This is a genomic window from Marilutibacter penaei (assembly GCF_014145395.1).
GTDB lineage: Bacteria > Pseudomonadota > Gammaproteobacteria > Xanthomonadales > Xanthomonadaceae > Marilutibacter > Marilutibacter penaei.
In genome coordinates, this window is sequence record NZ_JACHTE010000005.1 from 224,648 (window position 1) to 281,924 (window position 57,277).

The 57,277-nt window shown below is 68.6% G+C and carries 52 protein-coding genes, 1 tRNA gene and 1 riboswitch (2 of these 54 cut by a window edge); of the genes, 5 read left to right on the plus strand and 48 right to left on the minus strand.

Features of this window, described 5'->3' with window-relative positions; genetic code table 11:
* The 28 genes from H4F99_RS08485 to H4F99_RS08620 all read right to left on the minus strand — a co-directional run.
* A protein-coding gene (locus H4F99_RS08485) for a DEAD/DEAH box helicase (RefSeq protein WP_182669303.1) crosses the window boundary here: on the minus strand, window positions 1-2,384 show its 5' portion. Its footprint begins 190 nt before the window's first position; 2,384 of the gene's 2,574 nt are visible here — the first part of the coding sequence; its start codon is at window positions 2,382-2,384; its stop codon lies beyond the left edge, outside the window.
* 195 nt (window positions 2,385-2,579) lie between these two features.
* A complete protein-coding gene (locus H4F99_RS08490; protein WP_182669304.1) occupies window positions 2,580-3,200 on the minus strand; it encodes a DUF3800 domain-containing protein in 621 nt (206 codons plus the stop codon).
* Between the two features lie 6 nt (window positions 3,201-3,206).
* Complete coding sequence (locus H4F99_RS08495; protein ID WP_182669305.1) at window positions 3,207-4,988, minus strand: site-specific DNA-methyltransferase; 1,782 nt, start codon at window positions 4,986-4,988, stop codon at window positions 3,207-3,209.
* Window positions 4,989-5,040: 52 nt separating this feature from the next.
* The gene (locus H4F99_RS08500) at window positions 5,041-5,481 is read right to left on the minus strand and encodes a type II toxin-antitoxin system VapC family toxin (RefSeq protein ID WP_343064173.1); all 441 of its coding nucleotides are present in this window, start codon (window positions 5,479-5,481) and stop codon (window positions 5,041-5,043) included.
* Window positions 5,471-5,719, minus strand: coding sequence for a type II toxin -antitoxin system TacA 1-like antitoxin (locus tag H4F99_RS08505; protein ID WP_182669306.1), 249 nt, complete (start codon window positions 5,717-5,719; stop codon window positions 5,471-5,473). Before H4F99_RS08505 ends, H4F99_RS08500 begins: the two co-directional genes overlap by 11 nt.
* A 389-nt stretch (window positions 5,720-6,108) precedes the next feature.
* Window positions 6,109-6,576, minus strand: coding sequence for a hypothetical protein (locus tag H4F99_RS08510; protein ID WP_182669307.1), 468 nt, complete (start codon window positions 6,574-6,576; stop codon window positions 6,109-6,111).
* Between the two features lie 202 nt (window positions 6,577-6,778).
* A complete protein-coding gene (locus H4F99_RS08515; RefSeq protein ID WP_182669308.1) occupies window positions 6,779-7,531 on the minus strand; it encodes a hypothetical protein in 753 nt (250 codons plus the stop codon).
* Between the two features lie 72 nt (window positions 7,532-7,603).
* Complete coding sequence (locus tag H4F99_RS14370; RefSeq protein WP_220481088.1) at window positions 7,604-8,158, minus strand: hypothetical protein; 555 nt, start codon at window positions 8,156-8,158, stop codon at window positions 7,604-7,606.
* A 595-nt stretch (window positions 8,159-8,753) separates the two neighbouring features.
* Entirely contained in the window at window positions 8,754-10,061 is a 1,308-nt protein-coding gene (locus H4F99_RS08525; protein WP_182669309.1) for a tyrosine-type recombinase/integrase, read from the minus strand.
* A gap of 85 nt (window positions 10,062-10,146) precedes the next feature.
* Window positions 10,147-10,222 (minus strand) — tRNA-Lys (locus H4F99_RS08530).
* Between the two features lie 92 nt (window positions 10,223-10,314).
* A complete protein-coding gene (gene queC, locus H4F99_RS08535) occupies window positions 10,315-11,010 on the minus strand; it encodes a 7-cyano-7-deazaguanine synthase QueC (protein WP_182669310.1) in 696 nt (231 codons plus the stop codon).
* A 60-nt stretch (window positions 11,011-11,070) separates the two neighbouring features.
* Window positions 11,071-11,748 carry a 7-carboxy-7-deazaguanine synthase QueE gene (queE, locus tag H4F99_RS08540; protein ID WP_182669311.1) on the minus strand — a complete coding sequence of 226 codons (678 nt, stop codon included), beginning with the start codon at window positions 11,746-11,748 and terminating at the stop codon, window positions 11,071-11,073.
* Window positions 11,749-11,786: 38 nt separating this feature from the next.
* Complete coding sequence (gene ybgF, locus H4F99_RS08545) at window positions 11,787-12,578, minus strand: tol-pal system protein YbgF (protein WP_425488007.1); 792 nt, start codon at window positions 12,576-12,578, stop codon at window positions 11,787-11,789.
* 14 nt (window positions 12,579-12,592) lie between these two features.
* Entirely contained in the window at window positions 12,593-13,117 is a 525-nt protein-coding gene (gene pal / locus H4F99_RS08550; RefSeq protein WP_182669312.1) for a peptidoglycan-associated lipoprotein Pal, read from the minus strand.
* Between the two features lie 158 nt (window positions 13,118-13,275).
* Window positions 13,276-14,592, minus strand: coding sequence for a Tol-Pal system beta propeller repeat protein TolB (gene tolB / locus H4F99_RS08555; protein WP_182669313.1), 1,317 nt, complete (start codon window positions 14,590-14,592; stop codon window positions 13,276-13,278).
* An 83-nt stretch (window positions 14,593-14,675) separates the two neighbouring features.
* Window positions 14,676-15,632, minus strand: coding sequence for a cell envelope integrity protein TolA (gene tolA, locus H4F99_RS08560; protein WP_182669314.1), 957 nt, complete (start codon window positions 15,630-15,632; stop codon window positions 14,676-14,678).
* Window positions 15,633-16,067 (minus strand): ExbD/TolR family protein, encoded by a 435-nt coding sequence (locus H4F99_RS08565; protein ID WP_182669315.1) that lies wholly within the window; start codon window positions 16,065-16,067, stop codon window positions 15,633-15,635. It abuts the gene before it with no gap.
* Between the two features lie 51 nt (window positions 16,068-16,118).
* Complete coding sequence (gene tolQ / locus H4F99_RS08570; RefSeq protein WP_182669316.1) at window positions 16,119-16,901, minus strand: protein TolQ; 783 nt, start codon at window positions 16,899-16,901, stop codon at window positions 16,119-16,121.
* A 43-nt stretch (window positions 16,902-16,944) separates the two neighbouring features.
* Window positions 16,945-17,406 (minus strand): tol-pal system-associated acyl-CoA thioesterase, encoded by a 462-nt coding sequence (gene ybgC, locus H4F99_RS08575; protein ID WP_182669317.1) that lies wholly within the window; start codon window positions 17,404-17,406, stop codon window positions 16,945-16,947.
* Window positions 17,403-18,449: a Holliday junction branch migration DNA helicase RuvB gene (ruvB, locus tag H4F99_RS08580; protein WP_182669318.1), complete on the minus strand. Its 1,047-nt coding sequence runs from the start codon at window positions 18,447-18,449 to the stop codon at window positions 17,403-17,405. The genes ybgC and ruvB overlap by 4 nt, the downstream gene beginning before the upstream one ends.
* Before the next feature lie 58 nt (window positions 18,450-18,507).
* Window positions 18,508-20,430: a potassium transporter Kup gene (locus H4F99_RS08585; RefSeq protein ID WP_182669319.1), complete on the minus strand. Its 1,923-nt coding sequence runs from the start codon at window positions 20,428-20,430 to the stop codon at window positions 18,508-18,510.
* 31 nt (window positions 20,431-20,461) lie between these two features.
* Window positions 20,462-21,052, minus strand: coding sequence for a Holliday junction branch migration protein RuvA (gene ruvA / locus H4F99_RS08590; RefSeq protein WP_182669320.1), 591 nt, complete (start codon window positions 21,050-21,052; stop codon window positions 20,462-20,464).
* A 37-nt stretch (window positions 21,053-21,089) separates the two neighbouring features.
* Window positions 21,090-21,614 carry a crossover junction endodeoxyribonuclease RuvC gene (gene ruvC, locus H4F99_RS08595; RefSeq protein WP_182669321.1) on the minus strand — a complete coding sequence of 175 codons (525 nt, stop codon included), beginning with the start codon at window positions 21,612-21,614 and terminating at the stop codon, window positions 21,090-21,092.
* Between the two features lie 82 nt (window positions 21,615-21,696).
* Complete coding sequence (locus tag H4F99_RS08600) at window positions 21,697-22,437, minus strand: YebC/PmpR family DNA-binding transcriptional regulator (protein WP_182669322.1); 741 nt, start codon at window positions 22,435-22,437, stop codon at window positions 21,697-21,699.
* A gap of 59 nt (window positions 22,438-22,496) precedes the next feature.
* Complete coding sequence (locus H4F99_RS08605; RefSeq protein WP_182669323.1) at window positions 22,497-23,123, minus strand: esterase/lipase family protein; 627 nt, start codon at window positions 23,121-23,123, stop codon at window positions 22,497-22,499.
* 3 nt (window positions 23,124-23,126) lie between these two features.
* Window positions 23,127-23,681, minus strand: coding sequence for a DUF3016 domain-containing protein (locus H4F99_RS08610; RefSeq protein ID WP_182669324.1), 555 nt, complete (start codon window positions 23,679-23,681; stop codon window positions 23,127-23,129).
* A 170-nt stretch (window positions 23,682-23,851) separates the two neighbouring features.
* Entirely contained in the window at window positions 23,852-25,618 is a 1,767-nt protein-coding gene (aspS, locus tag H4F99_RS08615; RefSeq protein ID WP_182669325.1) for an aspartate--tRNA ligase, read from the minus strand.
* A gap of 354 nt (window positions 25,619-25,972) precedes the next feature.
* Window positions 25,973-26,290: an FmdB family zinc ribbon protein gene (locus H4F99_RS08620; RefSeq protein WP_182669326.1), complete on the minus strand. Its 318-nt coding sequence runs from the start codon at window positions 26,288-26,290 to the stop codon at window positions 25,973-25,975.
* A 200-nt stretch (window positions 26,291-26,490) separates the two neighbouring features.
* Between H4F99_RS08620 and H4F99_RS08625 the strand changes: the two genes are divergently transcribed.
* Both H4F99_RS08625 and ggpS read left to right on the plus strand, forming a co-directional pair.
* A complete protein-coding gene (locus tag H4F99_RS08625) occupies window positions 26,491-27,771 on the plus strand; it encodes an MFS transporter (protein WP_182669327.1) in 1,281 nt (426 codons plus the stop codon).
* Window positions 27,768-30,077, plus strand: coding sequence for a glucosylglycerol-phosphate synthase (gene ggpS / locus H4F99_RS08630; RefSeq protein WP_182669328.1), 2,310 nt, complete (start codon window positions 27,768-27,770; stop codon window positions 30,075-30,077). The genes H4F99_RS08625 and ggpS overlap by 4 nt, the downstream gene beginning before the upstream one ends.
* Window positions 30,078-30,247: 170 nt before the next feature.
* Here the strand turns inward: ggpS and H4F99_RS08635 are convergent, their stop codons facing one another.
* The 3 genes from H4F99_RS08635 to H4F99_RS08645 all read right to left on the minus strand — a co-directional run bounded on the left by H4F99_RS08635 (window position 30,248) and on the right by H4F99_RS08645 (window position 35,084).
* Window positions 30,248-31,795: a sodium:solute symporter family transporter gene (locus tag H4F99_RS08635; RefSeq protein ID WP_182669329.1), complete on the minus strand. Its 1,548-nt coding sequence runs from the start codon at window positions 31,793-31,795 to the stop codon at window positions 30,248-30,250.
* Between the two features lie 91 nt (window positions 31,796-31,886).
* Window positions 31,887-33,104, minus strand: a complete 1,218-nt coding sequence (locus H4F99_RS08640; RefSeq protein ID WP_182669330.1) for a cation:proton antiporter — start codon at window positions 33,102-33,104, stop codon at window positions 31,887-31,889.
* Between the two features lie 96 nt (window positions 33,105-33,200).
* On the minus strand, window positions 33,201-35,084 hold the full coding sequence (locus H4F99_RS08645) for an ABC-F family ATP-binding cassette domain-containing protein (protein ID WP_182669331.1): 1,884 nt from the start codon (window positions 35,082-35,084) through the stop codon (window positions 33,201-33,203).
* Between the two features lie 105 nt (window positions 35,085-35,189).
* On the opposite strand from H4F99_RS08645, the gene H4F99_RS08650 reads away from it, so the two are divergent.
* Window positions 35,190-36,884 carry a monovalent cation:proton antiporter-2 (CPA2) family protein gene (locus H4F99_RS08650; RefSeq protein WP_182669332.1) on the plus strand — a complete coding sequence of 565 codons (1,695 nt, stop codon included), beginning with the start codon at window positions 35,190-35,192 and terminating at the stop codon, window positions 36,882-36,884.
* 6 nt (window positions 36,885-36,890) lie between these two features.
* Here H4F99_RS08650 and H4F99_RS08655 read toward each other — a convergent pair whose 3' ends face one another.
* The 15 genes from H4F99_RS08655 to rluD all read right to left on the minus strand — a co-directional run bounded on the left by H4F99_RS08655 (window position 36,891) and on the right by rluD (window position 53,162).
* Entirely contained in the window at window positions 36,891-37,667 is a 777-nt protein-coding gene (locus tag H4F99_RS08655; RefSeq protein WP_182669400.1) for an adenosylcobinamide-GDP ribazoletransferase, read from the minus strand.
* On the minus strand, window positions 37,664-38,233 hold the full coding sequence (locus H4F99_RS08660) for a histidine phosphatase family protein (RefSeq protein ID WP_182669333.1): 570 nt from the start codon (window positions 38,231-38,233) through the stop codon (window positions 37,664-37,666). The genes H4F99_RS08655 and H4F99_RS08660 overlap by 4 nt, the downstream gene beginning before the upstream one ends.
* Complete coding sequence (gene cobT, locus H4F99_RS08665) at window positions 38,230-39,279, minus strand: nicotinate-nucleotide--dimethylbenzimidazole phosphoribosyltransferase (RefSeq protein WP_182669334.1); 1,050 nt, start codon at window positions 39,277-39,279, stop codon at window positions 38,230-38,232. Before cobT ends, H4F99_RS08660 begins: the two co-directional genes overlap by 4 nt.
* 16 nt (window positions 39,280-39,295) lie before the next feature.
* On the minus strand, window positions 39,296-39,817 hold the full coding sequence (gene cobU, locus H4F99_RS08670; protein ID WP_182669335.1) for a bifunctional adenosylcobinamide kinase/adenosylcobinamide-phosphate guanylyltransferase: 522 nt from the start codon (window positions 39,815-39,817) through the stop codon (window positions 39,296-39,298).
* Entirely contained in the window at window positions 39,805-41,274 is a 1,470-nt protein-coding gene (locus tag H4F99_RS08675; protein WP_182669336.1) for a cobyric acid synthase, read from the minus strand. Before H4F99_RS08675 ends, cobU begins: the two co-directional genes overlap by 13 nt.
* Window positions 41,271-42,278, minus strand: coding sequence for a threonine-phosphate decarboxylase CobD (gene cobD, locus H4F99_RS08680; RefSeq protein ID WP_182669337.1), 1,008 nt, complete (start codon window positions 42,276-42,278; stop codon window positions 41,271-41,273). The genes H4F99_RS08675 and cobD overlap by 4 nt, the downstream gene beginning before the upstream one ends.
* Before the next feature lie 3 nt (window positions 42,279-42,281).
* Entirely contained in the window at window positions 42,282-43,220 is a 939-nt protein-coding gene (gene cbiB / locus H4F99_RS08685) for an adenosylcobinamide-phosphate synthase CbiB (RefSeq protein ID WP_182669338.1), read from the minus strand.
* Between the two features lie 10 nt (window positions 43,221-43,230).
* Window positions 43,231-44,529, minus strand: coding sequence for a cobyrinic acid a,c-diamide synthase CobB (locus H4F99_RS08690; protein WP_182669339.1), 1,299 nt, complete (start codon window positions 44,527-44,529; stop codon window positions 43,231-43,233).
* Window positions 44,526-45,143 (minus strand): cob(I)yrinic acid a,c-diamide adenosyltransferase, encoded by a 618-nt coding sequence (cobO, locus tag H4F99_RS08695; RefSeq protein ID WP_182669401.1) that lies wholly within the window; start codon window positions 45,141-45,143, stop codon window positions 44,526-44,528. The genes H4F99_RS08690 and cobO overlap by 4 nt, the downstream gene beginning before the upstream one ends.
* Window positions 45,144-45,160: 17 nt before the next feature.
* A complete protein-coding gene (locus H4F99_RS08700; RefSeq protein WP_246371535.1) occupies window positions 45,161-45,769 on the minus strand; it encodes a hypothetical protein in 609 nt (202 codons plus the stop codon).
* A gap of 10 nt (window positions 45,770-45,779) precedes the next feature.
* A complete protein-coding gene (locus H4F99_RS08705) occupies window positions 45,780-46,361 on the minus strand; it encodes a hypothetical protein (protein WP_182669340.1) in 582 nt (193 codons plus the stop codon).
* Window positions 46,362-46,417: 56 nt separating this feature from the next.
* Complete coding sequence (gene btuB, locus H4F99_RS08710) at window positions 46,418-48,274, minus strand: TonB-dependent vitamin B12 receptor (RefSeq protein ID WP_343064176.1); 1,857 nt, start codon at window positions 48,272-48,274, stop codon at window positions 46,418-46,420.
* A gap of 110 nt (window positions 48,275-48,384) precedes the next feature.
* Window positions 48,385-48,633, minus strand: a riboswitch (cobalamin riboswitch).
* Between the two features lie 84 nt (window positions 48,634-48,717).
* A complete protein-coding gene (gene clpB, locus H4F99_RS08715; protein ID WP_182669342.1) occupies window positions 48,718-51,303 on the minus strand; it encodes an ATP-dependent chaperone ClpB in 2,586 nt (861 codons plus the stop codon).
* A 106-nt stretch (window positions 51,304-51,409) separates the two neighbouring features.
* Complete coding sequence (gene pgeF / locus H4F99_RS08720) at window positions 51,410-52,186, minus strand: peptidoglycan editing factor PgeF (protein WP_182669343.1); 777 nt, start codon at window positions 52,184-52,186, stop codon at window positions 51,410-51,412.
* A 1-nt stretch (window position 52,187) separates the two neighbouring features.
* Window positions 52,188-53,162, minus strand: coding sequence for a 23S rRNA pseudouridine(1911/1915/1917) synthase RluD (rluD, locus tag H4F99_RS08725; RefSeq protein ID WP_182669344.1), 975 nt, complete (start codon window positions 53,160-53,162; stop codon window positions 52,188-52,190).
* Window positions 53,163-53,261: 99 nt separating this feature from the next.
* Here rluD and H4F99_RS08730 point away from each other — a divergent pair, with 99 nt between their 5' ends.
* On the plus strand, window positions 53,262-54,125 hold the full coding sequence (locus tag H4F99_RS08730; protein WP_182669345.1) for an outer membrane protein assembly factor BamD: 864 nt from the start codon (window positions 53,262-53,264) through the stop codon (window positions 54,123-54,125).
* A 90-nt stretch (window positions 54,126-54,215) separates the two neighbouring features.
* On the opposite strand, the gene H4F99_RS08735 is transcribed toward H4F99_RS08730, so the two are convergent.
* Together H4F99_RS08735 and H4F99_RS08740 are read right to left on the minus strand one after the other, a co-directional pair.
* Window positions 54,216-55,889, minus strand: a complete 1,674-nt coding sequence (locus H4F99_RS08735; RefSeq protein ID WP_182669346.1) for an NAD+ synthase — start codon at window positions 55,887-55,889, stop codon at window positions 54,216-54,218.
* Window positions 55,890-55,986: 97 nt separating this feature from the next.
* The gene (locus H4F99_RS08740; RefSeq protein WP_182669347.1) at window positions 55,987-56,640 is read right to left on the minus strand and encodes a GntR family transcriptional regulator; all 654 of its coding nucleotides are present in this window, start codon (window positions 56,638-56,640) and stop codon (window positions 55,987-55,989) included.
* 218 nt (window positions 56,641-56,858) lie between these two features.
* Between H4F99_RS08740 and H4F99_RS08745 the strand changes: the two genes are divergently transcribed.
* Window positions 56,859-57,277 carry the 5' end (the start) of a M24 family metallopeptidase gene (locus tag H4F99_RS08745; RefSeq protein ID WP_182669348.1) on the plus strand. Its footprint extends 796 nt past the window's final position, so only the first 419 of its 1,215 coding nucleotides appear in the window; the start codon lies at window positions 56,859-56,861; its stop codon lies beyond the right edge, outside the window.

The window sequence follows — 57,277 nt, forward strand, 5'->3', positions numbered from 1 at the left end:
TCCAGGACCAGCACGCGCTCGCTGGCGCCTTCCTGGCGCACGGCCACCACAAGGTCCGGGTACACCTTGTGCTTGCGCCAGCCCTGCAGCCCGTACTGGCTGCGCGCCACGTTGCGGAACCACCAGTGGGTCGCGGCCTTCCCATCCACATAGCAGGCCACGTTGCGCTCCAGGCCATTGAGTCCGTCCTCGGTGGCCGGCACGAACAGGCTCTTTTCCGCCTGTACGCCATCGTCGCGCAACAGACCGCGCAGGGGCTTGGCGAGAGCAGCTTCGAAGGTCTCGGGCACCTGGTAGTTGCGTCCATCGGTGTGCAGGCTGAACTGCACCCGCCCCGTTGCGATCTCGTCGCGAAAGATCGCCTCGGCCATCGCGTCCAGCGCCGCTTCCAGATGCAACCGCAACTGGTCGATGATCAATCCGGCGCGTTCGCCGATCTTCGAGACATCCACTCCCGCCCCCGCCAGCTCGGTCAGCAGCCCGTCCACCAGCGTCCGCGCCTGCCACGCATTGGGTACCAGGTCGCTGATGGCGCGGCACGCATGCACCGGATCGAAACCGGGGGTCTCCCCGACACTGTCCCGGTCCTGCACCTCCAGTAACTCGCGGCCTTCCACAAGGCCGATACGCATGAAGTGCGATGCGGCCTGCGCATCCCCCGTGGCCAACCGCTTCGCCAGCGGCGCCATGTCGATGGCCAGCGGATCGGTCCGCCACAACAAATCCATTTCGTAATCCAGGTCACGCACCCGGCCGTCCTCGACCCAGCGCACCAAAGGCAGGAAGATACGCAACGACTCCATGCCCTTGCGGCGCTTCATGGTGGTGCTGTCGCCGGTGTCGCCGCCGTCCCTGGTCTTGACCTGGGTGGCAAGGTCGCCCATGCCGTCCTGCTCCAATCCGTTCTTGATGGCGGCGATCACGTCCTTGGTCTTGCTGTGCACGCACAGCACGTAGCATTCGTCGAGCGAAGCGATCCCGGTCTTCTCGGTATCCGGCTGGCGCAGGATGCGGCCGATCAGCTGCGTGAGCGCGCCCTTGCTGCTGACCGACGCCAGCGAGCACAGCACGTAGGCGAACGGGCAGTCCCATCCTTCCTGCAGCGCCGACTTGGTGATGATGAAGCGCACCGGATTGGTCGGGCTGGTCAGGTCCTGCCGCTCGGGCGCCTTCAGGTCGTCGCGCTCGGCGCTCTTGATCGCAATCTGGTCCTCGCGCAGGCCCAGCGTCATCAGGTACTCGAATGCATCCTCGCTATGCACGTGGCTGCCGTCGCGCTGGTCCTTGCCGGTCCGCTCCACCTGCACCAGGCAGATCGGCCGGATGTAGCGTGCGCAATCGGCATGCAGGCGTTCCGCATCGGCCTGCAGGGCGTCGAGCTGCGCCAACGACTCGCGCAGGCAGGCGCGCCAGTCCTTGCCGGCCTTCACCGCGACGTTGATCGGCAGCTTGATCATGTCCTCGTCGTCAAGGTCGGTGCCGCGCACGTCGCACAGCCAGTTGCTGTACACCGGCGGAGAGTCCTTCGGCCGGTCGGCCGGCGTCGCGGACAGCTCCAGCACGAAACTGGGGTTGAACCCGTACAGCGTGTCCATCGCCAGCTTCGAGTAACCCTTGTGCCCCTCGTCCAAAACCACGATGGGACGGATCGCGCGCAGCGCATTGCCCAGCGAATCCTTGACCACGTGCCAGTGCAGGGCCACGTCGCTGTAATAGTCGAGGTTGGGCACGTCTTCCAGCCAGCGGGCATGACCGTCGCGGTCGTCCGCCGCCGGGAAGAAGCCATGCACGCTGCCGCGGTCGCGGAACAGCCGCAGCGATTCCTTGGTCTCGCGATTGGCCGACTGCAGCATCAGCAGCATCACGCACAGGTTGCCGTCCACGTCGGCACGATTCAGCGGATCATCCTTCTCCAGAATCCGGGTGCGGCCGCCGCTGGCCTGGTCGAGCATGTGGCGGTAGGGGTGCTCGCGGTCGCGCAGTGCCTTGCGGGTTTGTGAGTAGATCGCCTCGTTGGGGCAAATCCACAGGACAAAGCCAGTGCGCTGCCGCTGCCACTGGCCCAGAATTCGCGAGATGCTCGCCGCCGCCAGCAACGTCTTGCCGCCGCCGGTGGGTACCTTGAGGCAGACATTGGGCACAGGCTTGCCGGCGCCGCTGACGCGCGGGCTGAAGGGAACTTCGGCGCGCGCGGCCGGCAGCTTCCCTGCCGCAGCCATGGCGTCCCAGGCCTTCCGGGTGAAGTCCGCCACCTGGATACCGGCATCGGGATGCTCGGCCGCCAATGCCGCCTGCTTGGCCGACATGGCCGCCTGATCCGAAAGTGCGTTCAGATAAAGGCTCAGGGTGGCCAGCACATTTTCCTGAAAATCCTTGAATTTCATTGATTTTTCCTCACTCCTCTCCCCGTCGGCATGCGCCTCGTGGCGCTTGCAACGGCAACGGAATTCCGTAAGATGCCCGGTACCGAGCCCCTTCGGACCGAACCGTCTCCGTATGGTGTGCTTGCCGGGCAATCGCCCGACTAGGCCGAAGGTGCGGACAAGGGAGCGACCACGTCGCTCCCTTCGTCTTTTGGGCTAGCGGAAATCCCATACGTCCCCCAGCCTCCCCGCACGCGCCAGCACCTGCCGCCAACGGTCCGCATGCTTGCGGTCATCCGCCCGGTATGAGCGGAAGATGGCGCCCGAGGCCATGTCCGCCAACTGGATCAGGTTGTCGCGGTGCGACTCGGCGAAACGGATGCTCCGCACCTGGCCCGGCTGCAGCTGGTGCCGCAGGTAGGTATTGAGCTCGTTCTTGAAACGACGGTCACCGCTGCCGTCGATCTTGATCCGCGCATCGGTCAGCACGCCGTGGTCGTTCGCCAGCAGCAGTTTGACGAAGAAGTTGTAGAACAGCTCCTTGCGCTCGCGCAGGTTCTCGCTGTAGATCGCCGACTTGTCCACCACCAGAGCCCGCACGCTGAAGCGGCAGCCACGCACGCAGTCGAAGAACGCATCCTTGATGTCGTCGTGGCACTTGGAGAACTTGAACTCGGCCTTCAGCGCCAGCTGCTGGCGTAGCGTGCCGATCGCCGCGCTGGTGCGTTCAGCCTCGGCGAAGTCGTCGAACACCACCATGGCGATCACGAAGTGCGACGACGAACCGCGCACCAGCTTGAAGCCGGGGTCGCCGCTCTCGTCGATCAGCACCAGCACGCGTGATCAGCCTTTCTCGATGCGGTACAGCGCATACGGCAGCGGCGCATGCTCCACGCCCAGCTCCAGCAGCTTCTTCTGCGGCACGAAGCGGGCTGGCGCGAACACCAGGTGCGGTTTGTCGCTCGCCGTCGCGGCAATGGTCTCGGCCAGCGACAGGGTCAGCGCGGCCTCGCGCGATTTCAGGAAGTCCAGATCGGGCCGGTAGACCAGCCAGACGTGATACTGCGCGCTTTCGCCCAGGTAACCGTCGGCCTCGCGCACCTTGGCCGGATCGAGCGGCTGGCCGGTGGCGGTATGGAACAGGTATCCGCCAAAGGCCGCGAACGACGGTAGCGACTTGCCTGTCAGAAGATCGTCCAGCTCCAGTTTGTCGCCCAGCGTGCAGTAGGTAAAGCCGCCGCCCAGGCCGTCGGTCTTCTTCGCGACAGCCTTCTCGCCGCTGACGACCAGTTCGCCGTCCTTGACCGTGGCCTTGACCTTGTCGAAGCGGCCCTCGTTCTGCTGCTCGATCAGCGCCACCTGGTCCAACAACTGGTTGGCCTTCTTGAGCTGCGAGAACGTCAGCTTCTGGCGCAGCAGCTCCTCGCGCTGGGTGCCGGTGTATTTGTAACCGTTGATCACCCGGCGCACGCGCTCTGCGGTCAGCGTGTCGGCGTAGTTCTCGCATTCGACCAGGATGAACTTGCGGTTGCCGCCGTCCTTGGCGTTTTGCGCCAGCACGGCGTGTGCAGTGGTACCGGACCCCGCGAAGGAGTCGAGGATGAGTGCATCCACTTCAGTCGTAAGCTCCATTAAACGCTGAATTAGCTTGGTCGGCTTGGGCGTGTCGAAGGGCCTCGCGCCATCAAAGATAGCCTTCAATTCTGCGCCCGCGTTTCTGGTGCTTCCGGCGAACTCATAAGGCCACCATGTTTGATTGACTACGCCGGACTTGGCCTCGCTCAGGAACTTCTTTTCCATCGGAAACTCGGCGTCGCCCTTCACGCCCCACCAAATTCGATCTTCCTTTGCGAGCCACTTCATCTTGTCTGGTGGCCGACGCCAGCTACTACCTTTAGGAGGGAACACGTCCTTGCCGACTTTATTGCTTAACGCGTAGTAGTCGCGGTCACGATGCTCTGCCCGCGTCAACGGCGCAGCAAGCCAAGGGCCTCGTCTGTCTTTATCTGGATTCGTATATGTCTCTACTTGTTCTTCGCTCCTTTCCAGCAAAGCCCCTTGGAAGGTTTCGGACTTCGAGTAGATAAGCACGTGATTGTGCGTCTCGGCCATGCCGGAACTATTGTTTCCTGGCGTGTCCTTCGACTGCCACACGATGTTGGCGATGAATCGCTTCTCGCCAAATATTTCATCGAGAACGGCTCGCAATCGATGATCTTCGTTGTTGTCAATGGTTAGGGCGATAGTTCCGTCGTCGCTCAACAACTCATGCAGCAGCTTCAACCGCGGCCACATCATGCAAAGCCACTTGTCGTGGCGCAGCATGTCCTCGCCGTTGACCGGGTTGCCGCTCAGCCAGTCCTTGATCAGCGGGCTGTTGACGTTGTCGTTGTAGGCCCAGCCCTCGTTGCCGGTGTTGTAGGGCGGGTCGATGAACACCAGGTCCACCTTGCCGGCGTAGCGCGGCAGCAGGCTCTTGAGCGCGTGCAGGTTGTCGCCTTGGATGATCAGGTTTTCAGGATCGTCGCCGCAGGACTTCTTCGCATCCGGCACCAGCGGCCGGAACGGCACGGTCAAGTGGTGGTTGTAGACGAATTCCTTGCCCTTGAAGTGCAGCTCCGGCATTGCGGTCCCCTGGTGGATCGTGCCGATGCGGGATCGGCTGGCATGGCCCGGGTTACGGGCAGATGAGTTCAAGCTTCGGATAATACGTGCGGTAGCGCTTCGCATCCCGCGTCAGCAGCGCCATGCCATCGATGGCGGCATGGGCGCCGATGTAGAAGTCCGGTAGAGGCGAGGTGCGCGCGCCCTTGGCACGGCGGTACTGCAGGAAAGCCTTGCCGGCGAGGAAGCCGGCCTCCCACGGCAGCTCCAGCCGGGTAAAGGCATTGGCCGGCAGGGCCGCGTCCAGCTCCTCGATGCGCTCGAAGCCGACCGAGACCTCGGCATAGATGATGGGGTTGATGCACAGCTCCGCGCCGTCGGCACAGGCATCCAGCTGCGCCGCCGACCATTCATACCAGTCCGGATCGTCCGTCAGCACGTCCAGCAGGACGTTTGCGTCCACCAGCACGCGCCGGCCCGCGGCCGGCATCGAGGCGGGCGGGTCAGTCGCCACGAGTCAGCTTCATGATCTCGTCGGTGCCCATCCGCGCCGTCGCGCGGCCGCGCAGGCGGGCAGCCAGGCTGCCGCTGCGGGCCTTGGGCGGATGGGCGATGGTGGTCTCGGCCTCGCGCAGTGCGGCTTCGCGCACGAAGGTGGCCACCGGCAGGCCATGCAGCTCGGCGGCGCGACGCAGGCGGTTCTTGTCCTCGACGCTCAGGCGCAGGTCGAGGCGGTCGGCGATGGCAGTCATGTCGGGCCTCCTTGTACGGCAGCGTACCGTACCGAAAGCCGAATCGCCAGCCGGGGCGAAGCGTTGGCGGAAGGCCAGCGAGCAGGCCTGACGCTCCCCCGGGGTCATGGCCTGTACTGCCTCACAGGCCGCCGCCATCCGGTCGAACAGGAAGCCGCGCTCGGGCCAAGTCAGGGGTTCGGCCGAGGGGCTTCCGGAGAGGACGGCATGGATGCGCGCCAGCAGGAATAGTTCTTCGGCCTCGGTTCGCATCGTCGCCCCTTGCATACCCTGGTCGGCAGTCGTGTCGCATCCGTGACCGAATCGCGGCCACCGGCGTGACCCTATCCCGGCCGTCCGGATACCGCCGGCGCTGCCATTCTCATGCTCCAACCGGCGCGGAAACCTCGTCACGCCCACGGATCGGAATCCGACCCGCCCGCGTCTTCGACCATGTCAAATTCGGCGTCGCCATCGATCATCGACGCGGCGAGCTTGTCGAGCAGCGGCCGGTCCTGGACCAGCACCTTCTCGACGCTGGCAATCAGCGCATTGTAGAAGCCGTTGCCGGCCGCGCGTGATTCCTCGGTGGGCGATGGCAGCCGCTGGAACAGGTTCCTGGTGGTGAGCGTGGTCAGTTCCACCATCACGCGATTGGCGAAGTTCACCTGCCCCACCTCGCGGCGCAGCGCCCGCACTTCCGCCAGCAACGCGGCGTCCTGCCGCTGCGCCGCCACGGGGTCGTAGCGCTCCCTCACGGCCGCCTCGACGACGGCCCGTACTGAAACGTTCCGCTGGTCGGCCTCCCGTCGGACGACCTCCATCAACCGCGCGTCGATGCGGGTGTGGAGGTTTGCCGCCCCGGCCGCTGCGCTCATGGCGCTACCCCCACCACTGTCGCCGGCGAAGCTCCGATTGGCAGCCGGATCAGGCCCATTCGGGCATGTGTCGGATTGCAACACGCCCCCGATGGTATGCAGCAGGATTTCTGCTTTGGTGCCAACAACTTGCGCGATTCATACACACACACTTTTATCTTGCCGTCCATCATCTCCTCTCCATTTCCGACCTTTTGCCCGCCTACAACGAACCAGGGCTTCGCAGCGCCGCCGCGATCTCGGCGAGCTTCGCCTTGGCCAGTTCGGGACTGCGCTGCGGTCGCCGCGCCTTCGCCTCGCTCCGCTTTCGGCCTTCCTCGGCCTCCTGGGCGCGCCTGGCGGCCACCGCGTGGCCTTGCGCAGGAACGAACGTCCCTTCCCTTGCACGCGCCACCAGCGCCCTCAGGAGCGCGATACGCGACGACTTGACCCTGTTGGCGGCCATCAGCCCTGCCAGCTCGTCCAGCACCGCCTGGGCGGCGCCCTGCTCCAATCCTTCGATCAGGCTTTCGACTACTACCTGCTCGGCCTCTGGCAGCCCTCGCGGCCACGCCAGCGGCGCGGTAGTAGTTGTTCCAGATAGTTCTTGGTGCTTGTTAGTACTTAGTAGCGTGCGGTTTTCCACTTGTGGATTTCCCACTTGTGGAAAACCGGAAACTGGATGGGCTTCACACTTCGCGGGCTCGGGGCGGTCGGTGACCCACCAGACCCAGTGCAGGAAACGTCCGCGGTCATCCCGGTGCGCATCGATACCCATGTAACCGAGCGCCTGCAGCTGCTGGATCGCCGCCCGGATGGCGTACTTCCCCGTGCACTTCTGGCGCGAAATCCACTCGATGGTGACGCGGAAATCGGGCGGCAGATGCAGCAGGAAGGCGAGCACGCCGAACTCCTTGAAGCCCAGCCTCTGGTCGCGGATCACGGCGTTCGGAATGATCGTGAAGTCACGCTCCACGCGGTGCCGAAGGATCGCCTGACCGCGTTCCCAGCTGCCACCATTCCTGGCCTGTCTGGACGCACCCATTGGTCAGGAGTTGTCGATCAGTTCGGCGATCTGGTGGGTGCGGAAGTAGACCCGTCGCCCGATGCGGATACGCGCGTTGTCGAGCACCTGCGCGGCACTGGAAGTCCGCCTGGCCATCGTCACCCGAAGGCCCGATTCGCTGCGCTTGAGAACGCCGGCAAGCTGTTCGTAGGTCATCAGCTCGCCGTAGCGTTCGATCATGTGTTCGGCTGTATTCATATCGGTTGCGTTGTTGTCGGCGCTGGTTTGCGTCGAGCAACAACGTATTGCCTCGGATAAGGCGACGCGATGCGAAAAAGTCAACAAGCTGTCATTGCGGCATTGCGGCATTGCGGCATTGCGGCACGACGGCATGAAGGCATGAAGGCATGAAGGCATGAAGGCATGAAGGCATGCCAGCTTGATCGCTTGCCCACTTGATAGCTGCCCGCTTGACAGCTTCCGCTGCTGCAGATCAGTCACAGCGACGTGCATGCGATTGCCAAGCTTGTCCCGGTTGTCGAGACTTGCCACCAGCAAGATCGGGTCATCCCGATCAGGTTCTGCAAGCATGTCCAAGCCGCACTATCGCCGCGCGACCCTCTGGCTGCGCGGCCAGGACGAAGAAGGCTTCGCGCCCGGCTGCCATGTTGGGCCGGACTTCGATCGCCTGTACTGCAAGCTCTGCGGAGAATTCACGGAAGCTTTTGCGGCGCAGGTGCTGAGCGTCGATTTGGTCGGCCTACGTGCCCGTCTGCACCACTGGCCACTGCAGGACGGGCTTCGCATCCGTGTGGAAGGAGCCAGTCAGCGGTTCTGCAACGCGCACGTCAGCCGCAACCGAAAGCAGAACGATTACGCGACGCTGCAGCAGCTCCGCCGCCGCCAGGCACCGGGCCGGGACGCTCTTCTACGGGCCCTGTCGATCAAGTATCCCGAGCTGCGCCAGCCGCAAGGATTCGAGCGCGCGAAGGCGCTGGCGACCAGCCAAAGCGTCGCAAGGATGTATGGCCGTCGGCGAAGCGAGGCCATCGAAGCCACCACGCCGGCACGGTTGTCTCTGCTGGAAAACCTGTGCGTGCCGGCCGGCGTAGTGACCCGCCCGGAGTCACTGCTTGCGGTGGACATCAACCGGGACCGCATCGCGCTGCGCAGCTCGCAGGGCGAGGACTGGTCAGGCCCCGCCGCGCCGGGCGCTCCCTGGCTGCAGGCCGGCGCGGCGCTGGCCGCGCAGGTCACTACGGGCAACCGTACTGACGCGCCCGCGGACCGCCTGCTGCTCGACCTTCCGGACCTCTGGGCTCATGCCCGGCTGCGCCCCGGTGCGGTCAGCTTCGACTTCGCCAGCGTGGACCTCTGGCCCGAACTGGAGGAGGTGGTCGCCGCCACCTCCGCCCGGCAGCTTCCGCTGCACGCGGTCCAGGCGGCCTACCAGGTCCTCCGCGCGTAGGTGCGTATAGCGCTTGAGCATCTGCATGGACTTGTGGCCGCTGATCGCCGAGACCTCCTGATCGCTGAAGCCGGCTTCCACCAGCCGGCTGACCGCTTCGTGCCGCAGGTCGTGGAAGTGCAGGTCGGCCAGGCCCAGCGCCAGCTTGGTGTCGTTCCAGGCTTTGGTGAAGGCATAGGGTCGTCGCTTGCCGTCCTTCCCGGGTTCGCCAAAGAACACCAAGTCGCACTCCTTCGGCCGCGTCGGATTGGCCAGCGCTGCACGGAGAACCTGGGTTGCGCGTTGGGTCAGTGGCACGGTCCGAGCGCTGTCGTTCTTGGTGACGGACAACCGCACAACGCGGCGCGCCAAGTCCACCTGGTGCGGGCGCAGGCCGAGGATCTCCCCCGAGCGCATGCCGGTTTCCAGCGCAAGATTGAAGATCCAGCACAGCATCGGGTTGGAATGGGCGCTGACGGCCGCCTGCAGCCGCGCTTCCTCGTTCGCCAGCAGGCGCCGGGACCGACCCTCTCCCGGCGGCGGCTTGCGGATGCCGGCCACGGGGTTGTGGACTAGCCCGAGCCGCCATTCGCGGATGGCGGTGTTGAACAGGTGGCTCAACAGCGCCAGCTCCAGGCGCACGGTGTTCGGGCTCAGTGGCGTCACCTTGCCGGCGACCCGGTGCACGCGCTGCCCGGGAGTGACCAGACGCTCGTCGCGGTAGCGCGCGACAAGGTCCGGCGTGATCGCCGCCAGCGAGTACGCGCCAAAGAATTCGCGCAGCCGTTCGGCGCGGGGCGCCTCCGAGCGCTGCGTACTCGGCTTCTTGGTCGGCAGCACCTCGGACAGGTAGCGGTCGAGCGCATCGGCGAAGCTCATGCGCTCCGAGCGCGAGCGGTCGATGTACACCCCGCGCACCATTTCGTCCTCTGCGCGCCGCGCCCAGTCCTCGGCGTCGCGCTTGGTGCGGAAGGTCTTGGCACTGGTCGGCCAGCCCTTCTTGCGGATGAGCGCTTTCCAGGTGCCGGAGGGTGTCTTGCGGATCGTCGCCATCGGTCGCTGCGCCTCGGTGGTGTACCGAAACTGTACCGATGGCGTTTCTCGAATCCCGAGACTTCGCGCAAGTCACTGATTGTATTGGTGGGTCGTGATGGATTCGAACCATCGACCAGCGGATTAAAAGTCCGATGCTCTACCGACTGAGCTAACGACCCGGTGCTGCCTGGGCGATGGCGCCCTGCCCCGGCCTTGCGCCGGGGGCGTGCATTCTAGCGCATGGGACGTGGGCGCGGCATACCCATGGCGGTCACGCGTATCGGGTCGGGTCGGCCGCACCGGCAGCGCGGAAGCCGTCGGCCCGCAGGCGGCAGGCGTCGCAGTGTCCACAGGCACGGCCGTCGGCATCGGCCTGGTAGCACGACACGGTCAGGCCGAAATCCACGCCCAGGCGCAGGCCCTCGCGGACGATGTCGGCCTTGCCCATGTGCTGCAGCGGCGCATGCACGCGGATGCCGGCGCCTTCCACGCCGGCCTTGGTCGCGAGGTTCGCCAGCGCCTGGAAGGCCTCGACGAACTCGGGCCGACAGTCCGGGTAGCCGGAGTAGTCGACGGCGTTGACGCCGCAGAAGATGTCCGCGGCGCCGAGCACTTCGGCCCAGCCCAGCGCCATCGACAGCATGATGGTGTTGCGCGCCGGCACGTAGGTCACCGGGATGTGGCCGGCCGGGGCATCCTCGCCGACCGGGTGGCCGTCGGCATCGGTCGGCACGTCGATGTCGTCGGTCAGCGCGGAGCCGCCGATCGCGCGCAGGTCCACGTCCACCGTCTTGTGCGCGGCCACGCCCAACGCTTGGGCCACGCGGTCGGCCGCGTCCAGCTCGGACGTGTGGCGCTGCCCGTAGCGGACGCTGAGCGCATGGACGTCGAACCCCCGCTCGCGGGCGATGGCGATGACGACGGCGGAGTCCATGCCTCCGGACACGAGGACGACGGCTTTCTTCATGGCGGTACGGCGGTTCCTGGGCGAAGGGCGTTCGGGGACGACATCAAGTGCTGGAAGCGATCAACGCCCCGGCGCGTCGTCCCATAAGAGCTTGTGCAGTTGCAGTTGGAAGCGGACGGGCAGGCGGTCTGCGACGATCCAGTCCGCCAGCGCGCGCGGGTCGACCTGCTGGAAGCTCGGCGAGAACAGTACGTCGCAGCGATCGACCAGCCGGTACTCCGACAGCTTGGCGACGGCCCAGTCGTAGTCCTCGCGCGAACAGATGACGAACTTCACCTGGTCGCGCGGCGTCAGCAGCCCGATATTCGACCAGAGGTTGCGATGGACTTCCGCCGAGCCGGGGGTCTTGATGTCGAGGACCCGCGACACGCGCAGGTCCACGCCGCCGATGTCCAGCGCACCGGAGGTCTCCAGCGACACGTCATATCCCGCGTCGCACAGGCGGGACAGCAGGCCCACGCAACGCTTCTGCGCCAGCGGCTCGCCGCCGGTCACGCAGACATGGCGGGCACCCTGCCGTTCAACTTCGGACAGGATGTCGTCGAAGGTCCACCAGTCACCGCCGTGGAAGGCGTACGCGGTATCGCAGTACTGGCAGCGCAACGGACAGCCGGTCAGGCGCACGAACACGGTCGGCCACCCGATGCTGCGGGATTCGCCCTGCAGCGAAAGGAAGATCTCGGTGATCCGCAGCCGGTCCGGCGCCACGGCGGCCGCGTCGGCGCTCAGTGCATTCATGCGCGGATTTTACCGGAGCGGGCCGACGGCCGCGCGGGTCAGCGGAGGCGGTTGAGCTGGATGGCGCTGAGTCGATCGGCGGCGGTGCGCGCGGCATCGGTGCCCGGATAGCGCTGCGTCACCGTGCCCAGCGTGGCTTCGGCCTCGTCGACGCGCTCCAGGCCGTACTGGGAAAGCCCCAGCTTCAGCAAGGCACCGGGCGCCTTGTCATGGGTCGGATAGCGGTCCAGGAGGGCCTGGAACTGGGTCATCGCCAGGGGATAGTTGCGGGTGACGTAATAACTCTCGCCGAGCCAGTACAGGGCATTGGGCGCATAGGCGCCATCGGGGTACTCGACCAGGAAGGCCTGGAAGAGGTTGGCGGAGTCGTCGTAGCTGCCGGCCTTCAGGGCATCGAAGGCCGCGTCGTAGGCGGTCTGTTCGTCCGCCCCCATCGCCAGGGTGCCCGCGTCGCCGTAGACGGCAGGCGGGGTATCGCGGACCGCCGGTGCGGTCGCGCCCACGGAAGCCGACGGGACGCCGGCCTCCACGGGGGCTGCCTCGCCACCCTCCAGGCGGTTGAGGCGGCTGTCCAGGTCCATGTACTGCGCCTTGCCGGACTCCTGCTGGCGCTGCATCTGGTGGTTGAGCTCCTCCACCTGCGACCGCAGGGCCTGGACCTCGGCCTTGAGCTGGTTGACCTGGTTCAACAGCTCGATGCTGGCCTGGTTGTCATTGGCGCGGGCTTCCAGCGCGGTCACCCGGTCCGACAGGCTCATGCGCTGCGCGTGCACGGGTGCGGCGGCCACCAGGGCCGCCGCGAGTGCCATGCATGCGATCAACGGACGCATCGACACGTACCGCATCACTTGGCGGTGTAAACGATCTCGACGCGACGGTTCTTCGCCCAGCAGTCCTCGCTCGAGTCGGTGCAGACCGGGCGCTCTTCGCCGTAGCTGACCACGGTGGTCTGGCTGCCGTTGCCGCCGCTGGCCTGCAGGGCCGAGGACACGGCGTTGCCGCGGCGCTCGCCGAGGCCGACGTTGTAGTCGCGGCTGCCGCGCTCGTCGGCGTTGCCTTCCAGGGTCATGCGCGAGGTCGGACGGTCACGCAGGTACTTGGCGTGGCAGCTGACGATGGCCTGGAACTCCGGACGCAGGCTGTCCTGGTCGAGGTCGAAGTAGACGGTGCGCTGGCGCAGGCAGGCGTCGGTGTCCAGGTCTTCCGGCGAATACACGTTCGACTGCACCGGGGCGGTCGGGGTGGTGGTCGTCGGGACCTGCGGCGGGACCTCTTCCTTCTTCTTGTTGCTGGAGCATGCGACGACGGTCGTGCAGAGGGCGACGGCCAGGAGGGTCTTGCCAAGGGTGGCCGGGGTGATGCTGTTCATTGGTGTTCCTCGTCTTTAGCGTGGGACAGATCAAACTGCGAATGGGACTGCTATCAAGTACGTGTGTGCTTCTTGTATCGAGACCCGGTACTCCTCCGGGGCGCATGCTTCCTTCCATTCATGCATCAGTGCCCGTGCACGTCGGGTAAAAAGGGATATCAGCGCTTCAAGCGGTAGGGTCCCCAGGCCGGTTCGCGCACGTCACCGTCCGACAGCACCAGGCGCTGGCGCACCCGGGCGTCGGCAGAGACGGCATACAGCACCCCTTTCCGGCCTTCCCGCGCAGCATAAAGGATCATGCTGGCATTGGGGGCAAAGCTGGGCGACTCGTCCAGCGAGCCGGGCGACAGGGTGGTCCAGCGGGGGGAGCCCAGGCTGCTGTCGCGCAAGGCGATCCGGTAGGTGTTGCCGCTGCCCTGGGCCGTGACCAGCTTCTTGCCGTCGAACGAGACGTCGGCGCTGGCGTTGTAATTGCCCTCGAACGTGACCCGGGTGGCACCGCCGCCGGTCGCGGGCACCTGGTAGATCTGGGGACGGCCGCCCCGGTCGGAGGTGAAATAGATGCTGGCGCCGTCCGCGGACCAGGTCGGCTCGGTGTCGATGCCGAAGTGGTCGGTCAGCTGGGTCAGGGCACGGCTGCCCAGGTCCATGACGTAGATCTCCGGGTTGCCGGACTTGGACAGGGTCAGGGCGAGGCGACGGCCGTCCGGCGAGAACGCCGGGGAGCCGTTGATGCCGCGGAACTTCGCGATCATCTCCCGGCTGCCCGAGCTGATGGTCTGGATGTAGATGGAGGAATTGCCGCCTTCGAACGACACGTAGGCAAGGCGATCGCCGTCGGGGCTCCAGGACAGCGAAAGCAGGGGCTCGGAGGAGCGGACGACGGTCTGCGGGTTGAAGCCGTCGGAGTCGGCGACCAGGAGCGCGTACTGGGTGGACTGGCCGGTGCCGGTGGCGGTCACGTAGGCGATGCGGGTGAAGAAGGCGCCGGGCACGCCCAGGATCTTCTCGTACACCGCATCGGCGACCTGGTGGGCCACGTCGCGCATCGCGCCGGCGCGGGCGGTCAGGGCGAAGCCGAGCAGACGCTCCTGGGTGGCGACGTCGAACAGCTCGTACTCGACGCGGTAGCCTCCGGCGGAGGCATCCAGTACCCGGCCGACCAGCAGGTAGTCCTGGTTGAGGGCGCGCCACGTGGGATAGTTGACTTCGCTGCCACGCGAGGGGCGCTCGACGACCTGCGCGTCCGGCAGGCTGCGGAACTGACCAGAGCGGTTGAGGTCGGCGGCGACCACCGCGGCGATGTCGGTTTCCGGGGTCGCTCCGCTGCCATGGTACGGCATCGGCACCACCGCGATCGGCAGCGCGGCGGCATTGCCGCCCACGATGTCGAACTCCAGCCCCTGCTGGGCGGAAGCGGCGAACGGCAGCACGAGAGCGAGCAACGCGGCGAACCAGCGCAGGGGTCGTTTCATGATCGATTCCGGTTGGGGTCTGGAAGTCTTAACAGCTTCGGCGTTAAGGCCGTCTCAAAGATGAACAGGGACGAAGCGACGGATCAGCGGTCGCGTGCCTCGAAGTTGATGGTGAGGGTGCGCTGGAAGACGCTTTCGAAACCGGCGTAGGGCAAGGGCTGGGCCTTGAGTACCGCGGCTTCGATCGAACGCTGCCCCTGTTCATCATAGGCGCAGGGCGACCCCACCTCGACGCTCATGACATTGCCGCCCGGGGACTGTCGGATGGTCAGGCGGCAGCGCGCGCCGATCGGCACGGTCTCGGGCCGCGTCCATTTCGACAGGATCGCCTGCTGCAGGGCCGACTGGTATTTCGCCAGCAGGCCGTCGTCGGTGCCACCCTGCCCCGGCGGCGCGCTGGCGGCCCCGGCCGACGCGGTGCGCGCCTGGGCATCCGCGACCTGCCGGGCGCGCTGCTCGGCCAGCTCCACCTCACGCTGGGCGGCCTCGCGCTGGCGGCGGATCTCGGCGAGCTTTGCCTGGCGGTCCGCCTCGGCCTGCTGCTCGGCCAGCCGGCGCTGCCGCTGGGCCTCCTGCTCGCGCTGGCGCTCGGTCAGGTCGATCTGGTCCTGCCGGCGCTTGGCCTCCTGGATCCGTGCATTCTCTTCAGCGGCCAGGGCGGCTTCGCGGTCGGTAACCGCGTCCTGGTTGACGTCGTCGGGCTCGATGACGAAATCCTGCGGCGTCGGCTGCGGCGGATTGGGCGCATCCTGCGGTACCGGCTCGGGCAGGGGCTGCGGTGGCGGGGTGGTCGGCTGTTCGACCGGTTCGGGCGGCTCCGGGGGCGCCTCCACCGGTTCCGGCCGTTCGGCCAGCGCGCGCTGGACGCTCGACGTCAACGCGTTGGCGTCGACCACGTCGGCCGCGATCGGCTCGCCCGCGGCCTGCACCTGCGGCGTCCGCGTCCACCAGGCCCCCACCAGCAGCAGGACCATGAGGACGACGTGCAGGCCGACCGCGAGGACGACGGCGATCGTGGTGTCGGACCGGGTTTCCCGCATCTAGCGACCGTCCTCGCCGCGGCTGATCAGGCTGACCCGGGTCACGCCGGCACGGTTGATGCGGTCGATCGCCGACATGACGTGCTGGTAGCTGGCTGCACGGTCGCCGTTGACCAGCACGCTGCCATCGGGATTCTGCGCGTGGATCGCGGCGAGGCGGACCTCCAGGTCCTCCCCGGTCACGCTCTGGTTCTGCCCCTCGACCATCAGGGCGAGGCCGCCATCGGCGTACACGCTGACGACGACCGGATCCTTCGGCGTGCTCAGCGAGCGCGCCTCGGCATCCGGCAGTTCGATATCCGTGCCGAGGTTCATCAGCGGGGTGGTGACCATGAAGATGATCAGCAGCACGAGCATCACGTCGATATAGGGGACGACGTTGATCTCGGCCTTCAGTTTGCGTTTGCGCTTGCGTCGCGCGGCGATGCCGGACATGGCGCTCCTCTCGTGTTCGGTTGACCCAACGGCTGGACGACGACTGCGGGGTCAGTCCTGCACCTGGCGTTCGAGGATGGAGGCGAATTCGTCGGCGAAGGCGTCGTAGCGGCCGCCGATGCGCTCTACCTTGGTCGCATAGCGGTTATAGGCCCAGACCGCCGGGATCGCGGCGAACAGGCCCATCGCGGTCGCCACCAGGGCCTCGGAGATGCCCGGCGCAACGGTGGCGATGGTCGCCTCCTTCATGTTGGCCAGGCCGTGGAACGACACCATGATCCCCCACACCGTGCCGAACAGGCCGATGTAGGGCGAGATCGAACCGACGTTCGCGAGGAACTCGAGGTTCTGCTCCAGGTCATCGAGCTCGCGCGAGGCCGCGACGCGCATGCCGCGTTGCGCGCCCTCGAGCTGGGTCCGGCTGTCGATGCCGCGGCGCTGCCGCTGGCGACCGAACTCGCGGAAACCGGCTTCGAAAATCGCCTCCATGCCGCCCACCGCGCGATTGCGCTCGGTCGCGCCGGCATAGAGCTTGTTGAGCTCGGTGCCGGACCAGAACCGCTCCTCGAACTGTTCCGCCTCGCGCTCGGCGCGGTCGAGTACCCGCTTCTTCCGGAAAATGATGACCCAGGACGCGACGGACGCGAACACCAGGATCAGCATGACCAGCTGCACCGGGATGCTGGCGTGCAGGATCAGTTCGAGGATGCTGAAGTCGCCCGAAGCGGCAGCCAGCTCGCTGGCCTGACCGAGGGCATCGCCGACGGCTTGGCCGGCCTCCTGCGGCAGCGGTTCGACGACGGTGGCCAGCAGCGTGCTCGGCATTGGGATCATGCGATTTTTCTCCGTGCCCCGCGGGGCGTGAATCGGTTGCGAATCAGTTGTCCTGCGTTTCCAGCGACTTCAGGTGCGCGTAGAGCCCTTCCGGGATCGCACAGGGCCTGAAGCTGGCCGCCTCCAGCGCCGCGACGCGCACCCGCGCGGTCAGCAGCACCTCGTCCCCGCGCCGGACCTCCTGCGCGAACACCGCGCTGGCACGCCGGCACCCGGCCAGTGCCACCGTGACGTCGAGGGCGTCGTCGAGCCTGGCGGGCTTGAGGAAATCCAGCTCCATGGCCCGTACCGCGAATACCAGCCCGAGCGATTCACGCATGCCGCCCTGCTGGTAGCCCAGGGTGCGCATCCACTCGCTGCGCGCACGCTCGAGGTAGGCCACGTAGCGAGCGTGGTACACCACCCCGCCCGCGTCGGTATCTTCCCAGTAAATCCTGATCGGAAGGCTGAACATTGGTTTAAGGCCCGATGAAGTCAGGGGGCGACCGCGCGCCGCCGCCCTCATCCGGGCGGCCCTGCGCGTTCCGCATCGAAAAGATCGTCGGCACCCGCGCGCGGCTTGAGCCCAAGGTGCCGGTAAGCGCGGTTCGTCGCCATCCGGCCGCGGGCGGTGCGGACCAGGTAACCCTGCTGGATCAGGTAGGGTTCGACCACGTCCTCGAGTGTGCCGCGTTCCTCGCTCAGGGCCGCGGCCAACGACTCCACGCCAACCGGGCCGCCGTCGAAGTTCTCGATGATCATGGCGATCAGGCGCCGGTCGAGTTCGTCGAAGCCCTGCGGGTCGACCTTGAGCATCGCCGTCGCCGCGTCGGCGACCTCGCGCGTGATCGCCCCGCCCGCCTTGACCTGGGCGTAGTCGCGCACGCGTCGCAGCAGGCGGTTGGCGATGCGCGGCGTGCCGCGCGACCGGCGCGCGATCTCGGCAGCGCCCTCGGCGGCGCAGTCGATGCCGAGGATGCGGGCCGAGCGCCGGACGATCCGGGTCAGCTCGTCGGTGTCGTAGAACTCGAGCCGCTGGACGATGCCGAAGCGGTCGCGCAGCGGCGCGGTCAGCAGGCCGGCGCGGGTAGTCGCGCCGATCAGGGTGAAGGGCGGGAGGTCCAGCTTGATCGAGCGCGCCGCCGGGCCTTCGCCGATCATGATGTCGATCTGGAAATCCTCCATCGCCGGGTACAGCACCTCCTCGACGACGGGCGACAGGCGGTGGATCTCGTCGACGAAGAGCACGTCGTGCGGCTGGAGGTTGGTCAGCAGCGCCGCGAGGTCGCCGGCCTTCTCGATCACCGGCCCGGAAGTGACCCGCAGGTTGACCCCGAGCTCGTTGGCGATGACGTGGCTCAGCGTGGTCTTGCCCAGCCCCGGCGGACCGAAGATCAGCACGTGGTCGAGCGCTTCGGCCCGGCCCTTGGCCGCCTCGATGTAGATCTGCATCTGCTCGCGCACCGGCGCCTGGCCCAGGTACTCGTCCAGGCGTTGGGGCCGGATCGATGCCTCCAAGGCGTCGTCCTCGCGGGTGGCTCCGGCGTCGATGAGGCGCTCTTCGGTCATTCGGTCATGGTCGCACGCGGTCCCCCTCGCCGCCCAGCCTGACGAAGGTCGCCCAGCCTCAGATTTCCACCTGGGCCCCGAGTTCCACCAGGCGGTTGCCGGGGATGTGGAAGTATCCGGTGGCCGGCGCGGCGTTGCGGTGCATCAGCGCGAACAGCTTGTCGCGCCAGACCGGCATGCCCCGGCGGCGCATCGCGACGATGGTTTCGCGGCTGGAGAAGTAGGTCGTGTCCATCGGGTCGAAATAGACCCCGCCCTCGTCGCAGGACCGCATGAGCGCCAGCGGCACGTCCGGCGTCTCCATGAAGCCGAAGCGGATCACGACGCGGTAGAAGTCGTCGCCGATCGCCTCGATCTTCAACCGCTTGTGCGCGTAGGGCACGGTCAGCGTGTCGACGGTCAGGAACACGTTGCGCTCGTGCAGCACCTTGTTGTGCTTGAGGTTGTGCAGCATCGCGTGCGGCACCACGCCCTTCTGCGCGGTCAGGAACACCGCGGTACCCGGCACCCTGACCGGCGGCGCCAGCATCAGCCCCGGGAGGAAGGTATCGAGCTGGATGCCTTCTTTCTGGATCTCGTCGCGCAGCAGCTTGCGCCCGCGGCGCCAGGTGCGCAGGAGGGTGAACAGCACCACGCCGACCACGACCGGGAACCACCCGCCATCCAGTACCTTGGCGCCGTTGGCGGTGAGGAAGGCGAGGTCGATGAAGAAGAACGGCACGCACAACGGGAGCACCCACAGGCGCCAGCGCGGCCACAGCGCGCGGGCCACGATGGCCAGCAGCAGCGTGTCGATCAGCATGGTCGCCGACACCGAGATGCCGTAGGCAGTGGCGAGCGCGGTCGAGCTGCCGAAGCCCAGCACCAGCGCGATGACGACCACCATCATCGTCCAGTTGATCGCGGGGATGTAGATCTGCCCGATCGTCTCGCTGGAGGTGTGCTTGATGTTCATCCGCGGGATGTAGCCCAGCTGCATCGCCTGCCGCGCGACCGAGAAGCCGCCCGTGATGACCGCCTGCGATGCGATCACCGTCGCCGCGGTCGCCAGCACGATCATCGGGATACGCCCCCACTCGGGGACACCGAGGTAGAACGGGTTGCGGATGGCCGCCGGGTCTTCGAGCACCAGCGCGCCCTGCCCCAGGTAATTGATCATCAAGGCAGGCAGGACGAAGAAATACCAGGCGTAGCGGATCGGCTTGGCGCCGAAATGGCCCATGTCCGTGTAGATGGCTTCGCCGCCGGTCACCGCCAGCACCACCGCGCCGAGGATGAAGATCCCGTGCCAGCCATGGTTGGCGAAGAACTGCACCGCCCACATCGGGTTGATCGCGTGCAGGACCTCGGGCTCATGGGTGATGTTGAACACGCCCAGGACGGCCAGCACCAGGAACCATGTCCCGGTGATCGGGCCGAACACCTTCCCGACCTTCGCCGTGCCGAAGCGCTGGGTCGCGAACAGCGCCGCCAGCACCACCACCGAGATCGGGACGATCCAGTTGTGCAACTGCGGCGCCACGACCTCCAGGCCCTCGACCGCCGACAGGACCGAGATCGCGGGCGTGATCACGCCGTCGCCGAAGAACAGGGACGCCCCGAAAATGCCGAGGATGCCGACCAGGTAGGCCGAGCGCGAACCGGTGGGCAGGCTTCGCTGGGCCAGCGCCATCAGCGCCATGATGCCGCCCTCGCCGTGGTTGTCCGCGCGCATGATGATGGTCACATACTTGAGCGTGACCACCAGCATCAGCGACCAGAACACCAGCGACAGGACCCCGAGCACGGTGTCGTGGTTGGCGACCAGGCCGTAGTGCGGCGAGAACGCTTCGCGGATGGTGTAGAGGGGGCTGGTGCCGATGTCGCCGAACACCACGCCGATGGCCCCGACGACGAGGCCGAACAGGCCGATATTGCCGTGCCCGTGCCCGCCGCCGTGTCGCTGCACGTCGTCGCCAGTCGGATTGTCTACATTGGCCATCGCGGATTTCCGGGAAACAGGGCGTGCCGGCTCAGCGGAGCGCGGACTTTAGCGCCTTTCGGATGATGGTGGCGGCATCGTCGCCGGCCTCGGTGGCAGCCTTGGCCATGCGCACGGCCTCGGCGGGCTTGTAGCCGAGCTGCTGCAGGGCGATCACGGCCTCCGACTGGGGATCGCCCGGAAGGCCGGCGCCCGCGAGGGTCGCACCGCCGCCGGCGAGGTCCGCCGCGCGGTCGCGCAGCTCGACGACCATGCGCTCGGCGGTCTTCTTGCCGATGCCGGGGATGCGGGTCAGCGCGGTGACGTCGCTGGCCTGCACCAGACGCGCGAACTCGTCGACGCTGACGCCGGACAGCACCGCGAGCGCGATCTTCGCGCCGATGCCGCTGACCTTCTGCACGTCCCGGAACAGCCGTCGCTCGGACTCGCGCATGAAGCCGTACAGCGAGACGCTGTCTTCCTTCTGCGCGTAGTGGGTGAACAGCGCGACCTCGCGCCCGACGTCGGGCAGGTCGTAGAAGGTGCTCATCGGCGCCTCCAGCTCGTAGCCGACGCCATTGACGTCGACCACCAGCCACGGCGGCTGCTTGTGCACCAGGATGCCTTTCAGGCGACCGATCATGGCAAGCCCCCTCCTGCCCGTGTCGAAGCGTGCGCGCTCACGTGCGCCTCCGCAACTGGTTGACCGCGATGCCGGTCCGGCCCGCGGTGGCGCTCATGTGCGCATGGGTGAGCGCGATCGCCAGCGCATCGCCGGCATCGGCCTGCAGCTTCGCGTCGCCCAGGTTGAGCAGCAAGCGCACCATGTGCTGTACCTGCTGCTTGTCGGCGGCACCGCGGCCGACAAGCGACTGCTTGATCACGCGCGGCGCGTATTCGCTGACCGGCAACCGGCGGCGGACGACCGTCGCCAGTGCGGCGCCCCGCGCATGACCCAGTTTCAGGGCCGACGTGGCGGACTTGTCCATGAACACGGTCTCGATGGCGACCTGCTGCGGCTGCCATTCGTCCAGCGCCGCTTCCAGCCCTTCGCAGAGCAGGCCGAGCCGGGACGGGAAGTCCTCGGCATCCAGCAGTTTCAGCACCCCGGCGTGCACGTAGCGGCAACGGCCGTCGGCCCCCACGTCGATCACCCCAAGGCCAGTACGTTGCGAGCCGGGGTCGATACCGAGGATGCGGGTCACGCGCTGGCCTCCGCCGGATAGAACGGGCGGCGGGCAAAGCGTCGCAGGTAGCGGGAACGTGGCACGGTCAGCAGCCTACGCCTCAAGCGTAGGCGTCCTCGCCCAGGTCGGCGTTGGAATAGACGTTCTGCACGTCGTCCAGGTCTTCGAGCCAGTCGAGCAGTTTCGCGACCTGCCGGGCCATGTCGCCCTCGACGGCGATGTCGTTGTCGGCGCGGAAGGTCACTTCGGCCTGCGCCGGCTCGATACCGGCCGAGGCCATTGCGGCCTTCACGTCGTCGAAGGCCTCCGGCGGCGCCAGCACGTCGATCGAGCCGTCTTCCGGATAGACGACGATGTCCTCGGCGCCGGCCTCGATCGCCGCTTCGGTGACCGCATCCTCGTCGCTGCCGGGCGCGAAGCTCAGCACGCCCAGCTTGCGGAACATGAAAGCAACCGAGCCGTCGGTGCCGAGGTTGCCGCCGAACTTGCCGAAGGCATGGCGCACGTCCGCAACGGTGCGGACCTTGTTGTCGGTCAGGCAATCGACGATCACGGCGACGCCACCGGGGGCGTAGCCCTCGTAGCGGATCTCTTCGTAATTGACGCCCTCGAGCTCGCCGGTCGCCTTCTTGATAGCGCGCTCGACGACGTCCTTGTTCATGTTGGCGCCCAGCGCTTTGTCGATCGCGGTGCGCAGGCGCGGGTTGTTGCCGGGGTCGCCGCCGCCCGCCCGCGCGGCCACGGAGATCTCGCGGATGATCTTGGTGAACATCTTGCCGCGCTTGGCGTCCTGGGCGCCCTTGCGATGCTGGATGTTGGCCCATTTGGAATGACCGGCCATGACGTTCCTGGTATGCCTGCTGGCAGGGGTTTGCTGCGGTGCGCAATTATAGGCAAGGCTCAGGCCGCGTGCAGGAACCGCCCTTCCTCGAGGAAATGGACGGCCTGGCGGGCAGCGTCGTGGGACAGCAGCAGGCTGGAGTGGCTGGCGTGGACGATGACGTGGTCCTGCAGCCCGGGGGGTCGGGTTTCCGCCAGCGACACGGTGCCGTCATGCGGGCCCTCGACCCGGCCAAAGAGCTGGCCCAGCCCGAGCGGACGATCACCGGCGACCATGCCGACCTCGACCCCGACCGGAAGCTCCGGGCAACCGACGTCGAGCACGGCCGCGCTCTCGCCCACCGTGAAACGCCGGAGCGGGCGGGTGCCGGCGTCACGGGCGACGCCGCTCCCGCACAGCGGCGAGCCGAGGCAGACCACGCGACCTCCCCCCAGGCCGGGCCGGTCCCGCATCAGGCCGAGCGCCAGCACGCCACCGAGGCTGTGCGCCAGCACATGGCAGGGCGAGCCGGCCAGGCACGCTTCCAGCCTCGGCCGCGCATCGGCGGCCGATCGCGTCACGCTGGGATAGTCGAAAAGCTCCGGCTGGAACCCCGCCGCCTTCAGGCGCGCGCCCAGCCAGCGCATGGAGAAGCTCCGCATCCACAGGCCGTGCAGCAGGACGACCCGCCGGACCGGAGTCCCCACGCCTCAGCGCCCTGCCGCGGCGACTTCGCGCGCGACCCAGTCGTCGATCATGCGCTTCTCGTAGGCGAGCGCATCATTGTGGTAACGCAGGTTCGAGCGCGACAGGTAGGCCATGTCGCTGAGCTTCCGCTCGCCCTGGTCGATCACGTCCCCGTCGGCGCCGGTGCGGGTGAAATCGAAACGCAGCCGCGGCGGATAGATGTCGCGCTGCAGGCGGATGCGGTCGCCATCGATGCCGCGGCCGGGCTCGTAGTCGCCGGCGAGATCGATGTCGGTAATGTGGATGGCGACGCGCTGGCCCTCGGGGAGAACGCGCCCGACCCGCTCGGCGAGGTATTCGGCCAGGTCGTTTACCCAGTCGCCCTGCTCGGCCTCCCAGCGGTTGCCGCTGCCGCGCAGTTCGCTGAAGCTCGAGGGGTCTTCCCAACTGACCTGCACCGGTCCGGTCGTCTCGAGCTCGCGAGGCAGGTCGGGGTCGGTCACGGTACGCACGGCCCCGGCGGGACCTGCGACGAGCAGTGCCAGCATCGCGCCAGCAAGGACGGTTCGAATCTTCATGGACGGCCTCCGGTCGAGGGGCGGGCGACAACGCCCTGCCTTCATTCTCCCACTACGTTCGACCCGGGGCGATCCGTCGCACCCTGCGCACGGCATGCGCGATCCGTTCAGGCTCGTGACGTGCGCGCACCCCCATCAGGGACCGGACAAACCCGGCCCCGATCCGGCGATCAGCGCTCGGGCTGCGCCCGGACCGCCACGTGGACCTCGGCCAGCTGCGCGTCCGGGATCGGCGAGGGGGCACCGGTCATCAGGCACTGCGCGCCAGTGGTCTTGGGGAAGGCAATGACGTCGCGGATCGATTCGGTACCGGCCATCAGCGCGGCAATACGGTCGATGCCGAAGGCGATGCCGCCGTGCGGCGGCGCGCCGTACTTCAGCGCGTCGAGCAGGAAGCCGAACTTCGCCTCCGCCTCCTCCGCACCGATGCCGAGCAGTTCGAACACCGCGGACTGCATGGCCGAACGGTGGATGCGGATGGAGCCGCCACCGATCTCGTTGCCGTTGAGCACCATGTCGTAGCCTCGGCTCACCGCGGTCCGGGCATTGGCGCGCAGGTCATCGATGCTGTCGACCGCCGGCGCTGTGAACGGGTGGTGCAGAGCCACGTGGCGCTGCGCCTCCTCGTCCCATTCGAACATCGGGAAATCGGTGACCCACAACGGCTTCCAGCCGGCCTGGACGAGGCCGAAGTCCTTGCCGGCCTTCAGGCGCAGCGCGCCCATGAAATCGCTGACGGTCCCGCGCGCACCGGCGCCGAAGAACACGATGTCGCCATTGACGGCGGACACCTGCGCAAGCAGCGCGGCGAAGGCCCCGTCGCTGAAGAACTTGGCGATCGGCGAGGAGACCTCGCCCGTTTCGGACAGCTTGATGTAGGCCAGGCCCTTGGCGCCGAACTTCGCGGCGTGCGCGGCGTACTCGTCGATCTGCTTGCGGCTGAGCGATGCGCCGCCCGGGATGCGCAGGGCGCAGACACGGCCGCCTTCGACGCCCGCCCAGTCGGTGAACACCTTGAACTCCGAGCCCTTCACCGCGTCGTCCACGTCGACCAGCTCCAGGTCGATGCGCAGGTCGGGCTTGTCTGAACCATATCGGCGCATCGCCTCGGCCCAGGTCATGCGCGGGAACGCGCCGAGATCGACGCCGATCACCTCGGAGAAGACGTCGCGGATCATCGTCTCGGTGGCATCCTGGACGTCGCGTTCCTCGACCCACGCGAATTCCATGTCGAGCTGGGTGAATTCCAGCTGGCGGTCGGCACGCAGGGCCTCGTCGCGGAAACAGCGCGCGATCTGGTAGTAGCGGTCGAAGCCCGCCATCATCAGGATCTGCTTGAAAAGCTGCGGCGACTGCGGCAGGGCGTAGAACTCGCCTTCGTGCATGCGTGCAGGCACCAGGAAGTCGCGCGCGCCCTCGGGCGTGGCCTTGGTCAGGATGGGCGTCTCGATGTCCTGGAAGCCACGCGCGTCCAGCCAGCGGCGCAGCGCCTGCACGAGCTTCGTGCGGGTGCGCATCTTGCGCTGCATGTCGGGGGTGCGCAGGTCGAGGTAGCGGTACTTCAGGCGGATGTCCTCGCCCGGGTTCTCGTGGGCGTGGAACGGCAGCGGCTCGGCCTTGTTGAGCACTTCGATGCGACGCGCGACGACCTCGACCTGGCCGGTCGGAATCTTCGCGTTCGGGGATTCGCGGCGACGCACTTCGCCGGTGATGCGCAGGCAGTCTTCGTAGCCAACATCGGCGGCCATCGCGATCACCTCGGCATTGCCGTCCACGCCCTGCTCCGGCTCGGCGACGACCTGGACGATGCCCTCATGGTCGCGCAGGTCGATGAAGCACAGGCCACCCAGGTCGCGGGCGACATCGGCCCAGCCGCACAGGGTGACGGTCTGGCCAATGAGCGAGGCGTCGATCAGGCCGCAGAAGTGGGTACGCATGGAAACTCCGGACGGTGGCCGCGGGTGGGCGCGGAAAGCCGTCTAGTTTAACGGGTCGAGGGGCCCTGGGTCGGGTTGGCCGCCTTGGGGCGGGCGGCGGGTGAATCGGGGGCGATCCGTCCAGGCTCAGGGTGGGAGCGGCGCTTGGGGGCGGTGTCGGGTCGAGACTTCGGGAGAGGGCGGCGCGCGAAGCGGGCATTGCGTACAGGCGGACAGGACGTCCGCCGGCGGCGAGTCGGGCCATGGATGGATACGACCGAGCCGGGGAGCAATGCCCGGACAGGGCGCCGCTCCCTCCGAAGACAACGAAAACGTCCGCCCGGGACAATGCGTTACGCCGTCCGAAGCCCGCAACTATCCCGACTTCGTATCCGTCTTGGCTGCCGCGGGCTTCGCGTCGGACTTCGCCGGGGCATCGGCCTTCTTCGTCTCGGCGCCCTTGTCGCCACCGCCACCGGCATCGCCGGCCAGGTTGCGTTTCTTGTCGCCGTCCTTCTTGAAATCGGTTTCGTACCAGCCACCGCCGGCCAGACGAAACTGCGGTGCAGTCAGCTTGCGTCCCACCGCCGACGCGCCACAGGCCGGGCACTCGGTCGGGTCGGCGTCGGACAGCTTCTGCAGGCGGTCGAAGGCATGGCCGCAGGCGGCGCATTCGAAGGCATAGATCGGCATGGCGCAGGCTCTGGAACTTGCGGTGTGGCTGGGCCTGCCAGTGTGGGGACACCCGACCCGGAATCAAGCGCGCAGGCCCTCCCTGCAACGCCGGACGGGACGCGTTACCCTGTGATGCAATGCAGCATGGACGCGCATTTCACGAAGATGACGCCAGAATCGCCGCACGTAGCAGGAATTAAGCCCCACCCGACTTTTCGATGATTGCCTCGGTCCGCCCCCTCGCCGCCCTGCTGGCCGGTGTTGCCCTGCTGCTGATGGGCAGCGGCCTGCTCGGCACGCTCCTGGCGGTGCGAGGCCGGCTCGAAGGCTTCGACGACCAGACCCTCGGCCTGGTGATGTCCTGCTATTTCGGCGGCTTCTTCTTCGGCACCTTCTTGGCGCCCAGGTTGATCCAGCGCATCGGTCACATCCGGGCATTCGCGTTCTTCGCGGCGCTATGCGCCGCCACGGTGGCACTGCACGCGGTGTTCGTGACCCCCTGGGCATGGGCCGGCCTGCGCCTGGTCACCGGGATCGCCCTGGTCGGCCTGTACACGGTCATCGAGAGCTGGCTGAACGTCCAGGCGCCGCCCGAACAGCGCAGCCAGGTGTTCGCCACCTACATGGCGGTGAACCTGGCGGCGCTGGCGGCGGGCCAATGGCTGATCGGCCTCGCGCCCGCGGCGTCTTTCGAACTGTTCACCGTGGTGACCGTCCTGATCTGCCTGGCCGCGCTGCCGGTCACGGCCAGCCGCATGATCCAGCCGGAGCTGCCCGCCGTGCCGCGCCTCGCGCTGGTGGCGCTGTACCGCGCCGCGCCCGCCTCTGCCCTCGGTGCCCTGCTGGCGGGACTCGCGATGGGCGGGTTCTGGGGCCTGGGCGCGGTCTATGCCACCCGGATCGGGCTCGACGTGACCGGCGTGGCTGCGCTGATGAGTGCCACCATCGTGGGCGGCGCGCTGTTGCAGTGGCCGATCGGCCGCCTCTCCGATGGCGGCGACCGGCGTACGACGCTGGCGCTGGTGGCGGCGGCCGCGGCCGTCGTGGCCGGCGTGCTGCTCTGGCCCGCCATGCGGTCCGGGCCGGCGCTGTACGTACTGTTCTTCGTATTCGGCGGGTTGTCATTCGCCCTGTACCCGATCTGCATCGCCCACCTGCTCGACCACCTGCCACCGGAGGACACCCTGTCGGCCGGAAGCAGCCTGCTGCTGCTCAACGGCGTCGGTTCGGCGCTCGGGCCCGCCCTGGCAGGCATGGCGATGGCGGCCGTCGGACCGGAGGCGTTGCCGGCGTTCTTCGCCACCACGCTGGGCCTGCTGGCGCTGATCGCCGGAGGCCGCCGCCTGCTGCGTCGTCGCTCGCTCGACAACGCCGGGCAGTTCCATCCGATGCTGCGCACCACGCCCGCCGCACTGGAGCTGCTGCCCGAAGTCGACGGCGATACCGACCCCACGACCCCGCCCTCTGCCACCCAGGACGCACGACACCCCGGACGATGACCGATACCTCGCCCCTCGCCACCCCAAGACTCCTCCTCGCTACCGACCTCGACGGCACCTTCCTCGCCGGCAGCGCCGAACATCGCCAGCACCTGTACCGGCTGGTCGACCGACACCCCGAGATCCAGCTCGTCTTCGTCACCGGCCGCGGCCTGGAGGCCGTCATGCCGCTGCTCTCGGACCCCACGCTGCCACGACCGGACTACGTCATATGCGACGTGGGGGCGACCGTGGTCGATGGCCGTTCACTGCAGCCCGTGCACCCGCTGCAGGGCGAGATCGATGCCCGCTGGCCGGGCGAACTCGCGGTCGCGGACCTGATAGACGACTTCGCGGGCCTGGTCCGGCAGGACGTGCCACAGGAGCGGCGATGCTCGTACTTCTGCGACCCGGAGACGCTGGCCGGCATCCGCACGGACATCGAGGCGGCGGCGGGCACCCTGGGATGCTCGGTGTTGTACTCCGCCGACCGCTACCTCGACATCCTGCCTCCGGACACTGACAAGGGACGCACGCTGGTCGCCCTCGCCGCGCACCTTGGCATCCCGCACGAACGCGTGCTGGTCGCGGGCGACACGCTCAACGACCTGTCCATGTTCACCGCGGGCTTCCAGGGCGTGGTCGTCGGTGATTCGGAGAAAGCGCTCGCAAGCGCCACGCGTAGCCTGGCCAACGTGCTGCATGCCCGTGACGCCGGATGCGGCGGCATCCTCCAGGCGATCCGCCATTTCAAGCTCCTGCCCGAGGAAGAACTCCGGCTGGCCACCCCGGCATCGCGCAATTTCGGACCGTCGGAACTGGTGATGGTCTACCACCGGCTGCCATACGAGGAGTATCTCGAAGACGGTGAGCTGAAACGCCGCCAGCCGCGTTCACCGAACGGCATCATCCCTAGCCTGCTGGGCTTCTTCGCGGGGGGGCGCAAGGGTTCCTGGGTGGCGTGGAGCATCGACGACCCGAAACGGGGGCCCTTCGAGACCCACACCACCGTCGACCCCGAACGCTACCCCCACCTGACCGCCGCGCGGGTGCCGCTGACCAAGGGGGAGGTCGATGCGTTCTACAAGCGTTTCTCGAAGGAAGCGTTCTGGCCGATGCTGCATACGTTCTGGGAGCGCGCCCGCTTCCGGGAGGCTGACTGGAAGACCTTCCTCAAGGTCAACCGGAAGTTCGCCGAAGCCACCGCGTCCGAATCCGCGCACGGTGCCACGGTCTGGCTGCACGACTACAACCTGTGGATGGTGCCGGCCTTCCTGCGGGAACTCCGTCCGGACCTGAAGATCGCCTTCTTCCACCACACCTATTTCCCTTCCGCCGACGTGTTCAACGTGGTGCCGTGGCGCCGCGAGATCCTCGGCAGCCTGCTCCAGTGCGACTACATCGGCTTTCACATCCCCCGGCAGGTCGAGAATTTCGTAGACGTGGTCCGGGGCGCGATGCCATTCGAAACGATATCGCGTGAAGGATGCGCGCCGCGCTTCCTTACCTACGGCTGCGCGGTCGGACTGGACCGCATGACCACCGCCATCCGGGTCGGCGATCGTCAGGTCGCCCTCGGGGCGCACCCGGTGGGCACCGACATGCAGCGCATCCGCGGGATGCTCGCCCGCGGGGAAGTCCGCGATCGCATCGAACACATCCGCATGGAGTTCCATGGCCAGAAGCTCGTGCTCTCCATCGAGCGCCTGGACTACACCAAGGGCACGCTGGAGAAGCTCCTGGCGTTCGAGCGCCTGCTGGAACAGCGCCCCGAACTGCGGGGCAGCGTGACCCTGCTGATGGTCTGCGTGCCCGCGGCGGCCGAGATGACGATCTACCGGCAACTGCAGACCCAGATCGAACAGGCCGTCGGCCGCATCAATGGCCGCCACGCCCGCCTGAACTGGACCCCCGTGCGCTTCTTCGCCCGTGGCCTGCCCTTCGACCAGGTCGTCGCGCACTACGCGGCCGCCGATGTCATGTGGATCACGCCCCTGCGCGACGGCCTCAACCTGGTGTCCAAGGAGTTCATCGCCGCGCATGGCATCGAAGGCAGCGCGGGTGTCCTAGTCCTGTCCGAGTTCGCCGGTGCGGCGGCCGAGCTCAAGGGCGCGGTGCTGACCAACCCGCACGACACCGCGGACCTGATGATCGGCCTCGAGCAGGCCCTGGCGATGCCCGTGGAAGAAGCCGAGGCCCGGCAACGCCAGCTGTTCGACATCGTGGAGCGCTACGATGTCGAACGCTGGGGACGCGACTTCCTGCAGGCCGTGGAAGCCACCGGCAGCGGCCTGCGCGGGCATGTGTACGAACTGGAGCGGGACTGACGCGAACGTGAGTGCGGGAGCCGGTGGCCGTGGAGGCGCGGGATCGTACGCGGTATGGATGCCGCGTCCGAGCCTACATGGATGTATTCATGGCGTGTCCCGCGATTCCACGGCCACCGGCTGCCCTGCAACGGAGTGCACGCGAAACAGGTAGCCCTGGGACCGGAGTGCTACCAGAACACGACGACGACGACCGCTGTCAGCGCCGCGACCAGCGCGGCGCCCAGGCGGATTCCCCGCGAGGCCCCGCGCCTGGCAGCGGCATCGACAGTGTCCAGTTGCGCCCCTGAAGGCCGGATCCTCATCGCCGCTTGCCACAGGGCCGCGGCCAGCAGCGTCACTGCGAACAGCGCGCCGGCGACGATGGTGAAATGGACGGCGAGCAGGCCTGCCTGCGTTGCGACGAACCACGCCGCGCTCACGGCATGGCCGGTCACCAGCGCGCGCAGGGCCGGTCCCGCCGCCAGGCGCTTCCACCACAAGCCGAGCACGAACACCGCGACCAGCGGTGGCGTGACGTAGGCAAAGGTCTGCTGCAGGTAGGCGAACAGGCCGGGGAAGCGGTCGATCATCGGTGCCCAGGTCGCCGCGACGGTCACCAGCAGGAGCGTGGTCACGCGGCCGATGCGGGCGAGCAGGCGTGCATCCAGGTGGGGGCGCCGCGGCTGGATGAAGTCCAGCGTGATCAGGGTGGACGCGGAGTTCAATGCCGAGTCCACGCTCGACATGATGGCGGCGAGCAGTCCGGCCAACACCAGTCCGGCAATCCCGACCGGCGCGTACTCCAGCAGCAGCCGTGCGAAGACCTCGTCGCCGCGCTCGAGGTCCGGAAGCAGCGCCACCGCCATCGCACCCGGCAACACCATCAGGAACAGCGGCAGCAGCTTCAGCACGGCGGCAAGGAGCGCGCCCCTGCCCGCCGCCTCCACGCTGCGCGCACCGAGCAGCCGCTGGCTGACGTACTGGTTCATCGTCCAGTAGTAAAAGCCCAGGATGGGCAGGCCGATGAGCGTCCCGAGCCAGGGCAGGTCGGGGTCGTCGAGCGGGCGGACCAGCGAGAGGTGGTCGGCCGGTACCGCCGCCACCACCTGCTCCCATGAGAAATCGAACTGCGCGAACACCACGATCGCCAGCACCGAGGAGCCTGCCAGCAACACGATCGACTGCAATGCGTCGGTGTACACGACCGCGCGCAGGCCGCCCGCGGCGGTGTACAGGCCCGCGAACAACGCGATCGCGGCGATGGTGCCCGCCAGTGGCAACGCCGGGAAGAACACCTTCAACACCACGGCGCCGGCATACAGGCTCCCCGCGGTATCGAGCACGATCGACAACAGCACGCTGACCGCGGACAGGTAGCGCCGCAGGCGTCCATCGAAGCGACGCTCAAGCAGCTCAGGCACCGTCCGGATGCGGTTCCCGAGGAACACCGGGACCACGAACAGCGCCGAGAACAGCAGCACCAGCGCGGCCATCCATTCGTAGTTGGCCACGGCGATCCCCGAGGACCACGCCGCACCCGGCAGGCCGATCAGGGTGGTCGAGGAGATGTTCGACGCGAACAGCGACAGGCCGACCACCCCGGCGCCCAGGCTGCGCCCCGCGAGGAACAGCTCGTCGGCGTCCGGACTGCGGCGCGCCACCCGGGCGCAGACCACCACTACCAGTGCGAAATAGACAGCGAGGACCGCATAGTCCCACCCGTGGAGCGTGCCCATCCGGAAGCCGCCTCCTGCCGGTCACGAAGGGCGTCCAGCCCAACATGCCGGGCGGCGCGCGGTCAAACGCGCCCGCCGGCGGGTCCGGCACTCAGTCCAGGGAAACGGTCCGTGGCGTGTTGCGCCCCGCGTCGTCGGCGATCGCATCCTCGGGATGCCGGGGGGCCTTGCGCGTATCCATCGGGTCGACGTCGAACGGCGACCGGAACACGAGCGACGGCAGGATGGTGTTGAGCGTCGCGTACAACAGCAGTGCACCGAACAGCGTGTCGCTGAGCGCGAACCGGTCGCGCAGTATGCCGGCCAGCACGAGCGTGAAGATCAGCGTGGGCGCCAACGCGACCGAGACCCGGAGGCTGCTTCGATGGTCCTCTCCGAACATGAAGCGGCGCTGCAGCCAGATCGTGCCGATCCGGAACGGCAGCACCAGCGCGGTCAGTGCGAGCCCCATGAGCAGCGCCTCCCAGCTCACGGCCCCTTCCGGCACCTTGGTGCCCGCGTTGAAGAAGTAGAACGGCACGAAGAACGTCGCGAACAGCCGGACCGCGTGCAGGTTCTGGTCGGACGCGAGCCGCGGCATGCGGATCCTCAGCAGGCGTGCGACCAGGCCCGCGACGAACGCGCCGACGAGGTAGTACACGCCGAGCTTGGCCGTGGCGAAGGCCGCCACCAGCCCGACCATCACCAGCAGCGAGAACTCCGAGCCCGGCGCATGCGGCACCACCCAGCGTCCGAGCGCGATGAACACCAGCGGCAGTCCGAACAGCATCGCCACCAGCGCACCCGTCGAGAGCGCCAGGTGTCCCGGATCGTCGGCCAACAGCACGAAGAACAACGCAGCCAGGGCGAACAGTTCACCGGCGATCGCCTTGCTGGTAACCCAGAAACGCTCCGCCTCATCCAGCCCCAGGCGCTCCAGCGTGTCAAGGATGAAACCGGTCGATGGCGTCAGCAACGCCAGGGCCAGCAGGACGGCGGGACGCCACTCAAGGGCCAGGTAGTGCCACGCCAGCCACGCGGTGCCGGCGAGCGTCAGGGTGCGGATGGCCAGGTGGGCGAGCAGCGGTTTCAGGCCCTTGCGCAGCTCGCGCGGATCGACCTCCAGCCCTGCGAACAGGAACAGCGACGAGATACCGAGCGTCGCCAGCCAGCCGACCAGGGGGTCATGCGATTCGTCGCCCCAGGCCAGCATCGCGACGGTGCCGAAGACCATGCAGGTCAAGGGCGCAGGGATCTTGAAGCGCTGGAGTGCCCGGGGCAGGACCAGCAGGCCAAAGATCAGCACGAGGTAGATCAGTTCGTTTCGCATCCAGCTTCCGGTGCGGGCCAGGCCGCAGGAGGGCCAAGGCAATCGGGCGGCCGGATGTCCGGCCTCGTGTGCGCGGCACTATACCGCCCGGGATGTCTACGCCGCATCGTAGAGCGACGACCACTCCGATTCGGCCGTCGCCAATGCCGTGGCCAGCGCCTCGCGCTCGCGGGTCAGCTTCTCGACCTGTCCACTGTCCTGGTAGCTGCCCGGGTCCGCCAGCGCGTCGTCGACCTGCTGGAGCTGGCGCTCGAGTTCGGCGACGCGCGCCTCGGCCTGCGCGAGCTTGACCGGATTGACCTTCTTCGCCTTGCCCTTGGGCGCTTCGGCGACCGCAGGTTCGTGGCCCGGCGTCGAGGCTCCCTTGCGCTTGCCGGCCTTGCCATCCTCGCTGGCGTCGCGGTTGCGCAGCCAGGCGGCGTATTCGTCGAGGTCGCCGTCGAAGGCCTGCGCCTTGCCGTCGGCCACGCGCCAGAAGGTGTCGCAGACCAGGCCGATCAGGTGGCGGTCGTGGCTGACCAGCACGATCGCGCCGTCGAAGTCGGCCAACGCCTCGGCCAGCGCCTCACGCATGTCGAGGTCGAGGTGGTTGGTCGGTTCGTCGAGCAGCAGCACGTTGGGCTTGCGCCACGCGATCAGCGCCAGTGCCAGGCGCGCGCGCTCCCCACCGGAGAAGCCGTCGACCGGCTCGAACGCGCGGTTGCCCGGGAAGTTCCACTTGCCGAGGAAGTCGCGCAGCGTCTGCGTCGCCACGCCCGGCGCGATGTCGCCGAGGTGGTCGATCGGGCTGCGGCCCTCGTGCAGCGATTCGACCGTGTGCTGGGCGAAGTAGCCGATGCGCAGGTCCGGGTGGCCGCTGCGCTCGCCCGCCAGCAGTGGCAGTTCGCCGACCAGCGACTTCACCAGGGTCGACTTGCCGGCGCCGTTCGGTCCCAGCAGCGCGACCCGGTCGCCGGCTTCGAGGATGAAGCCCACGCCCTCGAGGATCCGCGCCGTATCGCCGCCCGCCAGCGCATAGCCGCAATCCGCGTCGGTGAGGCGCAGCAGGGCATGTGGCAGCTTGTCCGGCACCGGCAGGTCGATCCGCAGCGAGCGCTCGACGCGCACGGCCTCGGTCCCGGCCAGCTTCTCCAGTCGCTTGACCCGGCTCTGCGCCTGCTTGGCCTTGCTGGCCTTGGCCTTGAAGCGGTCGATGAAACGCTGCAGGTGCTCGCGCTCGGCCTGTTCCTTCTCGAAGGCGATCTGCTGCTGGCGCAGGTGCTCGGCGCGCTGCCGCTCGAACGCGGTGTAGTCGCCGGTGTACAGCTTCGCCCGGCTGTCGTGCAGGTGCAGGGTGTGGGTCGACAGGCCGTCGAGGAACTCGCGGTCGTGGCTGATCAGCAGGAGCGTGCCGGGGTACTTCAGCAACCACTGTTCCAGCCACAGCACGGCGTCGAGGTCGAGGTGGTTGGTCGGCTCGTCGAGCAGCAGCAGGTCGCTGGGGGTCATCAGCGCGCGGGCGAGGTTCAGGCGTACCCGCCAGCCGCCGGAGAAGGCCTTGACCGCGCGGTCATGCGTGTCAGCGCTGAAACCCAGGCCGTGCAGCAGCTTGCCGGCACGGGCACTGGCGTCGTAGCCGTTCAATGCCTCCAGGCGCTGGTGGGCCTCGGCAACCGCCTCCCAGTCCTCGTTCGCGAACGCGTTCGCTTCGGCCTGGATGGCCGCGTGGACCTCCGCATCACCGGACAGGACGAAGTCCAGTGCGGTGTCGTCCAGCGCCGGGGTTTCCTGGGCGACACTGGCGATGCGGACGCGGTTCGGCACGTCGATGTCGCCACGGTCGGCCTCGACCTCGCCGCGGATGGCGGCGAACAGCGACGACTTGCCGGTGCCGTTGCGGCCGATGACGCCGACCCGCCAGCCCGCGTGCAGGGCGACGTCGACGTTGGACAGCAGCAGGCGTTCGCCACGCCGCAGGGCGAAATCTCGGAAAGCGATCATGGCGCGCATTGTACGGGGCGCCCGGCCCCGCGCCCACGCGTTGACCCGACGTGGATGCCGGTTCCGGCATGATGTTCAACTTCATGAATCGCCCCTGGAGGGCCGGTGCACCACACCTCCCTGATCGTGCTGCTGGTCGGCGCCTTCGTCGTAGCCTTCGCCTTTGGCGCGCTGGCCCACCGCCTGCGGATGTCGCCGCTGGTCGGCTACCTGCTGGCCGGCGTGGTCGTCGGGCCGTTCACGCCCGGCTTCGTCGCCGACCAGTCGCTGGCGCCGCAGCTGGCCGAGATCGGCGTGATCCTGCTGATGTTCGGCGTGGGCCTGCACTTTTCGCTGCGCGACCTGATGGAGGTCAAGGCGATCGCCGTCCCCGGCGCGCTGCTGCGCATCGTGTTCACGATGGCAATCGGCTGGGGGTTCGGGGAAGTCATGGACTGGCCCCGGGGCGCGGGCATCCTGTTCGGGCTCTCGCTGTCTGTCGCCAGTACCGTCGTGCTGCTGCGCTCGCTGGAGGACCGCCGGCTCATCGAGTCCGAGAAGGGGCGCATCGCCATCGGCTGGGTGATCGTCGAGGACGTCGCGATGGTGCTGGCGCTGGTGCTGATCCCGGCCTTCGCCGACGTCTTGCGCGGCACCGGCGGGGAGGACTCCCCCTCGGTCGTGTACGTGTTGACCCGCGTCGCGATCAAGATGGGTGCCTTCCTCGCTTTCATGTTCCTGATCGGGCGACGGGTGATCCCGTGGATCCTCGAGCGCGTGGCCGGCACCGGCTCGCGCGAGCTGTTCACCCTGTGCGTCCTCGCCATCGCGCTGGGCGTGGCCTATGGCTCGGCGGAGATGTTCGGCGTCTCCTTCGCGCTCGGGGCCTTCTTCGCCGGCATGCTGCTCAACGAATCGGAGTTCAGCCACAAGGCAGCCAGCGAAACACTGCCCCTGCGTGATGCGTTCGCGGTGCTGTTCTTCGTGTCCGTCGGCATGCTGTTCGACCCCTGGATCATCTTCGAGCGGCCAGGGCAGGTGCTGGCGACGGTGTTCATCATCATCGTCGTGAAGTCGGTGGCGGTGTATGCGATCGCGCGGGTGATGGGGAAGTCCAATGCGACCGCGCTGACCATTACCGCGAGCCTCGCGCAGATCGGTGAGTTCTCCTTCATCCTCGCCAGCCTGGGGCTTGAACTGGACTTGCTCACCGAAGACGGACAGGACCTGATCCTCGCCGGGGCCCTGATCTCGATCGTGCTCAATCCCCTGCTGTTCGGGTGGATGCACCGCCGCGAACGCCGCCTGGCGGAGGAGGACGAGCGGCGGGTCACCCCGGAGGTGGAGCCTCCCATTCCGGAAGGACTGTCCGGCCACGTGATCCTGATCGGCTTCGGCCGCGTCGGCAGCGAACTCGGACGGCTGTTGACGGCCCAGGGGATTTCACTGGTGGTGATCGACCGTGACGAGGACCTCGTGCGCCACTCGAGGGATGCGGGCCTGCCCTCGATCCGGGGCAACGCGGCCAATGACGTCGTGCTCGAGGAAGCCCACCCCGAACGCGCCAACACCGTGATGCTGGCCATCCCCAACGTACTGGAGGCGGGCGAGATCATCGCCACCCTGCGCCGCCTGAATCCCTCCCTCACCATCGTTGCCCGTGCGCACAGCGACAATGAGGTCAAACACCTGCTGGCACATGGCGCCGACGGCGCGGTCATGGCCGAGCGCGAGCTGGCGCACAGTCTGGCGGAAATGGTGATGGCGACGCCGGCCTTCCGGGGCGGCCGGCACCTGCCGCCCGCCAGCGGCCCGGCCTGACCCGGCTCAGCCCGCGAGGCAGGCCAGCGCGAGCAGCACGGCGGCCTCCACCGCCTCTGTCTGGGCGCCGCAGGTATCGCCGGTGATGCCACCCAGGCGCCGGCGACACGCACGCCGCCAAGCCATGGCCACCACGACCGTCGCCAGCAGCGCGACCACGCCCGGCAACAGGAGCGGCAGGCGCGGGGGCCAATGCAGCACACCCGGCACGATGCAGGCCGCCAGGGTGGCCACCAGGCTGGCATGGCAGGCGGCCCGCGACGCATCGGGCAGGCCCTGGCCAATGCCGTTGGCGCGCACGTAGGGCAGGTGCAGCAGCGCCTCGACCAGGCTGGCGCGCGCCAGCATCGGCGCAAGCAGCAGCGCGAGGACGGCGAGATCCGGGCGGAGCGCCAGCAGGCTTGCCAGCGACGCGAACTTCAGCAGCAGCACCAGCACCAACGCGACCACGCCCGCCGGTCCACTGCGGGGGTCCTTCATGATCGCCAGCGTGCGTGCGCGGTCGCCCAGACCGCCGACCCACGCATCGGCGCTGTCGGCCAGGCCGTCGAGGTGCAGGCCGCCGGTCAGCCAGGCCCATGCCGCGACCACGACGGCCGCCGTGAGCAGCGGTGCCTCTGACGGCAACAGCCACGCCAAGCCGGCGAGCACCGCGCCAAGCAAGGCGCCGACTGCCGGGTACCAGGGCAACGACCGGGCCTGGCCGTCGGCCAAGGCGAACACGGCCGTCGGCACCGGCATCCGCGTCAGGAAGCCCAGCGCGAACAGGAATCCGCGCATCAGGCCCCGCTCCCCGAGGCACAGGGCCAATCCAGCCGATGGAGCGACGCGTGAGGCACGTTGACCATCGCCATTTGCGACGCTGGCCGGCCCTCGGCCAGGCAACGCAGCAGTCGGATCGCTCCGCCGTGGGTCACCACCAGCACCGCTTCGCCTGCATGGGCCCGCGCGATGGCATCCAGCGCGGCCGTCAGGCGGGCGCGAAAGGCCGGCACGGTCTCGCCACCGGGGGGTGGATGCGTTTCCGGGTCGGCCCAGAAACGGCCAAGCGCATCGCCATGGGCAACAGCCAGGGCTTCCATCGACATCGATTGCCATTCACCGAAGTGGAACTCCATCAGCCGCGGATCGACGTGCAGCGGGACGCCGTCCAGGCCCGCCTTCCAGCGCGCGAACGCGACGCAACGCGCCAGCGGCGAGCTGACGATGGCATCCCAGCGCCGTCCTGCCACGGCCTCCCGCATCTGCTCCCGGCCCGCGTCGGTCAGCACATCGTCCAGTTGCCCGCGGAACCCCGGGCAACCGGTGTCGCCGTGGCGCAACAGGTCGATGGCGACGACGTCGCTCATCCGCTCGACACCCCCGCCTGCTCGAAGGTCGCCATGCCCGCATGCAAGGCACAGGCCAGCCGCAGCAGGGGCACGGTCGTGGCCGCGCCACTGCCCTCGCCCAGGCGCATGCCCAGGTCCAGGAGCGGGGACGCCTGCAGCACGTCGAGCAGCACCGCGTGGCCGCGCTCGTGCGAGCGGTGCGAGAACAGCAGCCAGTCGCGCACGCCGGGCTGGAGGTGTACGGCGGCAAGCGCGGCGGTGGTCGCGATGAAGCCGTCCACCAGGACAGGCAGTCCCGACTGCGCGCCCGCGATGCAGGCACCGGCCAGGGCCGCGATCTCGAAGCCCCCGAGGCAGCGCAACTGTTCGAGCGGTGCGTCCGCACCGGCATGGCGCCGCAGCGCGCGGTCGACCACGTCGATCTTGCGCCGGACGCCCGCGGCATCCAGCCCCGTGCCGGCGCCGGCCAGCGCGGTCGGCGACGCGCCGAGCAGCGCACAGGCGAGCGCCGTGGCCGCCGTGGTGTTGCCGATGCCCATCTCGCCGCCGATGAAGAGCTGGGCACCGGCGGCCCGCGCCAGGGCGACGGACTGCGCACCGGCATCAAGCGCAGCCTGCAGCTGGGCGGCGGTCATCGCGGCATCCGTGCAGAAGTTCGCGGTCGTCGCCGCGATGATCGCGCGACGCACGCCTTCGATGGGCCCGGGGTCGTTGACGGTTCCCAGGTGCACCACGTCCAGGCGCGCGCCCAGATGCCGTGCGAGCACGCTGATGGCGGCGCCGCCGCTGGCGAAGTTGCGCACCATCTCGCCGGTCACCGCCTGCGGGAAGGCCGACACGCCCTCGTCGGCCACCCCGTGGTCCGCGGCGAACACGCTGATCCACGCCGCATCCAATGTCGGCAGCGGCGTGCCCTGCATGCCGGCCAGCGTGATCGCGGCCTCTTCCAGCCGTCCCAGCGAACCCGGTGGCTTCGTCAGCGTGGCCTGCCGCGCGCGCGCGGCCGCCATCGCGGCGGTGTCGATCGCCGCGCAGGGCGCATGGATGTCAAGGACGGGGTTCATCCGTTCTCCCTCGGTTTCAGTCGATTCGGCCCTTCAGGACCAGTGGCAATCCGGCGGCGACGAACACGACGCGATCGCAGTGCTGCGCCAGCGCCTGGTGCAGGCGTCCGGCCTCGTCCACGAAACGGCGGGTCAGCGCCCCCATCGGCACGATGCCCAGGCCGACCTCGTTGCTGACGAACAGCACCTGCCCGGGCAGGCCCGGCAGCAGGGCGAGCAGTGCCTCACGTTCCCGTTCGAAGCGGCCGGTATCGGCATCGCCCAGCAGGTTGCCCAGCCACAGTGTCAGACAGTCGACCAGCAGGCAGCGGTCGGCGGCGGCATGCGCGCGTAGCGTCGCGGCCAGCGCAAGCGGTTCTTCGACGCAGTCCCATCCCGGAGGACGACGCGCGCGGTGGTGGGCGATGCGCTCGGCCATCTCGCCGTCACCGGCCTGCCCCGTCGCCACGTAGGTCACCGCACGCCCCGACGCCTGCGCGAGCCGTTCCGCCAGCGCGCTTTTGCCCGAGCGCGCGCCGCCCAGGATCAGGCTGTGCATGGCAGCTCCAGCAGGGTCGACAGGAACCGGGTGTCGAGATGCGCCTCGACCGCATCCGCCAGGCGCTCGATCGCCTCCTCGCGCAACCCGGCCATGTCCAGGGCCTGGGCATCCCGCACGCCCGCCCATGCAAGCAGTGCGGCCAGGGCTTCGGGGGCATCGAACACACCGTGCAGGTAGGTGCCGAGCACCTGGCCGTCCGCGGACAGGGCGCCATCGACGCGGCCGTCGTCCAGCTCGGCGACCGGACGATCGAACGCGGGACCGTGGCTGGTGCCGCAGTGGATCTCGTAGCCACGCACCGCGGCACCGCCCAGGCACAGCCGGCCTGCCGTCGTGCGCAGTTGCTTGTCAGGCATAAGCGTCGTCTCGAAATCGAGCAGGCCCAGCCCTTCGCTGGACCCGGCGGGTCCTTCGATGCCCTCCGGGTCGTGCACCGCATGCCCGAGCATCTGCAGGCCCCCGCAGATGCCGATGAGCTTGCCGCCGTAACGCAGGTGCCGCGCAATCGCCTCATCCCACCCCTGCGATCGAAGCCATGCCAGGTCGGCGCGCGTGGCCTTGCTGCCCGGCAGGACGACCAGGTCGCAGGGCGGCGGCGTCTCGCCGGGTCCCACGTAGCGCAGGTCCACGTGCGGATGCGCGCGCAGCGGGTCGAAATCGGTGTGGTTGCTGATCCGCGGCAGCACCGGCACCACCACCCGCAGGCGCACGCCGTCCTTCGCCACCGTGTCCCGCGGCAACGCGTCTTCGGCCTCGAGGTGGAGGCCGTGGAGATAGGGCAGCACGCCGATTACCGGCTTGCCGGTCTCCTGCTCCAGCCAGTCCAGGCCGGGCTGCAGCAGGGCGATATCGCCCCGGAACCGGTTGATGACGAAACCCGCGACCCGCACCCGCTCGCTCTCCGACAGCAGTGCGAGCGTCCCGACCAGGTGGGCGAACACGCCGCCACGGTCGATGTCGGCGACCAGCAGCACCGGACAGTCGACGGCCTCGGCGTAACCCATGTTGGCGATGTCATTGGCGCGCAGGTTGATCTCGGCGGGAGACCCTGCCCCTTCCACCACGACCGCGTCGTAGGCGTCCACAAGCCGGCGGTGCGAGGCCATCACCGCGTCGAAGGCGACGCGCTTGTAGTCGTGGTAGCCGACCGCGTCCATCTGGCCGACGGCGCGCCCGTGCAGGATGACCTGCGCGCCCTTGTCGCTGCTCGGCTTCAGCAGGACCGGATTGAAGTCGGTATGCGGCGCGAGCCCGCAGGCCTGTGCCTGCACCGCCTGCGCGCGGCCGATCTCGCCGCCATCAACGGTGACCGCCGCATTGAGCGCCATGTTCTGCGGCTTGAAGGGCGCGACGCGGACATCGCGACGCCGCAGCCAGCGGCACAGCGCCGCCACCAGCGTGCTCTTGCCGGCATCGGACGTGCAGCCCTGCACCATCAGCACGCGTGCAGTCATGGGGCGACCTCGCGCATCGCGGCAGCGAGTGCCATGTCGAGGCGTTCGAAGCCGGCCTCATCGGAGGGAAGGCCGAACCTCAGGCTGGCGACGCCCGCTTCCGCCTCGCCGAACACGCGGGTCAGCACGCCACGGCGCGCGAGGGCCGCGTGCAGGCGCTCGGCACGCGGATCGCGACGCCACTGGAAGAACCCGGTGCCACCGCCATCCGAGAGGCCCCGCGCATCCAGCAATGATGCGAGCCGGCTGCTGCCGGCGGCCAACCATGCACGTGCCCGCGCCTGCCAGTCGCGGTCGGCCAGCGCGAGCCGCAGCACGTGGCGCGTCGGCCCGGTCAAGGTCCATGGCCCAAGGCGTTCGCGGAGTCCATCGAGCAGCGCCGGCGCGGCGCAGGCGAACCCGGCGCGTGCCCCGGCCAGGCCGAAGAACTTGCCCGCCGAGCGCAGGACCACCAGGCCTTCGCGTGCGCTGTCCGCGCACAGGCTGTCGCTGGGCGTGGCGTCCATGAAGGCCTCGTCGACCACCAGCCAGCCCCCGCGTGCCGCCAGCCCGGCGTGCAGGCGCAGCAGGGCATCGCGGTCGAAGCGGCCGCCGCCCGGATTGTTCGGATGGATCAGGACGACCACGTCGAAGCGCCCCGCTTCATCCAACAGCCGCGCGCCCGCGAGGCGCTCGACGGCATGGCCGGCCTGCTGCCACGCATGCGCGTGTTCGGCATAGCCCGGCAGGATCACACCGACCCGCGACCGTTCGCGCAGCCCCGGCAGGGCCTGGATCGCGGCCTGCGACCCGGCGACCGGCAGCAGGTGGGGCGCGCCGTAGTAGGCGCGAGCCGCATCGGCGAGTCCGTCGTCGTCTTCGGGCAGGCGCTGCCAGGCGGATGCTGGCAACGCCGGGACGGGCCAGGCGAACGGGCTGATCCCGGTCGACAGGTCCAGCCAGTCCCCGGCCGGGATGCCGTGCTCGCGCGACGCGCGCAACAGCCGTCCGCCGTGCTCAAGCATGCGTCACGCCCTCCCCAGCAGGAGGGCACAGGCGGCCGCCAGCCCCGCTACCGACAGCCACAGAACCGTCGCTCGCCTGACCAGGCGCAGCGCGCCCGTGATGGCCGCGGCGTCCGGCGCGCGCCCCTCGCCGAGGCACGGCCGTTCCACCCACGCGCCGTGGTAGGGCGCGGGCCCGCCCAGGCGCACCTGCAGGGCACCGGCACCGGCCGCCATCACCGGGCCCGCGTTCGGGCTCTTCCAGGCCGGCGCCTGCATCCGCCAGCAGCGCACGGCTGTGCGGGTCCGGCCCACCAGCGCATACGCCAGCGCGGTCAGCCGCGCGGGGACCCAGTTCAGCACATCGTCGATGCGCGCCGCCGCCCAGCCGAAGCGCAGGTAGCGCGGCGTGCGGTAACCCCACATCGCGTCGAGCGTGTTCGCCAGGCGGTACAGCACCGCACCCGGCGCACCGAGCAGGAAGAACCAGAACAGCGCGCCGAACACCGCGTCATTGCCGTTCTCCAGCACCGACTCGGTCGCGGCGCCAGCGACCTGCGACGCATCGAGCGCGGCGGCATCGCGGCTGACCATGCGCCCGACGGCAACGCGTGCGGTATCGAGGTCATCTGCCTCGAGTGCAAGGGCCACGGGCCGTGCGTGCTCGCCCAGGCTTCGCAGGCCGAGCGCCAGGTAGAGGACCACGACCTCCACGGCCGCCAGCACCCAAGAGGACAGCCACCCCGCGACGACGGTCAACAGCGTCACCGCCGTGAACGCAGGCAGCACCGCGAGCAGCCAGGCCACCACGCCACGCCTGCGAGTGTCGGCATGCAGGGCACGTTCCGCGTGCCGCGTCCATCGTCCGAACGCGACCAGCGGGTGACCCCGCTTGGGCTCGCCCAACAACGCATCCGCCACCACCGCGGTGCATGCCACGGCCACTGGCCACCAGGCGCTCATGGCCGGAGGCTCATGGCAGGAACAGCGCTACAGCCGCATCCGGGTTGGACGCGAAGTAAAAGTGGACGAACGATGCCGTCAGGCCACCGTCCCGATAGACGGCTTCCGCCGTCGGGCCGCGGTTCGGATTCGTCGCGGCCAGGGTCGAAGGCGCATCGATCGTCGCGCGCGCGTAATGGAAGCTGTGACCCCGCAGTTGCCCCGCCGGAAAGCGCACCGCCTGCATGCCAAGCGCGGCGAAGCGCTTTTGCATCTCCGCTTCACCCTTGAGTAGACCCGCCATCGGCGCGCGGTTGCCCTCGCGGTCGGTCAGGCCATCGAGCAGCGCCAGCAGCCCCCCGCACTCCGCGAGGATCGGCCGACCCGCGGCGTGATGCGTCTGCAGCGCCGAATGCAGTCGACGATTTGCCGACAGCGCCTGCAGGTGCAGCTCGGGATACCCGCCCGGCAGCCACACCGCATCGCAATCGGGCAGCGACTCGCCGGCCACCGGCGAGAAGAAGCACAACGCGACGCCGGCTGCCTGCAACAGCTCGAGATTCGCCGGGTACAGGAAACAGAACGCCGCATCGCGTGCGATCGCGATGCGCCGCCCCTCGAGCGTGCGCGGCACCGGCAGGCGATCGGCGGGCTCGAATCGCACCGGCGGCGGCAGCGCGGTGGCGGCATGCGTCGCCCAGGCATCGGCCAGCGCGTCCAGGCGCGCGTCGAGGTCGCCCAGCTCGGCCGCGGCGACCAGTCCCAGGTGCCGCTCGGGCAGGGCAAGTGGAGGATCGCGTGGCAGTGCCCCCAGCCAGGCCAGCCCGTCGCGCAGGCTGTCGCGCAGCAGGGTCGCGTGGTGGGCGCTGCCGATACGGTTCGCCGCCACGCCATGCACCTGCAGCCCAGGACGGTAGGCCGCGAGCCCGGTCGCCAGTGCGCCGAAGGTCTGCGCCATCGCCGAGCCGTCGATCACCGCCAGCACAGGCAGGCCCAGCGCCGTCGCGAGGTCGGCGCTCGACGGGTCGCCATCGAACAGGCCCATCACGCCCTCGACCAGGATCAGGTCGGCCTCGCCGGCGGCCTCGTACAGGCGCGCGCGCACGTCGGCCTCGCCGCACATCCACAGGTCGAGCTGCTGGACCGGTGCGCCGCAGGCACGCTCGAGGACCATCGGGTCGAGGAAATCCGGGCCCGTCTTGAACACCCGGACGCGCCGCCCCTGCCGCGAATGCCAGCGGGCCAGCGCGGCGGTGACGCTGGTCTTGCCCTGCCCCGACGCCGGTGCGGACACCAGCAGCGCGGGACAGTCGCGGCTGTCGCTGCTCACAGCTCGATGCCGTGCTGGGCCTTGATGCCGGCCTTGAACGCATGCTTGACCAGGCGCATCTCGGTCACCGTGTCTGCCACTTCGACCAGCGCATCCGGCGCGCCACGGCCCGTGATGCACACATGCTGGCGTTCCGGTCGTGCCGCGAGCGCCGCGAGCACGCGGTCCAGCGGCACGTAGTCCTTGTTGAGCGCAATGTTCAACTCGTCCAACAGCACGTAGTCGAACGCCGGGTCGGACAGCATCCGCTCGGCGACGGCCCACGCGGCCATCGCCGCGGCGATGTCGCGTTGGCGGTCCTGGGTCTCCCAGGTGAAGCCCTCGCCCATCACGTGGTACTCCAGCCGGTCGGCGAAGGCCTCGCCCATCTGCCGGAAGAAGCGGTCCTCGCCGGTCGAGAAGCTGCCCTTGATGAACTGCACCACGCCGCAGTTGAAGCCATGCCCCAGCGAGCGCGCGAGCATGCCGAAGCCGGAACTGCTCTTGCCCTTGCCGTTGCCGGTGTTCACCACCAGCACGCCACAGTCGATCGTGGCGCGGGCGATGCGGCGGTCGACGAGCGCCTTCTTGCGCTGCGCACGCTCCCGGTAATGCTCGTCCTCGGTCCGCCCCAGGCGGTCCGAGCCGCGGCTCACGACCGGGCCTCGCCCAACTGGCCCCGGAGCCGCCCGACGATGCCGCGCCACACCGCACGCAGGATGAAGACCGCCCCGACGTAGCCGGCGAGCGTGCCGATCGCACGCGGGTAATAGCGCGGGATCCGTTCGACGAAACCCGCCAGCGTCGGATCGGTGTAACGGCCGGAGAAGAACCAGTAACCGCCCTTGGACAGCAGGTAGGCCAGGCTGCCGGCCGCCAGCAGGGTCAGCACCAGTCGCGGCACCGTGCGCCAATGGTCGATGTGCAGCCGGCGGTAGTAGTGGCCACCCAGCCACAGCGATGCATAGGCGAACGCCAGCGCCCAGTAGGCCGGTGACAGGCACCAGTCGGTGATCGTGCCCATGGCGAAGCTGCCAAGGTCAAGCGCCGTCGCGAGCACGAAGAACGCCGGCAGCGCCCACATCGGCCGCAGCAGTGCCCCGGCGAGGAAGAACACCGCCCAGGACGCACTCGGCAGGGCATCGACGCTGGCGAAATGCTGGCCACGGGTGGCGATCATCAGCGCGGCCAGGCCCAACCCCACCGCCCACTGGTCGCGGACGGATGCCAGGGGCAAGGTGCTTTCACGGACGGTATTCATGTCGATCTCCTCAGGACCGGCCGGCGTCGGCCAGGTGGCGGCCACGGCTGGCGTACGCGACGAGTGCGTGCACGACCAGGGCCACCGCGACGTAGGTCATCGTCGTGCGCACGAACAGCGGCCCCCACTGCCACAGGCGGGCGACGTACTCGGCGAAGTGCGGATCTGCATAACGTCCCCCCAGCCAGTAGAAGGCGCCGTTCGAGATCAGGAAGGACAGGCTGGCCGCGAGCAGCGCCACGCCAAAGCCGCCGAGCATCGACAGCCAGCCCACCTGCAGGCGCGGAGCGTACAGGCGTCCGGCATACCAGAGCACCGCATAGGCGGGCAGCAGGAAGGAGTACGCGGGCGTCACGCAGAAGTCGCTGGCGCCGGCCAGCTCGATCGCCGCCCAGTCGACCACCACCGCGAGCCCGATGAACGCCGCGAACTGCCAGTGCTGGCGCAGGTACAGGCCGCCCAGGAGGAAGATCGCCATGGACGCATCCGGCAGGTGCAGGGCGTCACCGAAGTGATGGAAGCGGGTCGCGACCATGAAGGCCGCGAACGCAGCGAACAGGCCGAGGTTGGCGGGCTTGGAAAGAGGCGGCATGGCGGCTTCCTGGGACGGGTGGCGGGGCCTCGTCACGACAGCCCCGCGGGTCGGGGTTAACGGACGGGGCGGTAACCGATGCTCAACAGCCAGGTGCGACCGGGCTGATTATAGAGCGCGGCGGTTTCGTACGGCTTGTCGAATACATTGTCGACGCTCAGGCGCAGCTGCCAGGCCTCGCCGAGCGCATAGCCGACGCGCAGGTCGGTGAGCCCGTAGCCGCCCAGCCGCACGGTGTTGGCGACGTTGTCGTACCGCTCGCCGACGCCGGTCACCGACGCGCCGGCACTGAACGCGCCGAAGCTGCGGTCGAGGTCGATGCGGGCGCTCTGCTTCGCGCGACGCGGCAGCACGTTGCCGGCATTGCCCGCGTCGTTCTCCGGCTCGATCAGGGTCACGCTGCCGGACATGTCCCAGCCCCACACGTTCGCACCCACGACCGCCTCGACGCCCCGGATGCGCGCCTTGTCGATGTTGTTGGGCCCACCGAACGGACCGAAATTCGCGTCGTAGACGATCAGGTCGTCCACCACGGTCTGGTAGCCATTGAGGGTCCAGTAGCCCCAGCCGTGCTCGCCGCGCAGGCCGAGCTCCACGCTTTCCGAATTCTCCGGCCCCAGCGCCGGATTGCCGTAGCCGGGGAAGTACAGCTCGTTGAAGGTCGGCGCCTTGAAACCGGTGCCGTAGCTCGCCGTCAGCCGCAGCGCGTCGGTGAAGTCCCAGCCCCACAGCAGCGCGCCGGTGGTCTCGCCGCCGAACTGGCTGTCGTCGTCGCGACGCACGCTGGCCTGCAGCGAGTGCGCGCCGAACGTCTGCTGCCATTGCGCGAACAGGCCGCGGTTGATCCGGCTGTCGACGTTGTATGCCGTGGTGCTGTCGACCTCGTCGCGCTGCCAGTCGAAGCCGACCGTCAACAGGCCATCGCCCAGGCCGAGGTCGGCCTGCACGCCGCCAAGCTCGCGCCGGGTGTTGAACGACGACGAGAACACGCCGTTGAAGAAGTTGTCGCTCAGGTCCGAGCTCCTGCCCAGGTTGAGCGACAGGGCGACCGCGTCGGTCGGCCGGTAGCGGAGCTTGCCTCCGACCACCTGCTGCACGGTCTCGGCCTCGCTGGCCGGGCCACCGTCGTATTCGTTCTCGCCCTCGGTCCGGAACACGTTCAGCTCGGTATCCCAGCGCGGGTTGAAGCGGTAACCGCCACGCGCGCTGATCGAGTCGTTGCGGTAGCCGTCCAGGTCCGGATCGAAGTTGCGGGTGCCGCGGTAGGCGTTGATGCCCTCGGTCTGCTCGTGCGCCAGCTGCAGCGCGTACCAGCCGCCGCGCTCGTCGTTGCCACCGCGCCCGGCCAGGCCGGCATTGGCACGCAGGGTCTCGTTGCTGCCGACGGCGACGCGCGCATTCGGCTCGAACGGGCCCTGCGGCCGGCGCGTGAAGATCTGCACGACACCACCGATCGCCTCCGACCCGTACAGGCTGGAGAACGGCCCGCGCACGATCTCGATCCGCTCGATCTGTTCGACCGGGATGTCCTGCAGCGCGGCCCCGCCACTGGTCGCCGAGCCGACCTTGACGCCGTCGATGAGCACCAGCACGTGGTCCGACTCGGTGCCGCGCAGGTACAGGGACGACGCCTTGCCCGGGCCGCCATTGTTGGTCAGCGAGATGCCCGCGCGGCCGCGCAGCAGGTCGGGCAGCGTCGGCGGCTGCAGGCGGTCGATCTCCTCGCGGTCGATCACCGTGACCGATGCCAGGGTCTCGTCCTGGGTCTGGGCGGTGCGGGTGGCGGTGACGACGACCTTGTCCAGCGACATGGCCTCTTCGTCCGGCTGCTGGGCCACGGCGGCCGGCGACAGGACGAGGGAAAGGGACGCGGCCAGTACGGCACGGCGGAACGGAACGGGACTGCGCTGCACGGAATGACTCCTATCACCGCGCACGCCCGCGCGGCTGTGGTTTCAGGAGGCAGGCGGAGGCAGGCATCGGAACGGCGCGCAGGGCGCGGCCCGTGGCATGTCCCTCCGCATGCCGGGTCGTGCCTGGGGCCGGTCTCCGGGCTCGCGAGAAGGACGATGGATCGTCCGGGGTCCGCGCCTTCCCATGCATCAAGCACAGTGGCCGTGTACGGACCTTGTCTCGCCTACCGTTGCGGGGGCAGCTCCGGAATTGCCGGTTCGCGCGTCCACCTGCATGGACGCGCGACCCGGCGCACCGGATTCCCGTTTCAACCACCGCCCCGGTCGGGGCGGCGGTCACCTCAGGCGGCGGGGATTCTAGCAGGGCCGCGGCGCCCCCGGGGCAACCGGACACGAAAAGGCCCCGGACACTCTCGGCGCCCGGGGCCCGTCATCGACCGCACTCAGCCCTTGCGGAACACCAGCTGGCCACCCTCGGCATCGGCGACGATGGTGTCGCCGGACACGAACTCGCCCGCGAGGATCTTCTGCGCCAGCGGGTTCTCCAGCTGCTGCTGGATGGCGCGCTTGAGCGGCCGTGCGCCGTACACCGGATCGAAACCGACGTTGCCCAGCAGCGCGATCGCGTTGTCCGACAGCTCCAGCCTGAGCCCCCGCTCGGCCAGGCGCCGGTCGAGTCCGGCCAGCTGGATCTTCGCGATCTCCCGGATCTGCGACTTCGTCAGCGGATGGAACACCACGATGTCGTCGAGCCGGTTGATGAACTCGGGTCGGAAGTGGCTCTGCACCACGCCCATCACCGCCGCCTTCATCTTCGTGTAGCCCTCCGGGGAGTCATCCTCGGACATCTCCTGGATCATCTGGCTGCCCAGGTTCGAGGTCATCACGATGACGGTGTTGCGGAAGTCCACGGTGCGGCCCTGGCCGTCGGTCAGGCGGCCGTCGTCCAGCACCTGCAGCAGGATGTTGAACACGTCCGGGTGCGCCTTCTCGACCTCGTCGAGCAGGATCACGCTGTACGGCCGGCGGCGCACCGTCTCGGTCAGGTAGCCGCCCTCTTCATAGCCCACGTAGCCCGGGGGTGCGCCGACCAGCCGCGACACCGCGTGCTTCTCCATGAACTCGCTCATGTCGATGCGGACCATCGCGTCCGGCGAATCGAACAGGAAGCCGGCCAGCGCCTTGCACAGCTCGGTCTTGCCCACGCCGGTCGGGCCGAGGAACAGGAACGAGCCGCTTGGACGGTTGGGGTCCGACAGGCCCGCACGCGAACGGCGAACCGCATCGGACACGACCTTAATCGCCTCCTCCTGGCCCACCACGTGCGTGTGCAGGTGGTCCTCCATCCGCAGCAGCTTCTCGCGCTCGCCTTCCAGCATCTTGGACACCGGGATCCCGGTCCAGCGCGCCACGACCTCGGCGATCTCCTCGTCGGTGACCTTGTCCTGCAACAGGGTGAAGCCCTGCTTCTCGGCCTCCTGCGCGGCATGCAGCTGCTTCTCCAGTTCCGGCAGCGTGCCGTACTGGATCTCGCTCATCCGGCCGAAGTCCTGCTTGCGCTGCGCCGCCTCCAGCTCGAGCTTCGCGGCCTCGATCTGCTCCTTGATCTTCGTCGCACCCTGCAGGGTCGCTTTCTCGGCCTTCCACACTTCCTCGAGGTCGTTGAACTCGCGCTCCAGCGTGGCGATCTCGGCCTCGAGGTCGGCCAGCCGCTGCTTCGACGCGTCGTCCTTCTCCTTCTTCAGCGCCTCGCGCTGGATCTTCAGCTGGATCAGCCGGCGCTCCTTGCGGTCCAGCTCCTCCGGCTTGGAATCGATCTCCATGCGGATGCGGCTCGCGGCCTCGTCCATCAGGTCGATGGCCTTGTCCGGCAACTGGCGGTCGGTGATGTAGCGGTTGCTGAGCGTGGCCGCGGCGACGATCGCCGGGTCGGTGATCTCCACGCCGTGGTGGACCGCGTACTTCTCCTTCAGCCCACGCAGGATCGCGATGGTGTCTTCCACCGTCGGCTCGCCCACGAACACCTTCTGGAAGCGACGCTCCAGCGCGGCGTCCTTCTCGATGTACTTGCGGTACTCGTCCAGCGTGGTCGCACCGATGCAGTGCAGTTCGCCGCGCGCCAGCGCCGGCTTGAGCATGTTGCCGGCGTCCATCGCGCCGTCGGCCTTGCCGGCACCGACCATCGTGTGCAGTTCGTCAATGAAGAGGATCACCTGGCCTTCGTTCTTGGCAAGGTCATTGAGCACGCCCTTCAGGCGCTCCTCGAACTCGCCGCGGAACTTGGCGCCGGCGATCAGCGCACCCATGTCGAGCGAAAGCACGCGCTTGCCGCGCAGCCCCTCCGGCACCTCGCCGTTGACGATGCGCTGGGCCAGGCCCTCGACGATCGCGGTCTTGCCGACGCCCGGCTCGCCGATCAGCACCGGGTTGTTCTTGGTCCGGCGCTGCAGGACCTGCACGGTGCGACGGATCTCCTCGTCGCGCCCGATCACCGGGTCGAGCTTGCCGGACTCGGCACGCGCGGTCAGGTCGACGCAGTACTTCTCCAGCGCCTGCCGCTGGTCCTCGGCATTCTCCGACTGCACGGACTCGCCGCCGCGCGCCTTGTCGATGGCCGCCTCCAGCCGCGCCTTGTCGGCACCTGCGGCCTTGAGCAGCTTGCCTGCCTCGCCGCTGCCGTCCAGCGCGGCAAGCAGGAACAGTTCCGACGCGATGAACGCATCGCCACGCTGCTGCGCCAATTTGTCGGTGACATTGAGCAGTCGCGCCAGGTCGTTGCCTGCCGACACATTGCCGTCCTGTCCGCTCACTTTCGGCAGCGCGTCAAGTGCCTCGCCGATCCGCTCGCGCAGCAGCGGCACGTTGACGCCGGCCTGCGCCAGCAGCGGCCGCGTGCCGCCGCCCTGCTGGTCGATCAGCGCGGCGAGCAGGTGCACCGGCTCGATCACGTTGTGGTCGCGCCCGACCGCCAGCGACTGCGCGTCGGCGATCGCCTGCTGGAAGCGCGATGTCAGCTTGTCCATCCGCATGTTGGAACCTCATGGAATCAGGAGCGGCCGCAATGCCGCGATGGCACTGAAATGCGGTCCGCGCAGCGACGATTCAAGCGAGGTTCAAGGATGGCGGCCCGGCCGTTCAGCCCGCGTGGAGGGGCCCGGGTTCGATCCAGACCAGCGAGGCCATGCGCCCGGTGCGTGCGTCGCGGCGATGCGAGAAGAAACGGTCGGCATCGCTGATCGTGCACAGGCCACCGCCGTGGATCCGCCCGGGCGCGATCCCGGCCGCCTGCAGGCGGCGTCGCGCCAGGGCGTACAGGTCGACGTGCCAGTGATGCTCACGGGTGCTGGTGAAGGCGCTGCCGCAGGCCCAGTCGCGGGAGACGAAGGCATCGTAGACCTCGACACCGACCTCGTAGGCCGCCGGCCCTGCCGCTGGACCCAGCCAGGCCATGACCTGGTCGGCCGGCGTACGCATGGCCCCCACCGTGGCCTCGAGCACGCCGCCCGCGAGCCCGCGCCAGCCCGCGTGCGCGCCCGCGACTTCGCTCCCGTCCAGCGCGCAGAACAGGACCGGCAGGCAGTCGGCGGTCTGGATCGCCAGGACCACGCCCGGCACCCCGGTGACGGCCGCGTCGGCGCTCGGCTCGTCCGCACCTGGCGGGACATCGAATCGATGCACATGTACGCCATGCACCTGCCTCAACCAGCCCGGTTCGCCCGGCAGCGCGGCCCGCTCCTTCAGCGTGCGCCGGTTGGTCAGCGCATTTGCAGGGTCGTCGCCGCAGCGCGTGCCGAGGTTGAAGTCGTCGAAGGGCGCGGGCGACGCGCCACCACCATGGCGGACGGTGGACAACGCGCGGACGCCCGCAGGCGCGGGCCAGTCGGCTTCGATCCAGGGCCGGGGCGCGTCCACCTCAGCGCGCGGCCGCGTCCGCCGCCCGGCTGTCGTCCTGAAGGGCCGCCACCAGCGCCTGCATGTCGGCAGGGATCGGCGCGCTGCAGCGCACCGGCTCGCCGCTCACCGGATGGCGGAATTCCAGCACCTCGGCGTGCAGCGCCTGCCGGCGGAAGCCGCGCAGCGCGTCGACCAGTTCCGGCGTCGCCCCCTTCGGCAGCTTCAGCGGTCCGCCATACATGGGGTCGCCGACGATGGGGTACTTGGCATGGGCCATGTGCACGCGGATCTGGTGGGTGCGGCCCGTCTCCAGCCGGCACTCCACCAGGGTGTGGGCGCGGAAGCGCTCGCGCAGGCGGTAGTGGGTCACCGCCTCGCGGCCGTCATCGCGCACCGCCATGCGGATGCGGTCGCGCGGGTGGCGGTCGATGGGCGCGTCCACCGTGCCTCCCGCCACCATCGCCCCCACCACGACGGCCAGGTACTGGCGGTGGACCTCGCGCGAGGACAGCTGCTCGATCAGCGCGGTGTGCGCGACCAGCGTGCGCGCCACCACCATCACCCCCGAGGTGTCCTTGTCGAGGCGATGGACGATGCCGGCACGCGGGAGCTTGTCCAGTGCCGGGTCGCGGTGCAGGAGCGCGTTCACCAGGGTCCCTCCCGGGTTGCCCGCGCCCGGGTGCACCACCAGGCCGGCCGGCTTGTTGATGACGAAGACATGTGCGTCCTCGTACAGGACCTCCAGCGGTATGGCCTCGGGTGCCGAATGGGTCTGGACCTCCTCCACCACGGACAGGGTCACGGCTTCGCCGCCCCGGACCGGATCGCGCGGGCGAACCTCGCGTCCGTCCAGGCGCGCATCCCCGGACTTGATCCAGCCGGCCAGGCGCGAGCGCGAGTAGTCCGGGAACAGCTCGGCCAGCACCGCGTCGAAGCGGCGGCCGGCGGCGTTGTCGGGGACGGTTGCGGTCAGCAGATTGTCGGATGGCGGCATGTCGGGGCCCTCCTGGGGCAGCAGCGGGGGCGATTCAGGCCCGGGGGGCACGGACTGCTATTATCGACACTTCGTGCCCCAGGCGCCGCAGACCGACCCATGACCGCAAGTTTCCGCCCCGCCCGCCCCCTGCCCCGGCTGACCGCCCTGCTGCTGGTCGCCGTGTTCGTCGCCACCGGCTGCTCCCGCTTCAAGGACAAGGACAGCGACGAGGGCCAGCCCGTGGAGGCGCTGTACGAAAAGGCGCACCAGTCGATGCAGAACGGCAACTGGTCCGGCGCCGAGGAAACCTTCCGCCGGCTGGTCGCCCAGTACCCGTACGGGCGCTACACCGAGCAGGCGTTGATGGAAACCGCCTACGCGCAATACAAGGCGGGCAAGCACGACGACGCCGTGAGCAGCGTCGACCGCTTCCTGCGCACCTACCCGACCCATCGCAACGCCCCCTACATGTACTACCTGCGCGGGCTCGCCAATTCGAGCCGGGATGCGGTGTTCCTGCAGCGCGTCTGGCGTCTGGATGCCAGCCGTCGCGACCTGGCGGCGCCGAGGCAGGCCTACAACGACTTCCAACTGGTCGCCGAACGCTACCCGAACAGCCCCTACGCGGCGGCGGCCCAGGAAAAGATGGCGGAACTGCGCGATACCTTCGCCCGGCACGAGATGGACGTCGCGCTGTATTACCTGCGCCGCACCGCCTACGTCGCCGCCGCCAATCGCGCGAGCTACCTGCTGGAGACCTATCCGAACAGCATCTACCACGACGACGCCATCGCCACCCTGGCACTCGCGTACGACCGGATGGGCAATGACGCACTCGCCGCGAGCGCCCGCACGCAACTTGAGCAGGCGGCGCCCGGGCACCCCTACCTGACCGACCGCAGCTGGCCGGACTACCCCAGCAACTGGCGCAAACTGAACCCGTTCGCAGGCGAGAAATCCGCGCTGGACAACATGGACTGAGGCCGCGACGACCGGGTCCTGGACAAAAAGCCGGGGGTCACCCCGGCTTTTTTCTTGCCCGTACTCCCGGCCCGGCGGGAGCCGGCGGCCTCAGCGCCCGTACCCGTTGGTAATGGGATAGCGACGCTCGCGGCTGAAGGCCCGGCGCGAGATCTTGGGTCCCGGGGCCGACTGGTGCCGTTTCCACTCGCTGATCCGCACCAGCCGCAGCACCTTGTCGACCGTGGCGGCGTCGTAGCCGGCGGACACGATGTCGTCGCGTGACTGCTCCTGGTCCACGTAGCGCAGCAGGATCGCGTCGAGCACGTCGTAGGGCGGCAGCGAGTCCTGGTCCTTCTGGTCGGCGCGCAGCTCCGCCGATGGCGGCCGGTCGATCACTTCCTGCGGGATCACCATGCCCCCGTGGGGGGCGCTTCCGCCCACGGTGTTCCGCCAGCGCGAGAGCGCGTAGACCTCGGTCTTGTACAGGTCCTTGATCGGCGCGTAGCCGCCACACATGTCGCCGTAGATCGTCGCGTAGCCGACCGCATACTCGCTCTTGTTGCCGGTGGTCAGCAGCAGCCCGCCGAACTTGTTCGACAACGCCATCAGCAATGCGCCCCGGGTGCGGGATTGCAGGTTCTCCTCCGTGGTATCGACCGGCTGGCCCTCGAAGCGCTCCGCCAGGGCGTCCAGGAACCCCTGGAACGGCTTCTCGATCGGCAGGGTCAGCAACTCGACGCCCAGCGAACGGCATTGCACCTCGGCCAGGTCGTTCGACAGGTCGGCGGTATAGCGCGAGGGCATGCGCACCGCGGTCACGTTGTCCGCGCCCAGCGCATCCACCGCGAGCGCCAGCACGACCGAGGAATCGATGCCGCCCGACAGGCCCAGCCAGACCTGGGTGAATCCGTTCTTACCGCAGTAGTCCTGCACGCCGCGGACGATCGCGCGCCAGGCCAGCGCGTCGCGGCTTTCGTCGCCGTCGTCCATCCACAGCACCGGCAGGAAGCTCCGGGTCTCGCGATTGAAGTCGACCACCAGCCACTGGTCGGTGAACGCAGCGGCGGCGGGGTGGACGCTGCCGTTGGCGTCCGCCACCACCGACGCACCGTCGAACATCAGCGCATCCTGGCCGCCGACCACGTTCAGGTACGCCAGTGCGACGCCGGGGCCGTGGCCGCTTTCGCGGCTCTCACGGATACGACGACCGATCATCGCGTCGCGGTCGGCGTGCTTGTCGCGCTCGAACGGCGAGGCGTTGGGCACGAGCATCAGCTCGGCTCCCGCGGCCACCGCCTCGGCCATGGGCTCGGCGAACCACAGGTCCTCGCAGATCACCAGGCCGATGCGCACGCCGTCCACTTCGAACACGCAGGTTTCGCCGTCCGGATCGACGGTGAAGTACCGGCGCTCGTCGAAGACCGCGTAATTGGGCAGTTCGCGCTTGCGGTAGGTATGGGTGATGCGCCCATCGCGCAACACGCTGGCCGCGTTGTACACCACGCTGCCCGCCGCCTGCGGCCAGCCGACCACGGCGGTGATGCCGGCGACGCGCGTGGCCAGCTTCTCCAGCTCGAGGTGGCAGTCGGTCAGGAAGCCGGGACGCATCAACAGGTCCTCGGGCGGGTATCCGCTGAGGGCGAGCTCCGGGAACAGCACCACGTGGGCACCGTACTCGTCGCGCGCCTCGTTGATCATGGCGAGGATGCGTTCGGCGTTGGCGTTGACCGCACCGACCGGGAAATCGAACTGGGCCAGGGCGATTCGAAGCGTCTGGGGCATGGGGGACCATCGCTGGGGCGACCCGCCGCCGAGTGACACGGGCCACAGTGGGGATGCGCCATTGTTCCAGATGTGGCCCGACCCGGACCAGTCGGCCTCAGGGCGCCGTAGAGGCGAGCTGCAGGCGGAGGTCGTCGAGCGTGAGTTGCAGATGGGCGGCCAGAAGCGCGCGGACGAGCGCCGGGTCCCGTGCCAGCCAGGCGTCGAGCAGGCGCTGGTGCTCGTCGTCGGCGCGCCGGTAGCGGCCTTCCGGTTCCAGGTGCTTGTGGACATAGCGGTCCGCAAGCAGGTGAAGGCGCTCGACCAGTTGCGCGGTGACCTGGTGCCGCGTCGATTGCACCAGCAGCAGATGGAAGCCGCGGTTGCACGTCGCCAGGGCCGCCTTGTCACCCCCGTCGACGGCTTCCAGTGCGGCCAGGGCGGCCCGTGCAGCGGCGTGCTGCGCATCGTCGGCTTCGAGGCAGGCATCCGCGGCCGCGTCAGGCTCCAGCTTCAGGCGGAGCGCGAACACCTCCTCGGCCTCCAGCGCGCTTAGCGCGGGCACGAAGAAGCCCCGGTTGGGCAGCGACCGCAGCAGGCCGCTCTGCTCGAGCCGCGTCAACGCCTCGCGCAACGGGATCTTGCTGATGCCCAGGTCCTCGGCCAGCGCTTCCTGCCGGATCGGCGCGAGGGCCGGGATCTCGCCGGACAGGATCCGCTCCCGGATCACCTCGAAGGCCTGATCGGAAAGGCTGCGACTGACGATGCTCATCCGGCCAGTCTACCGGCCGCGCGCGCCTCGCACCCCCTGCCGAAGCGTCGTGCGCGGGCGCCGAGCATCGCGCATTGACACGCCGCCCCGCCGCTCGACGGCCGTGAGCTGCCGGAAAAGCGACGCCCCTCTCAAATTGTATACTGTATCTTTTATAAATTACCCGTGTTTCCACTGTATGACGGCCGCCGAGGCCGCCTCTCCGCCGGACCGCTGCCATGCCTGACCTGCCTCCCGCCCCCCTCCACGCGCGCCCCCATCGGGGACCCGATGCCGTACCCCGGAGCGGGATCCTCGGCCCCGCGCCCATCGCCCGCCCCGAATACCTGCAACGCATCGCGCACGCACGGATGCTCATGCAGCAGAACGGCATGGACGCCTGCGTGATCCACGCCGGCGCCAACCTGCGCTACTTCAGCGGGGTGTCCTGGGGAGGGACCGAGCGCATGGTGGCGTTGCTGCTGTTCCCCCGCGGCGAGCCGGTGCTGGTGTGCCCCGAGTTCGAAGTGGGTTCGCTGCAGGGCGTGCTGCAGATCGAAACGGCGCTGTGCACGTGGCAGGAACACGAACCTCCCGCGCAGGCCGTGGCCACGCTGCTGCGCGACAACGGATGCCGTCTCGTGGCGGTCGATCCGCT

Coding starts and splice junctions, on each gene's coding strand:
- H4F99_RS08495 (WP_182669305.1), bottom strand. CDS start 4,988: ATGCCGGAGCTGCACTTCAAGGGCAAGGAATTCGTCTACAACCACCAC.
- H4F99_RS08505 (WP_182669306.1), bottom strand. CDS start 5,719: ATGACTGCCATCGCCGACCGCCTCGACCTGCGCCTGAGCGTCGAGGAC.
- H4F99_RS08510 (WP_182669307.1), bottom strand. CDS start 6,576: ATGAGCGCAGCGGCCGGGGCGGCAAACCTCCACACCCGCATCGACGCG.
- H4F99_RS08525 (WP_182669309.1), bottom strand. CDS start 10,061: ATGGCGACGATCCGCAAGACACCCTCCGGCACCTGGAAAGCGCTCATC.
- queC (WP_182669310.1), bottom strand. CDS start 11,010: ATGAAGAAAGCCGTCGTCCTCGTGTCCGGAGGCATGGACTCCGCCGTC.
- queE (WP_182669311.1), bottom strand. CDS start 11,748: ATGAATGCACTGAGCGCCGACGCGGCCGCCGTGGCGCCGGACCGGCTG.
- ybgF (WP_425488007.1), bottom strand. CDS start 12,578: ATGCGTCCGTTGATCGCATGCATGGCACTCGCGGCGGCCCTGGTGGCC.
- pal (WP_182669312.1), bottom strand. CDS start 13,117: ATGAACAGCATCACCCCGGCCACCCTTGGCAAGACCCTCCTGGCCGTC.
- tolB (WP_182669313.1), bottom strand. CDS start 14,592: ATGAAACGACCCCTGCGCTGGTTCGCCGCGTTGCTCGCTCTCGTGCTG.
- tolA (WP_182669314.1), bottom strand. CDS start 15,632: ATGCGGGAAACCCGGTCCGACACCACGATCGCCGTCGTCCTCGCGGTC.
- H4F99_RS08565 (WP_182669315.1), bottom strand. CDS start 16,067: ATGTCCGGCATCGCCGCGCGACGCAAGCGCAAACGCAAACTGAAGGCC.
- tolQ (WP_182669316.1), bottom strand. CDS start 16,901: ATGATCCCAATGCCGAGCACGCTGCTGGCCACCGTCGTCGAACCGCTG.
- ybgC (WP_182669317.1), bottom strand. CDS start 17,406: ATGAGGGCGGCGGCGCGCGGTCGCCCCCTGACTTCATCGGGCCTTAAA.
- ruvB (WP_182669318.1), bottom strand. CDS start 18,449: ATGACCGAAGAGCGCCTCATCGACGCCGGAGCCACCCGCGAGGACGAC.
- H4F99_RS08585 (WP_182669319.1), bottom strand. CDS start 20,430: ATGGCCAATGTAGACAATCCGACTGGCGACGACGTGCAGCGACACGGC.
- ruvA (WP_182669320.1), bottom strand. CDS start 21,052: ATGATCGGTCGCCTGAAAGGCATCCTGGTGCACAAGCAGCCGCCGTGG.
- H4F99_RS08600 (WP_182669322.1), bottom strand. CDS start 22,437: ATGGCCGGTCATTCCAAATGGGCCAACATCCAGCATCGCAAGGGCGCC.
- H4F99_RS08610 (WP_182669324.1), bottom strand. CDS start 23,681: ATGAAGATTCGAACCGTCCTTGCTGGCGCGATGCTGGCACTGCTCGTC.
- aspS (WP_182669325.1), bottom strand. CDS start 25,618: ATGCGTACCCACTTCTGCGGCCTGATCGACGCCTCGCTCATTGGCCAG.
- H4F99_RS08620 (WP_182669326.1), bottom strand. CDS start 26,290: ATGCCGATCTATGCCTTCGAATGCGCCGCCTGCGGCCATGCCTTCGAC.
- H4F99_RS08625 (WP_182669327.1), top strand. CDS start 26,491: ATGATTGCCTCGGTCCGCCCCCTCGCCGCCCTGCTGGCCGGTGTTGCC.
- ggpS (WP_182669328.1), top strand. CDS start 27,768: ATGACCGATACCTCGCCCCTCGCCACCCCAAGACTCCTCCTCGCTACC.
- H4F99_RS08635 (WP_182669329.1), bottom strand. CDS start 31,795: ATGGGCACGCTCCACGGGTGGGACTATGCGGTCCTCGCTGTCTATTTC.
- H4F99_RS08640 (WP_182669330.1), bottom strand. CDS start 33,104: ATGCGAAACGAACTGATCTACCTCGTGCTGATCTTTGGCCTGCTGGTC.
- H4F99_RS08645 (WP_182669331.1), bottom strand. CDS start 35,084: ATGATCGCTTTCCGAGATTTCGCCCTGCGGCGTGGCGAACGCCTGCTG.
- H4F99_RS08660 (WP_182669333.1), bottom strand. CDS start 38,233: ATGAGCGACGTCGTCGCCATCGACCTGTTGCGCCACGGCGACACCGGT.
- cobT (WP_182669334.1), bottom strand. CDS start 39,279: ATGAACCCCGTCCTTGACATCCATGCGCCCTGCGCGGCGATCGACACC.
- cobU (WP_182669335.1), bottom strand. CDS start 39,817: ATGCACAGCCTGATCCTGGGCGGCGCGCGCTCGGGCAAAAGCGCGCTG.
- H4F99_RS08675 (WP_182669336.1), bottom strand. CDS start 41,274: ATGACTGCACGCGTGCTGATGGTGCAGGGCTGCACGTCCGATGCCGGC.
- cobD (WP_182669337.1), bottom strand. CDS start 42,278: ATGCTTGAGCACGGCGGACGGCTGTTGCGCGCGTCGCGCGAGCACGGC.
- cbiB (WP_182669338.1), bottom strand. CDS start 43,220: ATGAGCGCCTGGTGGCCAGTGGCCGTGGCATGCACCGCGGTGGTGGCG.
- H4F99_RS08700 (WP_246371535.1), bottom strand. CDS start 45,769: ATGAATACCGTCCGTGAAAGCACCTTGCCCCTGGCATCCGTCCGCGAC.
- H4F99_RS08705 (WP_182669340.1), bottom strand. CDS start 46,361: ATGCCGCCTCTTTCCAAGCCCGCCAACCTCGGCCTGTTCGCTGCGTTC.
- clpB (WP_182669342.1), bottom strand. CDS start 51,303: ATGCGGATGGACAAGCTGACATCGCGCTTCCAGCAGGCGATCGCCGAC.
- rluD (WP_182669344.1), bottom strand. CDS start 53,162: ATGCCGCCATCCGACAATCTGCTGACCGCAACCGTCCCCGACAACGCC.
- H4F99_RS08730 (WP_182669345.1), top strand. CDS start 53,262: ATGACCGCAAGTTTCCGCCCCGCCCGCCCCCTGCCCCGGCTGACCGCC.
- H4F99_RS08735 (WP_182669346.1), bottom strand. CDS start 55,889: ATGCCCCAGACGCTTCGAATCGCCCTGGCCCAGTTCGATTTCCCGGTC.
- H4F99_RS08740 (WP_182669347.1), bottom strand. CDS start 56,640: ATGAGCATCGTCAGTCGCAGCCTTTCCGATCAGGCCTTCGAGGTGATC.